The following is a 55,232-nucleotide window of genomic DNA, read 5'->3' as shown; positions in this document are numbered from 1 at the left end:
CTCAAGCTGGCCAGCGAGGTCGAAGTGCTGACGATCGGCGCGGGCGATGCGGATCCCGGCGATGTCGCGGCCTATCTCGACCGGCACGGCTGCAAGGTGACCGCGCGGATGGAGGCGAAGACCGGTGATGTGAGCGCGCAGTTGCTCGACGCATTGCGCACTTCCGGCGCCGCCTGGTGCGCGATGGGCAGCTATGGCCACAGCCGCCTGCGCGAGCAGCTCTTCGGCGGTGCGACCAAGACCTTGCTCGCCAAGGCGCCGATACCCCTGCTGCTCTCGCACTGATCGAGCCAGTCGATCAAGACTGCGCAATAATCTTGCGAAGTTCACGAAGGTCACGGTGCGGACAAGAATTAAAACATCGAAAAGGGGATAATCCGTCGACGCCTGCTGACGCGTGATCGAGAAAAGCGATTATTCACGGGTGAGAAAGAGCAGGCATGTCCTGCCATCGATCAGGCGCTGTAGGACAGGATTTTGTCATGGCGCTTGGCGGCGCCGGGGCGCAGCGGCTATCGGGGACGGCGACATCCTCGCCCATGGGAGCCGCCCGCATGACGCGCACCACCGACACCAAGCTGCATTCCCTGTTCCTCGATCGCTGGTCGCCGCGCGCCTTCGACGCAAGCGACATGCCGGACGAGGATCTCGATACGATCCTCGATGCCGCGCGCTTTGCGCCGTCCGCGATGAATCACCAGCCCTGGCGCCTGCTCTACGCCAAGCGCGGCGACGCCAACTGGGAGCGCTTCCTTTCCTATCTGGTGCCGGGCAACCGCGCCTGGGCGGAGAATGCCTCGGTGCTGATCTACATCGCCTCGGACAAATATATGGGCGAGCGGGCGAGCGGCACGCACAGCTTCGATGCCGGCGCGGCCTGGGGGCTGCTCGCCCTGCAGGCGACGATGCTGGGCTATCATAGCCACGGCATGGCCGGCGTGGACTACAAGGCCGCCGCCGAAGGGCTGGGCCTGCCGGACACGTTCAAGCTGGAAGCCGCGATCGCGCTCGGCCGCATGGGCGATCCCGACAGTCTCTCCGAAGCACTGCGCGCGCGCGAAGTGGTGAGCGGCCGCAAGGCGCGCGACGAGATTGCCTATCCGGGGAATTTCCGGGGGTGACAGGCCCGCGATTGATGGCTTTTCGATAAGCTCAGCCCGACCCTTCGACAGGCTCGGACGAACGGTTCCGGGTGTGAAATAACTAGAAATCGCCGCCTAGCCGTTCGCCCCGAAGATGGCATAGCGCTCGCGCCAGGCAGCGACCTCTTCAGCCAGATGCGCGGGGGCGGGCTCTCCCGAGATGATGAGCTGGGCGACGTCGTTGTCCGGGTGCATCAGCATCTTGCGCGACCCGTCGCTGAACCAGACCGGGATGAGCTGATCGCACAGGCTGTCGAGCACCTGCTGCGCCATGCCGTTCTGGATCGCGGCGCTGCCGGGAAGCATGCGGACGTTGATCGAGATGCTTTCGAGGCAATTGCTCGGCTCGCGCACGAAATTGATCGACACGAGCAGGCCGGACCGGTCCGGCCGGGCCGCTTCGGGCATCGCCGCAACCCGGCGCCAGGCGCAGAACCATGTGCGGCAGACATGCGGGCGAACCGCGTGGATGCTGCATCCCCGCGCCGTAAGATGCGTGCAGGGGGCGCCCGCCGGTTTCTTGAAGTCGGGCGTGTCGAGGGTGAGGACGGAGCAGCAGGTCGTGCAGTCGCCGCAGTCGCGGGTCGCGAGGACCGGGCCCAGCAGGACGGTTTCGAGATCTGACTCGGCATCCATGGGCAGCGCGATGGCCCCGAGCCTCAGCTCGACATCGCGAAGGCGTTGACGTCGAGCATCTCGCCCGCCGTGTTGGTCGCGGCCTCAATCAGGCGGCGCTCCAGCGTCGCGAGGCGGGTCTTGCTTTCAAGTTTCCCGCCCAGCAGGTCGGTGAGATAGAAAGTGTCGACGGCGCGCTCGCCGAAGGTGGCGACATGGGCGCTGTGGACCATGGTCTTCGACTGGAAGAGCGCGAAGGCGAGGCTCAAGAGCAGCGCCGGCCGGTCGCGGGCGGCGATCTCGACGACGGTGAAGCGGTTCGACGCCTTGTTGTCGATCAGCACCTGCGGCACCACCTCGAAGGCCTCGGCGCGGGTGCGCGGCAGCGGGCGCTGGTCGAGCTTGGCCATCAGCGTCTGTCGGTTGAGCAGCGCATCCTCGATATAGGTCTTGATGCGGGCAATCTGCTCCGGCCCGTCGAACCGGCCGCCGAACGGATCCTGCACCAGGAAGTTGTCGAGCGCGGTGCCATCCCGCAGCGTGTGGATGCGCGCGTCGATGATGTTGCCCCCTGCGAGATGGATGGCCCCGGCGAGACGATAGAAGAGGCCGGGATGGTCGGCGGCATAGACGGTGACGAGCGTCGCCCCGCGCTCGGGGTCGGGCTGAGCGTCGATCGACAGGTCGGACCGGCCGGCGGCCAGCAGATGCCGCGCATTCTTCTCGAGAATATGATCCGGCTCGGCGATCCAGTATGAGTCGGGGAAGCGTTTCACCAGCTTCTCGAACGCCTTGGCGTCGATGCCGAGGCGCTGGCTGAGAGCCTCGCGCTTGGCGGCGATCCGCTCCTGCCGCCCGCGCTGCTTGTGGCCGGGACGGATAACCTCCTCGGCGGCGTCATACAGCTCGGTAAGGAGCTGGCGCTTCCAACTGTTCCAGACGCCCGGGCCGACGGCGCGAATATCGACGATGGTGAGCAGCACCAGCAAGCGGAGCCGCTCAGGGCTCTGCACCACCTCGGCGAAGTCGAGGATGGTCTTGTAATCGGCCAGATCGCGCTTGAAGGCGGTGGCCGACATCAGCAGATGATATTTGACCAGCCAGGCGACCGTCTCGGTCTCCGCCGCGCTCATGCCGAGGCGCGGGCAGAGCTTCTCCGCCACCTGCGCGCCGAGCAGGCTGTGATCGCCGCCCCGCCCCTTGGCGATGTCGTGCAGCAGCACCGAGACATAGAGCACGCGGCGCGAGAGAATCTTGGCGATGATCGCGGTGGCAAGCGGATGATCATCCTTGAACTCGCCCTTCTCGATCTTGGCGAGCAGGCCGATCGCGCGGATGGTGTGCTCGTCGACCGTATAGTGATGATACATGTCGAACTGCATTTGCGCGACGACGCGGCCGAAGTCCGGCACGAAACGGCCGAAGGTGCCAGCCTCGTTCATCCAGCGCAGCACCTTCTCGGGATCGCGCGGCGAGGTCAGCACGCTCATGAACAGGGCATTGGCCTGGGGATCCTCGCGCACGGCCCGGTCGATCAGTACGGCGTCGCGATTGAGCGCGCGCATCGTGTTCGGGTGGATTTGGAGATCATGCTTGTCCGCGAGCGCGAAGATCTCGATCATCCGCGCCGGCTTCTCGCGGAAGAAACTGTCGTCGGGGATCGAGATGCGCCCGCGATCCAGCACGAAGCCGTCGAGTTTCTTGGGGCGGGTGAACATGGCTGGAATATAACGCCGGCCCTTCTTCGCCATGGCATCGTCGAGATGGGCGAGGAACACGCCGGTGAGGTCGCCGACCGTCTTGGCCATCAGGAAATAGAGATGCATGAAGCGCTCGACCGAGGAGCGGCCGCGCTTCTCGGTGAAGCCCATGCGCCGCGCGACCTCAAGCTGGAGGTCGAAGGTCAGGCGATCCTCCGCGCGTTTCGAGAGCTCGTGCATGTGGCAGCGCACGGCCCACAGGAAATTCTCGGCGCGCTGGAATTGCGAGAGTTCGGCGCGGGTGAGCAACCCGACATCGACCAGCTCAGCGACCGAGCGGACGCGATGCACATATTTGCCGATCCAAAAGAGCGTGTGCAGGTCACGCAGGCCGCCCTTGCCTTCCTTGACATTGGGCTCCACGACATAGCGGCTGTCGCCCATCTGCTTGTGGCGGGCGTCGCGCTCGGCGAGCTTCTCGGCCACGAAGGTGCGTGCGGTGCCCTGCATGACGTCCTTGTCGAAGCGCCTCACGCATTCCTCATAGACCGTGCGATCACCCCAGATGAAGCGGGCTTCGAGCAGCGCGGTGCGGATGGTGAGGTCCGCCCTGGCCATGCGCATCGTCTCGTCGATCGACCGGCTGGAGTGGCCGACCTTCAGGCCGAGATCCCACAGCGCATAGAGCATGGATTCGATGACCTGCTCGGTCCATTCGGTCGGCTTGTAGGGCGTGATGAAGCCGATATCGACGTCGCTATACGGCGCCATCTCGCCGCGACCGTAGCCGCCCACGGCGATCAGGGTCAGCCGCTCGGAGGCGGTCGGGTTGCTGATCGGATAGAGCCAGGCGATCGTCGCATCGAAGAGGATGCGGATGATCTGGTCCATCAGGAAAGCTTGCGAGGTGACCGCATCGCGCCCGCGTGTCGGATTGGCGGCGAGGCGGCGCGAGACTTCCTCGCGGCCGACGGCAAGCGCCGCGCGAAGCGCCGCGACGATCGCCTCACGCCGCGCGGTCGTATCCGGCAACCCGGCGAGCTGGTCGTTCAGCGCGTCGGCGACCTGGCGGCGATCGATGATCGAGCGGCGGCCATGCAGGGAGTCGGGAACCTTGTTCATCCGCGCCTATATAGGCGCATTGTCTGACAAAAGCTTGAGGGCATAAATAAGATCCAGCGCCTCGCGCGGCGAGAGGCTGTCGGCGTCGATCGCGGCGAGCCTGTCGCGCAGTGGATCGGCTTTCTCTTCGAGCGGCGCGGCGAGCGTGGCGGCGAAGAGGGGGAGGTCGTCGAGACCTGCCGCGATGCCGCCGGTCTGCGCCTTGCCGGCCTCGAGCTTGGCGAGCACGGATTTGGCGCGGCCGAGCACGGCCGCCGGAAGCCCGGCGAGGCGGGCGACGGCGATGCCATAGCTGCGATCGGCGGGGCCTTCGGCCAGCTCGTGGAGCAGGACGAGGTCGCCATTCCATTCGCGGGCGCGGACATGGTGGAGCGAGAGCGCGTCGAGCCGCTCGGCGAGGCGGGTCAGCTCATGATAATGGGTGGCAAAGAGGCAGCGGCAGGCATTGACGTCATGGATCGCCTCGACCACCGCCCAGGCGATGGCGAGGCCGTCATAGGTCGAGGTGCCGCGTCCGACCTCATCGAGGATGACGAAACTGCGCGGCGTGGCCTGCGCCAGGATCGCGGCGGTCTCGATCATCTCGACCATGAAGGTGGAGCGTCCGCGCGCGAGATTGTCCGAAGCGCCGACGCGGCTGAACAGGCGGTCGACGAGGCCGAGGCGGGCGGACTTCGCGGGCACGAAGCTGCCAGCCTGGGCGAGGATGACGACCAGGGCATTCTGCCGCAGGAAGGTCGACTTGCCGCCCATGTTCGGACCGGTGACGAGCCAGAGCCGGTCGTTCGTGCCGAGCGAGCAATCATTGGCGACGAAGGCAGTGCCGCTCTTCGCCAGCGCCGCCTCGACCACCGGATGGCGCCCGCCGGCGATGTCGAGGCAGGGTTCGTCGGTGAAGGCCGGGCGGGTCCAGCCGCCCTCGACGGCGCACTCGGCGAGCGCGGCCGCCACGTCGATCCGCGCGAGCGCTTCGGCCGCGCCGCAGATGGGATCGCGCCGTGCGATCACCTGCGCGACCAGATCCTCGAAATGCGCGGCCTCGGCTGCCAGCGCATGGGCGCCCGCCTGGGCGACGCGGCCGGCCTGCTCGTGCAGGTCGACCGAATTGAAGCGCACGACGCCCGCGAGCGTCTGGCGATGGGTGAAGCCGCTCTCCTGCGCCATCAGCGCATCGGCATGGCGCGCCGGCACTTCGACATGATAGCCGAGCACGCCATTGTGGCGGATCTTGAGCGCGGCGATGCCGGTCTGCTCGCGATAGCGCGCTTCCAGCGCGGCGATCGCGCGGCGGCCGTCGCCGGCCATGCGGCGCAGCTCGTCGAGCGCGGCGTCATAGCCCTCGGCGATATAATTGCCGCTGGCGGTCTCGGTCGGCGGGGCGGGGACGAGCGCGTTGAAGAGCCTGTCGACCAGCGCGCCATGGCCGTCGAGCGCTGGGAGCAGTGCGTCCAGCAAGGCCGGCCGGTCGGGCAGGCGGCCGAGCTTCTCGCGCAGGGTGCGGGCGGCGTCGAGGCCGTCGCGGAGCTGCCCGAGATCGCGCGGGCTGCCCCGGCCGATGGCAACGCGCCCGAGCGCGCGGCCAATGTCCGGCAGGGCACGGAGGCGCGCACGGATATCCTCGCGCAGCGGTCCGTCATCGTACAGCCAGCGCACCAGATCGAGCCGCGCCTCGATGCGGCCGCGATCCATCAGCGGCGCGGAAAGATCGGCTGCGAGCAGGCGGGCGCCTGCACCCGTGACGGTACGGTCGATCGTGGCGAGCAGGCTGCCGGCGCGTTGACCGCTCGCTGTCTGCACGATCTCCAAGCTCTCGCGCGTCGCCGGATCGATGGCGAGGTGGTCGCTGGTCCCGGCGCGCACCGGCGCGGCGAGGAAGGGCATGCGACCTTGTCCGACATGCTCCAGATAAGCGAGCAGGCCGCCCAGTGCGGAGAGTTCGGCGCGCGAGAAGCTGCCGAAGCTGTCCAGCGTCGCGACGCCGAAATGGCGGCAGATGTCCGCCTCGGCCCGGGCGCTGTCAAAGCCCCGACTTTCGAACGGCAGCGCGGCGCCGATCCGCTCGGCAAGACCCGGTCGTGCGATCACCTCGCTCGCGCCAATCCGGGCCAGCTCGGCATCCAGGCCGCCGCCGTCGAGCGACAGAACCTCCAGCCGCCCCGTCGAGATGTCGGCGGCCGCGATGGCGATGCCACCGCCCACTTCGCCGATCGCCGCGAGCAGATTGGCGCGGCGGCTGTCGAGCAAAGCGTCCTCGGTGAGCGTGCCGGCCGTCACGAAGCGCACGATCGCCCGGCCGACCAGCGACTTGGAGCCGCGCGCCCGCGCCTGCTCGGGCGTTTCGATCTGATCGGCAATGGCGACACGGTGGCCGGCCTTGATCAGGCGTGCGAGATAGCCGTCCGCGCTGTGCGCCGGGACGCCGCACATCGGGATCGGCTCACCGGCATGCTCGCCGCGCGTGGTCAGTGCGATGTCGAGCACCTGCGAGGCGATCTTGGCGTCGTCGAAGAACAGCTCGAAGAAATCGCCCATGCGATAGAAGAGCAGGTCGCCGCCGGCCTCGGCCTTGAGCGCGAGATACTGCGCCATCATGGGCGTGGGGGCGCTGTCGGCTTTGATGATGGGAGTGGTCGGTTTGTTCACCGGAGGGAACTAGCAGGCGCGGCGCCTGGCGAAAAGACGATGAGGAGGCCTTGGGCCGACTGTCCACAACTATTGCACCCCGACGCTTTCAACATGCCGTCATTCCCGCGAAAGCGGGAATGACGAAGATCCAGTATGCGTGCGCCCTCTTGTGGAGCACGTCCGATTATAGTTAGGGCATGAATGACTGGAGAGGACCACTTCCCCCATGACCGACAAAATGCCCGACGAGACCAACGACAAGCCTGCCCACGAGGCATCCATCGAATTTTCCGAGCGCGAAGCACTGCTGTTCCACAGCTATGGACGGCCCGGCAAGATCGAGATCATCGCGTCCAAGCCGATGGCGACGCAACGCGATCTCGCGCTGGCTTATTCGCCGGGCGTCGCCGTGCCGGTGCAGGCCATCGCCGACGATCCGTCGAAAGCCTATGACTATACCGCCAAGGGCAATCTTGTCGCCGTGATCTCCAATGGCACCGCGATCCTGGGCATGGGCAATCTTGGCGCTTTGGCCTCCAAGCCGGTGATGGAGGGCAAGGCGGTGCTGTTCAAGCGCTTCGCCGACGTCGATTCGATCGACATCGAGCTCGACACCGAGGATCCGCAGGCGTTCATCGATGCAGTGGCGCTAATGGAGCCGAGCTTCGGCGGCATCAACCTGGAGGACATCAAGGCGCCGGAGTGTTTCATGATCGAGGCCGCCCTAAAGGAGCGGATGAACGTCCCTGTTATGCATGACGACCAGCATGGCACGGCGATCATCTGCGCGGCGGGGCTGATCAACGCCTGTTACCTCACCGGCCGCGACATTCGCGACGCCAAGATCGTCGTCAACGGCGCCGGCGCGGCGGCGATCGCCTGCACCGAGCTGATCAAGGCGATGGGCGTGCCGCACGAGAGCGTGACCATGTGCGATCGCGAAGGTGTCATCTACCAGGGCCGTACGCACGGAATGGACCAGTTCAAGTCCGCCCACGCCGTGCGCACCGAGGCGCGCAGCCTGCACGATGCGCTCAAGGGCGCCGACATCTTCCTCGGCCTCTCTGCCAAGGACGCGCTGAAGCCCGAGTGGATCGGCGAGATGAAGGCCAAGCCGATCATCTTCGCCATGGCCAATCCCGATCCCGAGATATTGCCGCCGGTCGCCAAGGCTGCGCGGGCGGACGCGATCGTCGCGACCGGCCGCTCGGATTATCCCAACCAGGTCAACAATGTGCTGGGCTTCCCGTTCATCTTCCGTGGCGCGCTCGACGTGCGGGCGACGGCGATCAACGAGACGATGAAGATCGCCGCGGCACAGGCGATCGCCAGCCTCGCGCGCGAGCAGGTGCCCGAGGAAGTCGCGCTCGCCTATGGCACCAAGCACAGCTTCGGCGCCGACTACATCATCCCCGCGCCGTTCGATCCGCGCTTGATGGAAGTGGTACCGGCCGCTGTTGCCCAGGCGGCGATGGAGAGCGGCGTCGCGCGCAAGCCGATCGAGGACATGGACGCCTATCGCCAGTCACTGCGCGCCCGCCTCAACCCGACGACGTCGGTGCTGACGCTTGCTTATGAAGGCGCCAAGGCCAGCCCAAAGCGCGTCCTCTTCGCCGAGGCGGAGGAAGAGACGGTGCTGCGCGCGGCCATCCAGTTCCGCGATGGCGGCTATGGCATCCCCGTGCTGGTCGGCCGGCACGACGTGTATGACAAGCTGCGCGAACTGGGCGTGCGCGATCCGGAGAGCTTCGAGCTTTACAACAGCATCAACCATCCGCTCGTGCCGAGGATGGTCGACACGCTGTACGAGCGCCTCCAGCGGCGCGGCTATCTGCGCCGGGACTGCGAGCGCATGGTCAATCGGGATCGCAACATCTTCGGCGCGCTGCTGCTCAAGATGGGGGAGGCGGACGCGATGCTGACCGGCGTCACGCGCACCTACGGCCAGACCATGCGCGAGCTGCGCCGGGTGATCGACCCGGCCCCGGATCGCACCTGCTTTGGCATGCACATCCTGGTCGGCCGCAGCCACACCGTGTTCATGGCCGACACGACGGTCAACGAGCGGCCGAGCTCGGACGAGCTCGCCGACATTGCGGTCGAAAGCGCCGCCGTCGCCCGCCGCATGGGCCATGAACCGCGCGTCGCCTTCCTCTCTTATTCGACTTTCGGCAACCCGCCGGGCAACTGGCTGGAGGGCATCCGCGAGGCGGTTCACAAGCTCGACGAGCGCGGAGTCGACTTCGAATATGAAGGCGAGATGGCGCCGGACGTGGCGCTCAATCCGCGCGTGATGAAGAGCTACCCGTTCAGTCGCCTGTCCGGCCCGGCCAATGTGCTGATCATGCCGGGCCTGCAGTCCGCCAATCTCTCGGCCAAGCTGCTGCGCGAACTGGGCGGGGATTCGGTGATCGGCCCGGTGCTGGTCGGCATGAGCCTGCCGGTGCAGGTCGCCGCGATGGCATCCACGGCGTCGGAGCTGGTGACGCTGGCGGTGCTGGCGGCGGGCGGAATCGCGCGGTAGGGGGCGCACCAACCTCCGTTCGCTTCGAGTGAAGGGTTGAGCTTGTCGAGACCCGCAGTCGAGAAGGCCGTTCTCGACAGGCTTCTCGACTTCGCTCGAAGCCCGCTCGAACCGAACGGGGAAAATATCAACTGCGCAATGGTGTCAGACGCACCGATCGAATTTCTGCGTGCGACCCTGCTGCGATCCGTCGCGCAGCAGGATGGTGCCCTGGCGGCAGCTCTTGCCGTCGCGCGGCTCGACATCGCCGACGACGACGAGGCCGTGATAAACGCCGGCCGTCCAGTTCTGCGCTTCGCCGCTGCTCATCGCCTGCGTGACCGCGCGCGAGACGCTGGGGATGAGCAGATAATTGCCCGAGGCGACGATGGCCTCGTCCGGGCTGGGCGCGGCCTTGTCCGAATCGTCCGCAGCCTGCGCCTTCACGACGCCGCCGCTCGCGATCGGCACGACAGCGCGGGGTGAGGGCGCGACGGCTGGCGCCGGACGGCGCTGCTCGATCAGCGCCGTGAGTCGGGCCGTCGGATGCGGGGTCGGGATCACGGTGGCGGTGGTGACGCCGGGCGCGCGCTGGGCGGAGGGGATGGCATCGCCGCGGTCGATGATCGAGGCCTTCACCGTCTCGCCGCCGAGCATGACGCCGCGCGAGGTCCACAGCCAACCGGCCAGCGCGACCGTCAGGATCACCGTGCTGAGCACGCCCACCAATGTCATCAGGCGCCGGCCGAAATCGCCGCCGCGCGGCGCCGCCTGCACCGGGCGAGGCGTCTCGGCGTGGAGGCTTTCGCTCGCGCGATCGAAGCCGACTTCCAGCGACCCCACGGCAAAGCGCCACCGGCTCCGCTTGGCGCTATAGCGGCCCAGCGTCGGGTGATCGGCAAATATATCTGGCTGGCCCAAGGGCTGCAGATCGCCGAGATGTCGCATTCCGGCTCTCCCTCAATGGACCGATTTGAATCCAATATCGGGACGATTGCAAGGAAAACCGCGCTCGGTCACCGACTAAGCGTTGAATAGAGTCGACTGACGTGCCCGAATATCGCGCCTGATCTTATTGACCGTTTGGTCCAGGCCCCGCCGGAGCGCCGGCACCGGCCGCACCGACGGCACCGATATTGCCGAACACTTCGTCCAGCAGGCTGCGCTTGCGGCCCAGCGTCGGCGTCTTGTCGCCCACCGGGTTGATATTCGCGACCTGATCGAGCGTGGCATTGCGATCGATGCTGGCGACATTGCCCTTGGCGTCGAACTGGATCGTCACGAGCAGCTGGTCGGTCGGGCGCGGCGACGCGAAGGCGAGCGCCCGCGTGTCGCGCGCCACATAATACCAGCGCTCCGGCCCGAATTGCGAGACGAAGGTCGGACGGCCGAGCGAGCCTTCCACCGACGCCTTGTTGTCGACGCCGGGCAGCACGGAGTTGACGATCAGCTGATCGACCAGGAAGCCCTGATGCGCCCGGATGCGGGTGCACCCTCCGGCCAGCAGAAGCATCGCCGCCGCGCTCGCGACCAGAAGCGGCCGCCCAATGCCACGCTGCATCCTCATCTCCTGCACAGCCCTTCGAAAAATCATTACGCTACCAAACCGTCCTTCAGGGCAAAAACCGTCGTTCCGGCGCTCTGCCCATTGCATTGCCAGCCGCCGCAATCAATATGCAACTGCCGCATGGCGGAAACGGGCCATGCCGATCCGCTTTCCGCGCCATCCGCCACCCACTGACGAGGCGAAGCTGAACCGCGCATGAGTTTTCTGTCGAGCCTCTTCAACCGCAAGGATGATCGCGCCGCGCTGCGGCCGCTCTACGAGGCCGTGATCGCCACGGCGCGCGCGCCGCACTGGTATCTGGAAGGCGGTGTCGCCGATACGCTGGACGGGCGCTTCGATATGGTCGCGGCGGTGCTTTCGCTGGTGCTGATGCGGCTGGAGGCGCTGGATGCGAACACCGAATCGGTCAAGCTCACCGAGCTGTTCATCACCGACATGGATGGACAGATCCGCCAGATCGGCTTTGGCGATCTCGTCGTGGGCAAGCAGGTCGGCAAGATGGTGGGCGCACTGGGCGGGCGCCTGGCGGCCTATCGCGCGGGCCTGACGGGCGAGGCCTCGCTGGCCGAGGCGCTGGTGCGCAATCTCTATCGCGGGGAGGCGCCCGCGGCCGACGAGCTGGCTTATGCCGAGGCCCGGCTGCGTGCGCTGGCCGACGGCCTCGCCGGGCAGGATCTGCCGGCCCTGCTCGCGGGCAATCTGGCGGCCTGAGCATGGACGCGCCCGTCGAATTTTCCCGGATCCTGCCCATGAACCAGCTGGGCGATGGCTCGCGCGAGCGCGAAATCGGTGCGACGCCCGAGGAACGCACGGCGCTCGCGCGCCGCTTCGGCCTGCGCGCGCTCGATCGGCTGGAAGCGCGCCTTCATGTCGTGCCCGAGGCCGGCGGCGCGCTGCTCTCCGGCACATTGATCGCCGATCTCGTCCAGGCTTGCGTCGCGACCGACGAGGATGTGCCGGCGCATCTCGACGTGCCTTTCACTGTCCGTTTCGTGCGCGGCCTCGATGCGAGCGCGAGCGACGAGGAGGGCGAAGTCGAGCTGAGCGATGAGGACCTCGACCTGCTGCCGCTGGAGGATGAGCGCATCGACCTGGGCGAGACGGTCGCCCAGACCCTCGCGCTCAATCTCGATCCCTATCCGCGCGTGGCCGGCGCCGACGCGATCCTGCGCGAGATGGGCGTGCTGAGCGAGGAGGAAGCCGGGCCGTTCGCCGCGCTCAAAGGGCTGAAGCTGGGGAAGGGCGAGAGCTGATCCGCGGTCTTGGGCGCCGCGACAACGTATATCCCGTCCTGACGGTTCAACTCTGGTCCGCCGGAATGAACCTCAGCACGCCGGCCACGCGCGAGACGCCGCTGTCATTGGGATGATTGACCCCGTCATTGACGATGATCTCCGGGAAGTCGAACGGGCTGACCCCCGCCAGACAGGCGACGTTGATACCATATTCGCTCTGGTTCGAGCGGCGCTGGTGATGCGTGTAGATGCCGCACCTGGAGCAGAAATAATGCTTCGCGGCGCCGGTGTTGAATGTGTAGCAGGTCAGGGCGTCCGCGCCGGCGGTGATGGTGAGGTCATCCAGCCTGGCCGTCACCGCGATCGCGCCGCGCATGCGGCATAGCGAGCAGGTGCAGCGCCGCGCCGAGCGCAGACCCTCGGGCAGATGCACATGGAAGCGCACCGTGCCGCAATGGCAGGCGCCATCCATCTCGCGAACATCGAGATCCATCCTTGTTCCCCTTTCGTTCAGTCGCCTCGCGTGGCATAAGCCGGTCATGGTCGACGCGCCGGATCAGCACCGCAAGATCATCCATATCGATATGGATGCCTTCTACGCGTCGGTCGAGCAGCGCGACAATCCCGAGTTGCGCGGCCTGCCGCTTGCGGTCGGCGGCGGCGGGACGCGCGGCGTGGTCGCCGCGGCGAGCTATGAGGCGCGCAAGTTCGGGGTGCGCTCGGCAATGCCGGGCGGGCAGGCGCGGCGCCTCTGCCCGGACCTGATCTTCGTGCGCGCGCGGTTCGAGGCCTATCGCGAAGTCTCGCAGCAGATTCGCGGCATCTTCGAGCGGTTCACCGACATCATCCAGCCGCTCTCGCTGGACGAGGCCTATCTCGACGTGACGCACAACAAGCTCGGCATCGTCTCGGCCACCTATATCGCGCAGGAGATCCGCCGGCTGATCCGGGAAGAGACGGGGCTCACCGCTTCGGCCGGCGTCTCGTGCAACAAGCTGATCGCCAAGCTCGCCTCGGACCAGAACAAGCCCGATGGCCTGTGCGTGGTGAAGCCGGAGCAGGCGGAGGCGTTCATGGCGGCGATGCAGGTGGCGCGCATCCACGGCGTGGGCCCGGTGACGGCGCGGCGCATGGCCAAGCTCGGCATCCAGACCGGTGCCGACCTGAAGGCCTGGCCACTGCCCGCGCTGCAGCGCCATTTCGGCAAGGCAGCGGCCTTCTACCATGGTGCGGCGCGGGGGCTGGACGACCGGCCGGTGCGCGACCGCGAGACGCGCAAGTCGATCAGCGTGGAGGACACGTTCGCGAGCGACATCGGCGCGGAGGGGCAATTGCTCGCCGAGCTGGAGCAGATCGCGGCGCGCCTGTGGGAGCGGGTCGAGAAATCGCAGGCCCATGGTCGCACCGTGACGCTCAAGATCAAGCTCGGCGATTTCCGCATCCTCACCCGCTCGCGCACGCTGCCCGCTCCCCCGCACGATGCGGCCGATGCCTTCGCGATCGGCGCCGATCTGCTGCGCGCGCAATTGCCGCTGCCGATCGGCGCGCGCCTGCTCGGGCTGGGCCTCTCGAACTTCGTTGGCGAAGACGAGGATGACGGGGATGAAGAGGAGCCGGTGCAGCTGAGGCTGGCGCTGGGGTGAACGGGATGGCCGGGTCGTGATTGTGTCAGGAGTTTTGGAAGGTGGGCGCCGCTACCTCGCCCGCAGCACATGCCGCGAGACGGCGGCGCAATCGACCGGCCCGGTGGCGTTGACCGTCGGCCCCTTCTTCTCGGTCAGGCCCAGCGCGCCACCGATCGACTTGACCACCGCGCCCAATAGGCCGCCGGCGCCCTTGCCGTCTCCGGTCGAGGCGAGATCGACGCTGGGTTGAGACAAGGTGCCGCCGATCCGGATCGGGTCGACGATCGGGAGCCCGCTGCCCTTGCGCGCCGTGCCGCCGATGGCGAGGGCAATGCGCTCGCCATCGAGATCGATCGCCCCTTCGCCCCGGCTGCGCGCGGCGGCGGTCTCGATCAGGAAGGGCGCGGCCGTCAGCCGTCCCTGCTTCGCCGCGAAGCCGAGCGCGATGCAGCGCAGCGGCACCTGGTCGCTGCCATCGCCGAGCGCGGCGCCGATCGTCTTGCCCATGTCCTGGGCCAACACGGCGGCGACCAGTCGCGAGACATGGCCATTGCCCGCCACCAGCCCGACATGCCCGTCCGACCGGGCGAGCGCCTCGCGCAGCGTGTCGCCTCGCCCGGCGAGCGCGATCCGCGCGCCGAACGGGGCATCGACCTTGTCGCTCGCATCGAGCAGCGGTCCGAGCCGGCCGTCGCGGAACTGGAGATCCATGTCGACGAGCGGCGACGCGCCGGTGCGATGATCCACCACCAGCCGCCCGGTCATCCGCCCGTTGGTCAGGCCAGCCTCGATGTCATCGATGCTGAGGCGCTTATGGTCGAGCCGGATCGTCCCGCGCAATGAGCGGAAGACCGACTCGTCCCTGAATAGCAGGCGCTGCGCCGTGAAGCGGATCGTGCCGTCGGTCGGCCCGACCTTGGAGAGATTGACGCGCGTATCGGGGAGCACGCGCGGGCCGATCCGCACCTTCATCGCGCGGTGCTCCGCGAGGCCTTCGTCGTCGGCCAGATCGTCGAAATCGAGCTGGCTGAAGACGATGTCGGCGTCCACCTTGGTGCGCCCGTCACGCTTGTCGATCTGCGCCCTGCCGCGCATGAGGGAACGGCCAACGCGCCCGGCAATCCGCTCGATCGTCCAGTCGCGCCCGTTGTGGCGCAGACGCGCGGTAAGGTCGATCGGCTGCGAGCCGAACAGCCCGGCCTCTATGATGTCGTCGAGATATTTGAGCGAGGGCGCCCGCGCGCTCACCTGGAGCGTCATGTCGCGCATATTGAGCGCGCCGGCCATGATGCCCCGGACATCAAGGGTCAGCAACGGAGAGCGCAGCGCCAGCGCGACCGGATAGGGATCGCGCATGCCGCGCACCGGGATAGCCGGGCCGGTCAGGACGAGACTTGCGGGACTGTCACGGAAGCGGCCTTCGCCGCGGAGGATGAGGCCATGCTGGCGATCCGCATCGATGTGGCCGGCGAGGGTCAGGAAGCGCTTGCCGTCCTTTAGCGTGAAGCGGCCGTTGGTGATGCTCACATCCGAAAGACCCTGACCGGTGCCGCCGGACGACCCGCCACGCTTCCAGTTGGCACGGCCCGATGCCTCGCGGACGAGCGCCAGAGTGACGTCGCGCGCCTGCAGGGCCTCGATCCGCATGCCGCGCCCGAACAAGATCGGCAGCAGCGGCACTCGCACCTCCAGTGCGCCGGCCCGCATCAGATCGCCAGGCCCGGCCCAGCCCGGCTGCGCGATGCGCACGTCACGCAGGATGATCCGCGGCGAGAAGGAGAAGAAGGGCGACCGCGCCATCGACCCGATCGAGACCGGCGCGCCGAAGCGGGCAGCAAGGCGCCGCTCCGCCCAGGGCCTGGCAAGGCTTGCCGGGAAGCTGCCGACAAGGAGGACCAGCGCGATCAGGAGGACGAGAAGGACGAGCAGCCCACGCTGCCAGGGCCGGACACTGTGCCAGCGGGCCTTGACGCGCGCGAGGCCCGGTGCAGCGCGATCGGATGACATGACAGGACAACGCGAGGTTGCGGTGCCGGTTCCTCGAGGCGGTGGCGCCCTGTCTGTTCCCCGTCGCTGGTGCTGGCGTTCAGGCCCTCATGTTCCTAGAAGATCATTCGTCCGACGGCGAATTCAAACGAAAAGGCACGAGGTCAGCCCATGCCCGACCGATCAATCCAACCCGCTGCCGGTACGATCCTGATCGTTGGCGCGTCCCGCGGCCTCGGGCTTGCGATCGCAGCCGAATTTCTGAGGCGAGACTGGCAGGTGATCGGCACGGTACGATCGCGCGGCCGCACCGGACTGCATGACCTTTCCGACCTTCATCGGGCCCGGCTTGAAATCGAAACCCTCGACATCACCGAGCCCGATGAGATCGGTGCGCTGCGCAACCGGTTGTCGGGCCGATCTCTCGACATGCTGTTCGTGAACGCGGGGATCGCGACGGGCGATCAACAGGCGCGGATCGGCGACATCGCGACGGACGAGTTTCTGCAGGTCATGCTGACGAACGCGCTCAGTCCCATGCGCGTGATCGATGCGCTCGAAAATCTCGTCCCTGCGGATGGCCTGATCGGCGTCATGTCGTCCGGACAGGGCAGCATCGCCAACAATACGGTCGGAATGCGCGACCTCTATCGCGCGAGCAAGGCGGCGCTGAACATGCTCATGAAGAGCTTCGCCGCGCGAGAAACCAGGGATTCGCGCGCGATGCTGCTGATGGCGCCGGGCTGGATCAAGACCGACCTGGGTGGACCGGACGCGCCCTTCACGCTCGAAGAGAGCGCCCCGAAACTCGTCGACCTGCTGCTATCGAAGCGGACGAAGCCCGGACTCGACTATCTGGATCGCGACGGCAAGACCGTTCCCTGGTAAGTCCTCGTTCGCTACAGCGTCGGCCCCTGCACGGCCTTGTTCGGGGCGGCCTTCTGCTTGGCGGTGAGGGCTTCGAGCATGCCGGGCACCGGCGAGCCATGCTGTGCATAATCGATCGCCGACATGCCGGCGATCGTATCGCGACGGGTCGGATCGCCGCCATTGCCGAGCAGCAGCCGCACCATTTCGAGATCGCGCATCTGCACCGCGCGGATGAGCGGGGTTTCCCCGCTGCTGTTGGTCTGGTTGGGGTTGGCCTTCTTCGACAGCAGCAACAGCGCGCCATCGGTGAAGCGCTTCTCGACGGCGAGCATCAGCGGGGAGCGGCCAAGATTGTCGGTGAGATCGACCCGGGCGCCGCGCGCGAGCAGATAGTTGGTCATGATGACGTCGCGCTTGCCGATCACGATCAGCAACGCCGTCTCCCCCGTCGTGCGGTCCTTGGTGTTGATCGGCGTGACGCCGGCGCCTTCCAGCGCCTTGAGGATCTTGTCATTATCGCCTTTGCGGACCGCCTCGAGGAACTTGTAGCTGTCCGAGAATTGCGCCGCCGCCGGCTGGGAGGTCAGGAGACCGAGAAAGGCCGTCATCACCAGGGCAAGCCAGGCGATGGCTGCCCGCATCCTGCGGTCTCGGCGAAGCTGCGTCACGTGGTCTGTTCCCCTGTATCCTGCGGTTGCACTGGCCCCAATAGCAGGGCATGGCTGGCCATGTCATGAACAAAGCCTACAAAAACTCGGTGGCTCTCCTTGCCGCGCTGGCGCTCGCCGCTTGTCAGCAAAGCGCGTCCAACCAGTCTCAAGCCGCACCGCAGGGCAATCTCGCCGGCGCCAGGATCGGCGGCGATTTCACGCTGACGGATCAGGACGGCAAGACGGTGCGCTGGGCGGATTTCGCCGGCAAGTATCGCATCGTCTATTTCGGCTATACCTATTGCCCGGACGTCTGCCCGCTCGATCTGCGCGACATCATGGCCGGCTACCGGATGCTGGAAAAGTCTGATCCTGTCAAAGCGGCGAAGATCCAGCCGATCTTCATCACCGTCGATCCGCAGCGCGACACACCGGCTGTGCTCAAGCCTTATGTGTCCGCCTTCCACAAGAAGCTGATCGGCCTCACCGGTACGCCCGAGCAGATCGAGGCGGTGAAGAAGGCGTTCGTCGTCGTCTCGTCCAAGGAGGGCGACCAGAAGGCGACGCAGGACTATCTGGTCAACCACACGCGCACGCCGTTCCTGTTCGGCCCGGACGGCAAGCCGATCGCGCTCGTGCCGATCGGCGAGGCGGACGCGAAGGAGGATGCGTCCGCAGTCGCCGTGCGCGATTTCCTCGACCAGTTCGTGCGATGAACTTCTGGGAACAACCGCTCGAGACGCTCGACCGCGCGCAGTGGGAGGCGCTGTGCGACGGCTGCGGCAAATGCTGCCTGCACAAGGTCGAGGATTTCGACACCGGCCGCATCTATCCGACAAACGTCGCCTGCCGCCTGCTCGACACGCAGAGCGGGCAATGTTCGAACTACCGGCATCGCCGCGCCTATGTGCCCGATTGCCTGCGCCTGACGCCGGCGAAGCTTGCCGGCATCAACTGGCTGCCTGAAACCTGCGCCTATGTGCGCCGCGCCGAGGGCAAGCCGCTGCCGGACTGGCATTATCTCATCTGCGGCGATCGCGAGGCGATTCACGAGGGCGGCCACAGCGTGCGCGGCCGCGTGATTTCCGAGACGCTCGCCGGGGATCTGGAGAATCACATTGTCGAGCAGCCGCTCTGAGCATGCTCTCCCGCTCGCCGATGGCGACGTCATCGCGCTGATCGTCCAGCGCAATGCGCGCTCGCGGCGGATGAAGCTGCGGTTCGATGGGCTCGCCGATCGCGCGCTGCTCACGATTCCGGTGCGCGCCTCGATCCGCGCCGCGCTTGCCTGGGCGCAGGAGCAGAGCGGCTGGGTCGAGGATCAGCGCAGCCGTGCCGGTTGCCCGATCGTGCTGGGCGCGGGCGCGCTGGTGCCGGTCGAGGGCGAGACGCTGCGCATCGTCACGACCGGCCTGCCAGGGCGGCAGGTCCGGCGCGAGGAAGGACAGCTTCTGGTCGGCGGGCCGAGCGACCATGCCGGTACGCGCACGCTGCGCTGGCTCAAGGCCCGGGCCGGGACGGTGTTGGCCGAGGAGACCATGGCACTCGCGGCACGGCACGGCCTGCCGTTGCGGGGTGTCTCGATCGGCGATCCGCGCGCGCGCTGGGGGAGCTGCTCGTCAAGTGGCGACATACGCTATAGCTGGCGGCTGATCCTCGCGCCGCCGCACGTCCGCCTCGCCACCGTTGCGCATGAAGTCGCGCATCTCAAGCATATGCACCACGGGCCGGAGTTTCATGCGCTGGTCCGCGAGATCTCGCCCGCCGACCCCGATGCGGCGCGCGCCTGGCTGCGGCGCGAGGGGCGGGGACTGCATCGCTATACGGTCTAAAGCGTCGCCGCTGCGGATGACGGCTGGGGGCGAATTGACCAACTGACTCAGGTCGTATTGCGGCGAGCGCATGGCGACGGCTGCGCTGTCAAGGGACGTTGTTCCTGTGGCGATCCTTCTATCCTGTTCGTCAGTCGACGCCCCACACCACTGTATAGCCCATCGGCATTGCGTTATGCGCGCGGCGACTCACCGGACCCAGCGGAGCGAACAGCGCGCCCGTTGCATGATGGACCAGCCAGGCCGGGAGCGGGAAGCGCTCGGCATAAGCCAGCTTGGTCAGAAGATCGCGGACGACATCCAGCCCACCCCCGTTCACCTGTTCGCGCAGAACGGCGAAGCCATGGGCGGCGGCGAAATCGCGCAGCTTGTGGATCGTGTAGCGATGATGGTCGTGCGGCTCCTCGTGCAGCCAGTAGAGGAAGGGCACGCCGATGATCGCGCGACCGCCCGGGCGCAGGATGCGACGCAGCTCGGCAATGAGGTCGTCGGGTCGCGCGATATGCTCCAGCACGTCGGTCAATAGCACGGTGTCGAGCGAGGCGCTTTCGATCGCGAGTGGCTGGTTGAGGTCCTGACTGACGTCGAGCGCGACTTTCTGATGCAGGCTGCCCGGCCAGTCGACCCAGAGCATGCTCTCGACATAAGGCGCATAGACGCCGGCCAGCGGAGCATTGCCGCAGCCCAGATCGGCGAGTGCGCCATGGGCGAAATCGCGGATCGCGGCGACATAATTGGTGACGGCGCGGTCGGCGAACAGGCGTGAGGCGACATTGACCTCGCCGGGCGCGCTGAGCCAGCGTCCGCCGCGCAGGGCGAACTTGCTGGGCTGCCAGCCCCGCGCCGTCAGCTGTGCCGCTGCGCCGGATGCCAAGGCACCGGATGAAGGTCCGCTCACGTCAGCTCTGCTCCCCGCTGGATCAGGCCCATATTGATCCACAACCGCAAATATATCGTTGCCGCCTTTCTTGACAGGCACTTGCGGTCCGGTGTCTGTGCTGAGCGGAGCGTTTCCTGGGGGGAGAAATCGGAATGAGTGACGACGGGCAGCGCGCCTTCGGCTTCAGCGGCACGTGGAAGGATTACGCGCCGATCGCCTTCACCAACCTGCTGCTGACCATCGTCACGCTGGGCTTCTATCGCTTCTGGGGGACGACCCGCACGCGGCAGTATCTGTGGAGCCACACCCGCTTCATCGACGAGCCCCTGGAATGGACGGGCACGGGCCTTGAGCTGTTCATCGGCTTCCTGCTGGTGCTGCTGCTTTTGGGCGCGCCCTATCTGTTCCTCGTATTCGGCATGCAGGCGCTGATCTTCCAGGGGCACGGCGTCCTTGCGGTCACGCTCGCCCTCCTCTCCGGCTTCATGATCTTCTATCTGAGCGGCGTCGCCCTGTTCCGCATGCTGCGCTACCGCCTCAGCCGCACCTACTGGCACGGCATTCGCGGCGGCAGCAACGACAAGGGCTGGGGCTATGGCTGGTCCTATGTGTGGCGCAACATCGTCGGTTCGGCGGCACTCGGCCTGCTGATCCCCTGGGCGATGGTGTCGCTGTGGAACGACCGCTGGAACAAGATGAGCTTTGGGCCTCATCCCTTCAACGCGATTGCGCTGCCGGGTGACGTCTTCAGGCGTTTCCTGCTTTTCTATCTGTTCCCGATCATCATCATCGTGCTCAGTCTGGTGATGGGGATGATCGGCGCTGCATTCGTGGCGGCGGGCGGCGCGGTGCCGCGTCCGGGCGAGGCCCAGGGTGTCGGATTTGTCCTGTTCATCATCATGATGGCGGTGGCCATTTATGGCGCGCTGGGCGCGATCGCGCTGGCTTATTACTCCAAATTCTTCCGCGTCGTGGTCGGCGGCATGTCGCTATCGACCCTACAGTTCGAGTTCGATGCGCGCGCCAAGGACTGGTTCAAGTTGATCCTTGGCGACATCGGCCTCGTCATCGTCACACTCGGCGTGGGCCTGATCTTCCTCAACTACCGTCACTGGAAATTCTTCGTGACGCATCTCGATGCGACCGGCGAGATCAGCCTGTCCGAGTTGACCCAATCGACCACCGCCGCGCCCGGCCAAGGCGAGGGTCTGGCCGATGCCTTCGATCTCGGGGCGATCTGAGGGGCAGGATGCGCAGATGACGAGCGCCGGCCCCGACGAGAGCATCTGGCACTATGACGGCACCAGCGCGAGCCGCCGCCATCCGCGGATCGACTGGACCGCGGACGGGTTCAGCCTGACCCTCGAGTCCGGTGTCACCGGCTCTCATCGGTGGAGTGATCTGGTCCCGCTGAGCGGAACCGGCGGGCGATCCGTCTATGGCCTGCGCGACGTTCCGGGCTGGCGGCTGGGCTTTGCCGGGGCACCGCCTCTGGATTTCGCCGCGCACCTACCGCTTGTCGCGCGCTATGGCCGGATGATCGACCGGATCGGTCTGTGGCGTGCCGTCGCCTTGTTCGGCGCGGTCGCGGCGGCGGTCGTCTTCGTCATCCTGCGCGCGCCGGAATGGGTGGCGCCTTATATTCCGCAAAGCTGGGAGGACAGTCTCGGCGACGCGATGGTCGGCGATTTCGGCGGGCGCCTGTGCGAGACGCCAGCCAGCCGCGCCGCAATCGACAAGCTGCAGCGCCAGCTCGGCCAGGACGTACCGATCCGCCAGATCGGCATCGCCAACATCCCCATCGTCAATGCCGTCGCGCTGCCGGGCGGCCATATTCTCATCTTCGACAAGCTGATCGAGCAGGCCAGGTCGCCCGACGAGCTGGCCGGCGTGCTGGCGCACGAGATCGGCCATGTCCGTCATCGCGATACACTGACCGGGCTGGTCCGTCAGCTCGGCCTCAGCGTCGTGCTTGGCGGCTTCAACGGGCAGGTCGGCGGCACGGTCAACGGGCTGCTGGCGATGAGCTACAGCCGCAGCGCGGAAAGCGCGGCGGACCGATATTCGATCGAGGCCCTCAAGCGCGCGAACATCTCGCCTTTGCCGACCGCCGCCTTCTTCGACCAGCTCTCCAGGTTGTCCGGCGGCGAGAAGATCGAGGAATCGATGAGCTGGATGGCCTCGCATCCGGTCTCGAGCGCTCGCAAGGCCGCCTTCGAGCATTCGGCGATCAAGGACCATCGCTACACGCCGTCGCTCAGTCCCGCGGAGTGGCAGGCCATTGTCACGGCCTGCACCGACGACAAGCATGTGAAGCCGGCAGATCAATTCTTCTAGCGTCGCCGATACGCTGTTTCGAAAACCCGGCTTTGGGCTGGTGACCTCTGGCGCATATTGGCCTAAGCCCCGGTCATGACTGACATCTCGCTCGCTCCTCCCTCCTTCGTGACTCGCCCGGATGGCCTGCGCCTCGCTTATCGTTACCGCGCCGGCAACGGCCCGACGCTGGTCTTCCTGCCCGGCTATATGTCCGACATGCAGGGCGGCAAGGCGCTGGCGCTCGACGACTGGGCCGGGCGCGAGGACCGCGCGATGCTGCGCCTCGATTATGCCGGCTGCGGCGAGAGCGAAGGCGATTTCGAGGACGGCACGCTGGCGAGTTGGCGGGACGACGCGCGGTTGGTGATCGACGCCGTCGCGCCGGAAGGACCGCTCGTCCTGATCGGCTCGTCGATGGGCGGATGGCTGGCGCTCTTACTGGCGCAAGAGCTGGGTGAACGAGTCGCGGGACTCGTCGGCATCGCAGCGGCGCCGGACTTCACTGACTGGGGCTTCTCCGCCGACCAGAAGGAGGACATCTGGCGGGAGGGCAGGCTGGTCGAGCCGACGCCCTATGGCGACCAGCCCTATGTGACGACGCATGCCTTCTGGGAATCGGGCGAGGCGCTGCGGCTGCTGGACAAGCCGATCGAGGTCGGTTGCCCGGTGCGGCTGTTGCAGGGGCAGGCGGATTCGGACGTGCCCTGGCACATCGCGCCGCGCATCGCCGAGCAGCTGCGTTCAGGCGACGTGCAGACGCTTCTCGTCAAGGACGGTGATCATCGCCTCTCGCGCCCGCAGGATATCACCCTGCTGATCGAGATGGTGGCCCGCCTGACGGAGACCTGATGTCGATCTTCCTGACTGCCGCGCTGGCGCTTACCCAGCTCGCCCAATTGACCGAGCCGCAGCCGCCCGAGATCGAGGCGCTGCTGCGCCATCGCGACGAGAAGCGCCGGGCCGACGCCGACACCGTCTATTCACCTGCGCCGACCACGACCGGCACGCCGCCGTCCACCACACCGGTGCTGACCCAGGATGACCGCGCCGCGCTGGCGGCGGTCGTCCCGCCGGGGATTGCGGACAAGCTCGCCGACTGCCTCGCCAGGGCGAATGTCGATCCGGCCGATGGGGTCAGGATCGCGCTGGCCTGGGACGCCAAGGGCGGCGGCGCCTATGCCGCGCAATGTCATGGCTATGCGCTGGGCCGGGCCGAGCGCTGGACAGAGTCGGCCGACGCCTTCGAGCGTGGCGCGGCGGCGAGCGATCTCGATGTCGTCACCAAGGCAAGGCTCTGGTCGCAGGCCGGCAATGCGGCGTTGATCGCCGGCAATAGTGCGCGTGCCGTGCGCGATCTCGATACGGCGCTGGCCGCGCCGCTCCCGGCGACCCTGGCGACGGGAGAGATCCACCTCGATCGCGCCCGCGCCCGCGTCGCGGCGAACGATCTCAAGGGCGCGCGAACCGATCTCGATCAGGCGATCGTGCTGGCCAAGGACGACCCGCTTGCCTGGCTGCTCTCGGCGACCCTGGCACGGCGCATGAACGACCTGCCGCTTGCGCGCACGCATATCGAGCAGGCCGCCGCACGTGCCCGCGACGATGCCGCCATCGCGCTTGAGCAGGGCGTCATCTATGCGCTCTCCGGCGATCGCGACGCCGCCGCTCGTGCCGCGCTCAAGCGCGCACAGGAACTGGCGAGCAAGGACAGCGACGTGCAGAAGCAGGCGAGCGACTATCTGGCTCAGCTCGGGCCCGAGCCTGCTTCTGCGCCGGGAAAAGCCCAGCCGGAGGGGCGCTGAGGGATTCTGCTCCGCGCCTTGTGAAGGGGCTGGACGACGGATTGCGAAATCCGCTCTTTTCCCGGCCATCGCACAAGCCTATTTGCGCGGGGAGACTTCAGCCTGTCCACGGAGAGCCGCCGCCATGCCCAAATATCTCCACACGATGATCCGCGTGACGGATGTCGACGCCACCATCCGTTTCTTCAACCTGATCGGCCTCGAGGAAGTGCGGCGCTTCTCGCACGAGCAGGGGCGCTTCACGCTCGTCTTCCTGGCCTGTCCGGGAGATGAAGATGCTCAGGTGGAGCTGACCTATAACTGGCCGCCGGAAGGCGAGGCGGGGGAGCATTATACCGGCGGCCGCAATTTCGGCCATCTCGCCTATCGAGTCGAGAATATATACGAGACCTGCCAGCGGCTGATGGATGGCGGCGTGACAATCAACCGGCCGCCGCGCGACGGGCACATGGCCTTCGTGCGCTCGCCGGATGGCATCTCGGTCGAGCTTCTGCAGGACGGGCATCTCGAGCCGGCCGAGCCGTGGGCGTCCATGCCTAATGTGGGCGAATGGTAGCCGGATAGTGGCGCGCTGGCCTGCCGCGTCGGACGCCTTCCTCGCCCTGACCGGCGCGCAGGTGCCGATCGTGCAGGCGCCGATGGCGGGCGCTGGCGGCGTAGCGCTGGCGATCGCGGCGATGAAGGGCGGCGCGGTCGGCTCGCTACCTGCCGCGACGATCTCGGCCGAGCAGCTGCGCGCACAGATTGGCGAGGTGCGAGGGGTGGCAAGCGGGCCGCTCAACATCAATTTCTTCTGCCACCATCTGCCCGAGCCGCCAGACGAGAGCGCCTGGCGAGCCCTGCTCGCGCCTTATTATGCGCAGGAAGGCGTCGGCGAAGGTCCGCCAGCGCCGCTGCGGCGCCCGTTCGACGCGGCGATGTGCGCGATCATCGAGGAGGCGCGACCGCAGATCGTCAGCTTCCATTTCGGCTTACCCGAGGCGGGGCTGCTGGCGCGCGTGCGGGCGACGGGCGCAGTGGTGCTCGCCAGTGCGACGACGCGGGAGGAAGTGCGCTTCCTTGCTGCGCGGGGCTGCGACGCGATCATCCTGCAAGGTGCGGAAGCGGGCGGGCATTCAGGCTGGTTTCTGGGCGAGCGGCACGAGCCCACGCCGCTGGCCGAGCTGCTGCGCGAGCGGGTTGACGTGCCGGTGATCGCAGCCGGTGGCATCGTCGATGGTGCGGACATGGCGGCGGCGTTGCAGGCGGGCGCGAGCGCCGTTCAGATCGGCACCGCCTATCTCGCCACGCCACAGAGCCTGATCGCGCCGCCGTTCCGCGCCTTGCTGGGGACGGACGCGGCGACGGATGCGGCCTTCACCAATCTCTTCTCCGGGCGCGAGGCGCGCGGCATCCGCAACCGCCTGATGCGGGAACTCGGCGCAATCCGCGCGGAGGCGCCGGCTTTCCCCTATGCCTCGAACGCGATCACACCGCTGCGCGCGACCGCTGAAGCGGCGGGGCGCAACGATTATTCGTCCCTGTGGGTCGGGGCGGGCGCCACGCGGGTCCGCCCGCAGGACGCTGAGGCTTTGACTCGTGCCATCGCGCAGGACGCGCAAGCCCATCTGGAGACCATGAATGGCTGATCTAGACATTCTCCGCGTGCCGGTGCTCAACGACAATTATGTCTGGCTGGTTCACGATCCGGCGAGCGATGAGACCTTGGTCGTCGATCCCGCCGTGGCCGCGCCGGTGCTGGCGGCGGCGGATGCGAAGGGCTGGCGGATCAGCCAGATCTGGAACACGCACTGGCATGGCGATCATATCGGCGGCAATGCGGAGATCGTGGCTGTGACAGGCGCCAAAGTGACAGCGCCCGCCGCGGAGCTGGCCAGGATTCCCAATGTCGACCGGCCCGTGGGCGAGGGGGACCGGGTGCGCATCGGCGATCATGAGGCGATGGTGATGTCCGTGCCGGCGCATACCGGCGGGCATATCGCCTATCATTTCGCGCAGGATGAGGTCATCTTCGTCGGTGACACGATGTTCGCGATGGGTTGCGGGCGCCTGTTCGAGGGAACGGCGGAGCAGATGTACGCGAACATGCGCCGGTTCGAGGCTCTGCCGGACGCGACGCGGGTCTATTGCGCGCACGAATATACGCTCTCCAACGGCAAATATGCCCTGCGTGCCGAGCCTGACAATCCGGCTGTGCGGGCACGTGTGGCGCAGGTCGAGGCCATGCGCGCGCGGAACGAAGCGACGGTGCCCACCACCATCGGGCAGGAGCGGGCGACCAATCCCTTCCTGCGCGCGGATAGCGTGGCGGAGCTGGCGCGGCGGCGCGCGGAGAAGGACAAGGGGTGAGGTCGCCCGAGGCCGCCAGAGAGGCCCTCAAGGCGCGGCTCGATGCCTGGCCGACGGTGACAGTCGACCATTACACGCCGCCGCGCGCGGAACTGCCGCTCTCGGCGATGTACAAGATCATGGGCAAGATGTTCGCGATCCTATCGCTGCGCGGGGAGGCCTACGTGATCGTCAAATGCGATCCCTTCCAGGCAGAGCTGCTGCGCGAGCGCTATCAGGGCATCGGCCATCGCTCGCATCTCGACAAGCGCTTCTGGATCAGCGTCGATCTGGCGTCGGATGTGCCGGAGGAGGAGGTCGCGCGGCTGGTCGACCAGAGCCATGATCTGGTCCGCGCCAGCCTGACACGCAAGCAGCGGGCCGCGCTCGCTGATGGTGACGGTTGAGCGGTGCGCCTGGGGGCCGACATCAAGGTCCGGACGGCGCGTGTCCGTCATGGAGGATGCGAGGAGCGGCAAAATCTGCTAGTCTCGCCGGGCCGAAAAGAGGGGCGAGAGGAGTGACGGATATGAAGAGGATCATTCTCCCCTTGGGGCTGCTTGGTCTCGCCGCCTGCACGCAGGGTGCGCCGACCGAGCCGCAGCTGGGCGTGCGTGAGGCGAAGGACCTGGAGCGGTTGCTGGCGGGCAAGGTCGCCGGCGCGCCGGTGAGCTGCATCTCTTCCTACGACAGCAGCAAGTTGCAGGTGCTGGGCGACAACATACTCGTCTATCGGGTCAACAAGGACCTGCTCTACCGGAACAATCTGCAGGGGTCATGCCATGGCCTGGCGCAGGGCGATACGCTGGTGATGAACAGGCTGGACGCGAGCCAATATTGCCGGGGCGACATCGCGCATGTGGTGAACCTGACCAGCGGATCGATGACCGGCAGTTGCGCGCTGGGGGATTTCATTCCCTACAAGACGGCGGGGAAATAGGTTGCTTCCCCCCTCCTCTTCAGAGGAGGGCTTTATGCGCTCTCAGTCCTCCGCTCGTGCGCCATAGAGCCCGTCCAGCCGGTCCTGATATCTGGCGCGGATAACGTGTCGCCGGATCGACTGCTTGGGGGTCAGCTCTTCATTGTCGATGGTGAAGGGCTCGTCGGCGAGCGCGAAGCGGCGGATCTTCTCGATCACCGAGAGATCGGCATTGACCCGATCGACGGCGGCGCGGATGTCCGCGAGGAACGTAGGGTCGTTGCGCAGCACGGCGAGTTCGGCGGGCTTGCCGTGCACGGCCGCCCATTCCTTCATCCAGTCGGGATCGGGCACGATCAGGCCGACGATGTTCGGCCGCCGGTCGCCATAGACCATGACCTGGCCGACCTCCGGCTGGAGCGTCAGCATGCCCTCCAGCTTGGCGGGCGCGACATTGTCCCCCTTGTCGTTGACGATCAGGTCCTTCTTGCGGTCGGTGATCTTGAGCCGGCCATTGCCGTCGAACTCGCCGATGTCGCCGGTGTGCAGCCAGCCGCCCTGGATGGCGCGGGCGGTCTCGGCGTCGTTGTGCCAATAGCCCTTCATGACCAACTCGCCGCGCACGAGGATCTCGCCGTCCTCGGCGATCGCCACCTCGACATTCTTGAGTGGCGGGCCGACCGTGTCCATCGCGAGGCCGGCCGAGGGCCGGTTGCAGCTGATCACCGGCCCCGCCTCGGTCTGGCCATAGCCCTGCAGCAAGGTGAGGCCGAGCGCATCGAAGAAGATGCCGACTTCGGGATTGAGCGGCGCGCCGCCCGAGACCAGGGCCTTGATCCGTCCGCCGAACCGGTCGCGCACCTTGGGAATGATCGTGCGGTCGAGAACGGCCTGCAGCGGCCAGTCCCAGATCGGCAGCTTGCCGCCATTGGTATAGCGTTTGGCGCCAAGCCGCTGGGTCTGCTCAAGCAGCATGGCGGGCAGCTTGCCCTGCTTCTCGATCGCCTTGGAGACGCGGGTGCGCAGCAGCTCGAACAGGCGCGGCACCACCACCATGATCGTCGGGCGCACCTCGGCGATATTGGCGGCGAGCTTTTCCAGGCTCTCGGCATAATAGATCTCGCCGCCCAGGCCGATCGGCAGGAACTGGCCACCGCTATGTTCATAGGCATGGCTGATCGGCAGGAAGGACAGGAACACCTCTTCATCCCACCCGAAATCGCCGGCGATAAGATCGATGCAACCTTCCACGTTACACAGGATCGATCCGTGATGCTGGATGACGCCGCGCGGGGCGCCGCCGGTGCCGCTGGTGTAGATAAGGCAGGCGATGTCGTCGCGCGTCGCGGTGAGGGCGGCGGCGGTCGCGGCGGGATCGGCCGGGTGCGCCGCGATCAGCGCATCCCAGTGACAGATCTCCACCGTCGAGCTCTGCATCGAGCTCATCGGCTCCATGCTGATCGCGAGATGCATCGGCGATCGCACCACCGCCGGCATCAGCGCCTTGGCGATCTTCGCTGTCGAGAAGATCACACCCCGCGCGCCGCTATTGGCGATGATATGCTCATGATCGCGCGTCGTGTTGGTGGTGTAGGTTGGCACGGTGATCGCGTCCGCGGTCATGATGGCGAGATCGGCGATGCAGAATTCCGGCCGGTTCTCGCTGACCAGCATCACCCGGTCGCCGGGCCGGATGCCCAGCTCCGCGAGCGCCCGCGCCATGGCGCAGACGCGCCGCGCGGCCTCCGCCCAGCTGATCGACACCCAGCCAGCCTCTTCCCGCGTCCACAGGAAGGGCCGCTCACCGCGCTCGGCGGCGCGCGTGAAAAACAAAGCGGTCAGGCTCGGGAAATGCTCGAAGGCACGCAAACTCAGGCTCTCCATCGTCCGGATGCGCCGTCTGCCGGGCGCTTGCGCCAATGTCTATAGGATGCGCTTGCCGTGAGGGCCATCCCCACGGGATAAGTTAGCCCCTCCTCTTCAGGGGAGGGGTTGGGGTGGGGGACGCCGCTGCGCTAGCCGCGCGCCGCTCATCATGGGACGTCCAGCCCCACCCCTTCCTGAAGGGGAGGGGCTTATTGGCATGCGTTGCCGAAACCTCGTTCCCTGCCAGACCCCGCTCCGCCACGGGAATAAGCAAAACAGCGTATCAACTCTTGGCGCGCGGGGAGCGATCACGGCACCATGACGGCGGCGCTCTTTCAGGGTCTTCCGCCCGAGTCGGACTCACGGGTGCGCGCTGTCCCGTGGACGAGGAGTCCGCTCACGGTGCTACCTGCGGGGAAAGAACAGAATGTCGCAAAACAACGCCCTGCCGATGAGCAAGCGCGATCTCCTGACCCTGATCGGCCGCACCGCCGGCGCGTCGGCCATGTATATGGCGATGTCGCAGCTCGGCCAGGCCCATGCCTCCCCGTTCCAGGGCCCGATCAAGCTCGATGGCGATCCCAAGGGCGCGAGCGTGCTGATCCTAGGCGCGGGCGTCGCGGGCCTCGTCGCCGCGCTGGAGCTGAGCCGCGCCGGCTACAAGGTGCAGGTGCTGGAATATAACAACCGCGTCGGCGGGCGGAGCTGGACGCTGCGCGGCGGCGACACCTTCACCGAGCTGGGCGGCGCCACCCAGAAGGTCGAGTTCGCGCCGGGCAATTACATCAATCCAGGCCCCTGGCGCATCCCGTACAATCATGGCGGCATCATGCATTACTGCATGGAGCTGGGTGTCGCGCTCGAGCCGTTCATGCAGCTCAACTACAATGCCTATGTCCACTCGACCAAGGCGTTCGGCGGCAAGCCGCAGCGCTACGGCCCGATCCAGGCGGATTTCTACGGCCATGTCGGCGAACTGCTGGTCAAGGCGGTCAACAAGGACGCGCTGAACGATGACGTCACGAAGGAAGATAAGGAAATCCTGCTCGCGGCGCTGCGCAGCTGGGGCGCTCTGGACAAGAATTATCGCTATGTGAAAGGCCCGCAATCGAGCGAGCGGCGCGGCTGGGACAAATATCCCGGTGGCGGCCTCACCGCCGAGGGCATCCCGTCCGAGCCGATGGACCTGAGCACGGTCCTCAAGTCCGGCCTGTGGCGTGCCATCTCGACCAACCTCTCCACCGATCACCAGAATGCGATCTTCCAGCCGGTCGGCGGCATGGACATGGTCGCCAGGGGCTTCGAGAAGCAGGTCGGCAAATATGTCCGCCTGAACAGCAAGGTCGTCGCGATCAAGCAGGACGACAAGGGCGTCACCGTCGACTATCAGGACACCAAGACCGGCGAGAAGCTGAAGGCCAGCGCCGACTGGTGCTTCTGCACGATCCCGCTCTCGATCCTGAGCCAGATCGAGATCAATGTCGGCCCCGAGATGACCAACGCCATCCACGCCGTGCCCTATGAGGCGGGCTTGAAGGTCGGGCTGGAGTTCAAGCGGCGCTTCTGGGAGCAGGACGAGTTCATCTACGGCGGCATTACCAACACCGATCTGCCGATCGCCCAGATCAGCTATCCAAGCACACGCTATGGCGACAAGGGACCGGGCGTGCTGCTCGGCGCCTACAGCTTCGGCGCGGGCGCCTATGAATATACCTCGCTGCCGCCGGCCGAGCGCGTCGCGCGCACCGTCGAGTGGGGGTCGCAGATCCATCCCCAATACAAGGACGAGTATATGAACGGCGTGGCGGTCGGCTGGCACCGCGTGCCCTGGACGCAGGGCTGCTTCGGCCGGTGGAGCGACGATGCCCGCAAGGAGCATTACAAGAATCTCTGTCAGATCGACGGCCGCATCCTGCTGGCCGGCGAGCATGCCTCCTACATCCCTGCCTGGCAGGAAGGCGGCATCACATCCTCGCTCGACGCGATCGGGCGGCTCCATCAACGCGTGCTGGCGGGCTGATCCGATGAAGATGACTCCTTTCCTTTTGACCGCCGCCGCCCTTGTCACCATCGGCGCCGTCACCGCCCAGGCCGTGGCGCAGAGCCAGGGCGAGCCGGCCTCCGCCGCCGCCAATGCCCTGCGCACCACCCATGAGGGCGATGCTGACGGGGCCTTCGTGACGGCCGGCAAGTTCATGGAACCGGATGGCGCCAAGCTCTACAATCGCGTGTGCGCGGGCTGCCACATGCCGGACGCCAAGGGCGCGCAGGGCGCCGGCCGGTATCCGGCGCTGGCGAGCAATCCCAATCTGGCGGCGAGCGGTTATCCGACGATGATCGTGCTCAAGGGCCTCAACGGCATGCCGCCGGTCGGCCAGATGATGACGGACCAGCAAGTCGCCGACGTCGTCAACTATGTGCGCACCCATTACGGCAACAAATATAAGGACGCGGTGAAGGTGGCGGACGTCAAGGCGCTGCGCTGACGCCCGGCCCTGTCGTTCCTTGCGGCGCGGCGCCAGCCTCTTGCCATGTCAGTTGCAAACTCGCACTGTGCCCGCGTCGCTGCAATGCAGCACGGTCGTAAATGAAGGGCTCCGCATGACCATCTTCCGTCCCGTTATCAGCCTCTTGGTCATACTGGCGCTCGGCGCTTGCGGGACGGGCACGACGACTGCGCCTCAAAGCGCGGCCACGACGGCACCTGTCGCGGCACCTGCGGTCAAACACCAGAATTTCGTCATCGTCGCCAATCCCCTGGCGGCGGAGGCAGGCATGGCGGTGCTGCGGCGCGGCGGCAGCGCGGCCGACGCGGCGCTTGCCGTGCAGGCGATGCTCTCTCTGGTCGAGCCGCAAAGCTCGGGCATGGGCGGGGGTGCCTTCATGACCTATTTCGATGCCGCGACCGGCAAGGTCATCGTCTATGACGGGCGAGAGGTGGCGCCAGCGGGCGCGACCGACACCATGTTCATGGACGAGGCGACCGGCAAGCCGCTGCCCTTCGACAAGGCGGTGGTCGGCGGCCGCGCGACCGGCGTGCCCGGCGCGCTGCGGATGGAGGCGCTGGTCCATCGCGAGCATGGCAAGCTGCCCTGGGACAGCCTGTTCTTCGATGCAGAGAAGACGGCGCGCGAGGGCTTCATCATCTCGCCGCGCCTCGGCCGCTTCCTCGGCATCCGCTTCCCGCAGCTCGACCAGCCCGATGCCCGCGCTTATTTCAGCAAGCCCGACGGCAGCCTGATGGCCACCGGCGACCGGCTGGTGAACCTGCCCTATGCCGATTTCCTCAAGCGCCTCGCCGCGCAGGGCGTCGACGCGATCTTCGCGGGCGAGACCGGGCAAAGGATCATCGCCAAGGTCCATCAGGCGCCCTTCCCCAGCGCGATGACGATGGCCGATCTGGCCGCCTACAAGCCGATCGAGCGCGAGGCGCTGTGCGGCCCCTATCGCGTGTACAAGGTCTGCGTGCCGCCACCGCCCTCGAGCGGCGTCGGCTTCCTGGAATTGCTCGGCATGCTCGAGCATACCGATATCGCGGCGCGTGGCCCGGGCGATCCGCAGGCCTGGTTCCTCTTCGCGCAGGCGAGCCGCCTCATGTATGCCGACCGTGACCGCTATGTCGGCGATCCGGCCTTTGTCAGCGTGCCGGTCGCCGGCATGCTGGACCCGGCCTATGTCGCGAGCCGCGCCGCGCTGATCGGCACGACGGCCGGGCCGCCGCCTGTCGCCGGGACGCCGCCGGGCGCCGTGCTCACCGCCGCCGATGCGACGCTGGAGCCGGCCGGCACTTCGCACTTCATCATCGGCGATGCGGACGGCAATGTCGTCTCGATCACCACCACGGTCGAATCGATCTTCGGCACCGGCCGCATGGTCGACGGCTTCTTCCTCAACAATCAGCTGACCGACTTTTCCTTCTCGCCGCGCGAGGTGGACGGGCGTCCGGCTGCCAATGCGGTGGCGCCGGGCAAGCGGCCGCGCTCCTCGATGATCCCGTCCATCTTCCTCGATGCGCAGGGGCATTTCGCGGGCGCGATCGGATCGGCCGGCGGCAATGCCATCCTGGCCTATGTCGGCAAGTCCTTCATCGCGGCGGTCGACTGGGGTCTGCCGATGCAGGAGGCGCTGGCGCTGCCCAATCTCGTCGCGCGCGGCGGCGCCTTCCAGGGTGAGCCGGGCAAGTTCGCGCCGGGCGTGCTCGACGGGCTGCGCGAGCGCGGCATCGATCTGCGGCCCGGGCAGGGCGAGGACAGCGGCGTCCATGGCGTGATCATCCGCGACGGCAGGATCGACGGCGGCTATGATCCGCGGCGGGAAGGACGCGTGCTGGTGGAGGATCCGGTCCGGTAAGGCGCGCAATGCGAAATCCGGACCGGGAGGCGCCAACGCCATTGAGCCGCGCCGCGCGGGCGCCTATCTCCCGGCGATGACAGACACGCCCCAGCCGCCGATCGCGGCGCAACGCCCGCACGAGACCGTCCATCACAATCGCACGCTCAGCGACCCCTGGGCGTGGCTGCGCGACCCCGGCTACCCCGATGTGAAGGACGCCGACGTCCTGGCCTATCTCACCGCTGAGAACGGTTATTTCGAAGCGCACATGGCGGCGCGCAAGCCGCTGACCGACCGCCTGTTCGAGGAGATGAAGGCGCGCATCAAGGAGGAGGACAAGTCGGTCCCGCAGAAGGACGGCGCCTATCTCTACTGGAGCACCTTCGAGACCGGCGAGCAGTATCGCCGTCACTGGCGCCGCGCGGTGGGCGCCCCCGACGACGGCTCGGCCGATGAGTGCATCGTCGACGAGCCGGCGCTGGCGGAGGAGAAGGATTATTTCCGCCTGGGCGCCGTCGCCATCTCGAATGACGACCGGTTGCTGGCCTATGCCATCGATGACAATGGCTCGGAGCGCTACACCGTCCGCATCAAGGATCTGGCGACCGGCGACATTCTGCCGGACGTGATCCCGGACGTGCTCTCGGCGCTGGTCTGGACGAAGGACGACAGCGCCCTCATCTATGCCCCGGCCAATGCGCAGTGGCGCACCGACAGCGCGAAGCTGCACCGGCTCGGCACCGATGCGAGCGCCGATCTGGTGCTCTATCGCGAGGAGGATGAGGGCTTCCGCGTCTCAGTCGGGCTGACTTCGGCGGAGAACTGGATCGTCATCGCGACCGGCGATCATGTCACCAGCGAAGTGCGTCTCGTGCCCGCCGGTGATCCGACCGGCCCGCAGATCCTCGTCTCGGCGCGCGTGCCCGAGCGCGAATATGATGCCGACGAGCATGACGGCTGGCTCTACATCCGCACCAACGACACCCATCCCAACTTCCGGCTGGTGCGCGCGCGGATCGAGACGCCGGATCAGTGGGAGGAGGTGCTGCCCGCCTCGGATCACTTCTACCTGACCGACGTCAGCCTGTTCAAAGGCTTTTACGTGACCGAGGGGCGCGAGGACGGGCTCGATCAGGTCGAGATCCGCGACTATGCGACCAACGGTGCCAAGCGCCTCGATTTCCCGGAGGCGAGCTATGTGGCCGGGCTCGACGACAATCCCGAATATGACGTCACCAGGCTGCGGCTGAGCTATGAATCGATGGTCTCGCCAGAGACGATCTTCGACTATACGCTGGCGGACGGTCGCCGCGAAATATTGAAGGTCCAGGAGATTCCCTCCGGCTTCGATCCCAGCCTCTATGCGACGACGCGCCTGCTGATCCCGGCGCGCGACGGCACGTCGATCCCGGTCTCGATCCTGCACCGCCGCGACTATCCGATGGACGGCAGCCGCCCGCTCTATCTCTATGGCTACGGCGCCTATGGCATCGCCGTCGAGCCGGGCTTCGGCACCGGGCGGCTCAGCCTCGTCGATCGCGGCTTCGCCTATGCCATCGCCCATATCCGCGGCGGTGATGATCTCGGCCAGCAATGGTACAAGGACGGCAAGCTCGAGAAGCGCACCAACACGTTCAACGATTTCGTCGACGTGGCGAAGGGGCTGATCGCGCTCGGCTACACGTCCGCCGGCAAGATCGCGACTTCGGGCGGGTCGGCCGGGGGCGAGCTGATGGGCGCGATCGTCAACAGCGATCCGGCGCTGTGGGGGGCGGTGGTCGCGCATGTCCCCTTCGTCGACGTGCTGAATACCATGCTCGACGAGACGCTGCCGCTGACGCCGGGCGAATGGCCCGAATGGGGCAATCCGATCGAGGATCCCGCCGCCTATGACCTCATCGCCAGCTACTCGCCCTACGACAATGTGACGGCGCAGGCCTATCCGCCGATGCTGGTGACGGCGGGCCTCAATGATCCGCGCGTGACCTATTGGGAGCCGGCCAAGTGGGTCGCCCGCCTGCGCGCCACCAAGACGGACGACAATCTGCTGCTGCTCAAGACCAATATGGAGGCGGGCCATGGCGGCAAGTCCGGCCGCTGGGAATCGCTGCGCGAGACGGCGGAAGAATTCGCCTTCATCCTCTGGCAGCTGGGCGTGGAGGGCTGACCCCATGGCGACGGCCTTCGAGATGCGCTTCGTCGCGCGGGCGGAGGACATCGACAGCATGGGCCATGTCAACAACGCCGTCTGGGTCCGCTGGATGGAGGCGATCGCCACGGCCCACTGGCAGGCGCTCGCCCCGGCGGACGCGCAGGCGAGCTACGCCTGGGTCGTGACCCGCCACGAGATCGATTATCGCGGCAATGTCCGCGAGGGCGAGGCGGTGATCGCGCGGACCCGCGTCGGCGATCCGCCGCGCGGCGCCCGGTTCGACCGGCTGGTCGAGTTCACCGGCGAGGACGGCGCGCTGAAGGTCGCGGCGCGCACGACCTGGGCCATGCTCGACATCGAGACGCAGCGGTTGATGCGTGTCCCGGCCGATCTGGCGGCGATCTTTCTGGCCTAGGAGCTAAGCGAGGTAGCAACTTTCCTTTCCCCTCCCTTGAAAGGGACGGGAAACAGAGTATTCAGCGCGACGCCGCCGGCGGACTGGGCGCCACTGTCGGCTGCACCGGCGCGATCATGGGCGCGGTGCGCGGCTGGAGGACGGCGGCGGCCTCGATGACGTCGAGCGCGCGATGCGCCTCATTGTAGCGGCGGGCCTGCTCCAGCCAGAGGGTTGTCTCGGGCTGCTGCGGGAGGGCGCCGATCTCGGTGATCGCCTCCTCGATCTGTCCGGATTCCACGTGGAGCCGCGCGCGGGCGATCCGCTGGCCTGGTTCGGGCGACGGCGCACCGGCCCGCTGAATCACGGCGAGGCCACGCAGCTCGCGCATCGCGCTCTGATACCAGCTCAGATTCGGGCCGCCGTGGCCGACGCTCGCGCCGATCGTTTCCAGTCCCTGGCGCAGCTTGTTCAGGGTGACGGGCTCGGCGGCGGCATTGACGATCGTCGCCACGGCCTTGGGCTGCGCGTTGCCGAAGAGCAGGCGCAACTGCCCCTCGACATAACCGAGGGGCGCGCCGGCATCGAGCGCGCGGCGCGCGGCGAAGGCCACCATCATCGCCTCGGCGCGATTGGCATAGCCCGATGCGGCCTCCGCCGCGACCGAGAGGCGGGTCAGGCGCTGTTCCAGATCGGCGATACGCACCTGCTGCTGATCGGCACTCATCACCAGATTGGGGCCATGCGCGCCGGCCGTGCCGTCGGGCATGTCCTGGGTGGGATCGACGAGGTCCGCACCGTTGCCGGCGCCGGTCGCGAGCGCGGCGGGGTCACTGGTCGCGCCGCCGAAGCGCAGGCCGCCTTGCCAGCGCGTCATGACCCAGGCCATGGCAGCGAGACCGAAGACGAAGGCGAGCAGGGTGAGCGCGATGATCAGCCGGGTCCGGGCAGGGCGCGGGGCCATGCTCTTCTGGATGTCGCCGCTTCCGTCCGGTGCTTCGCTTGCCATGCTCTCGCCAGATCGCTCAGGAAGCGGCCATACATAACGTGCTGGCGAGGCGCAGCAAGGCCGTATCATCGGGCGTCTCGGCCACCTGCACGCGGCGCCATCCCCCGCCGGCCGCGTGCGCTGCCGCGTCACTGATGGCGATCAGGATGTGATTGCGGAACGGCGGCGGGATCAACGCGTTGAGCCGCCGGCCGGCGCCGGGCGAGTGGATGGCGATCACGGATGGCGGAAGCGTCGCCAGGGCCTTGGCGTGGCGCCGCATGTCCAGCGCATCGCTGCGATAGACGATGTGGCGCGTCACGCCGAGACCTTGCGGGTCGAAGGACCGCGCGTCCTCGCCGCAGATATGCAGCACCGCGCGATGGCCCGCTGCCGCAATCATCGGAATGGTCGAGGCCGCATCGCCGCCGCCGGTGCGGACATCGTGCGCGCCGGCCTCCCGCGCGGCCTGCGCGCTGGCCTCTCCGACCGCGAAGACGGGCAGGCCGGCATGACGCGCGAACAGGTCCGCGCCGAAGCGCGCGCCATTGGCGCTGGTGATCAGGATGGCGTCGAACGGTCCCTCGAGCAACTCGTCCGGCTCGACGGCCACGGTCTCGAACAGTGGTAGTTGCAGAACCTCGATGCCCAGCGCCCGGGCGCGCTCCGCCGATCGATCGTTGCCGGGCTGGGGCCGAAGCAGCAGCAGCGGCCGGCTCATCGCGTGAAGAGCGCGCGCAGGGCCGGGCTCGCATGGTCGAGCAGGCGCGCGCCGAGCGCCATGGCGGCGTCGGTGTCGCCGCCGGGCAGCAGGGCCTCGTCGGTCACCTGCTCGCTGCCGTCCTCGCTCAGGATCTGCGCGCGCAGATGGATGTCCGCGCCCGCCGGCCGGGCGAGCGCCGCGATCGGGCTGTGGCAGGTTCCGCCCAGCGACAGCAGCAGCGCGCGTTCCGCCCGCACGCAGCGCGCGGTGTCGCCATGGTTGATCGCATCGAGCAGGCCCTGCGCGCGCGCATCGTCCGCCCGGCACTCGATGCCCACCGCCCCCTGCGCCACGGCCGGGATCATCGCCTCGACGGGGATCGCCGTACCCGTGCCGCCCAAGCCCAGCCGGTCCAGCCCGGCGGCCGCCAGCAGCGTCGCGTCGATATCGCCCGCCTCGACCCGGGCCAGCCGCGTCGCGACGTTGCCGCGTAGCAGGGTCATCTGCAGGTCCGGGCGCAGCGCCTTGAGCTGCGCGGCCCGGCGCGGCGAGCTGGTGCCAATGACGGCGCCCTGTGGCAGCACCTCGATCGAGGTCGCGCCGATCAGCCGGTCCTCGACGGCGGCGCGCGGCAGCATGGCGGCGATGCGGATGCTCTCCGGCCGGATCGTCTCGACATCTTTCATCGAATGGACCGAACAGTCGATCTCGCCGTCGAGCAGTGCGCGGTCGAGCTCCTTGGTCCACAGCGCCTTACCGCCGACCTCGGCGAGCGCGCGGTCCTGGATGCGGTCGCCGCTCGTCGTCACAGTGACGATGCGGATCGCCTCGCGCGGCCAGCCGTGGGCAGCGATCAGCGCGGCGATGGTGAGTTCGGCCTGTGCCAGCGCGAGGGGAGAGCCGCGTGAACCGATGCGAAATGGCGATGAAGGGGTGGGCATGGGATCAATCATGAGTGGAATGCCGATAGACCCTAGGCGCACACCGCTCTAGAGGGAAGCGCCATGCCCATCATCCTCGGTCTTGAATCGAGCTGCGACGAGACGGCGGCAGCTCTGGTCACCAGCGATCGCGTGGTCTTGGCCCATCGTCTGGCCGGGCAGGAAGCGGCGCACCGGCCCTATGGCGGCGTGGTACCGGAGATTGCGGCCCGCGCGCATGTCGAGGCGCTGATCCCGCTGGTCGAGGCGGCACTGGACGATGCCGGCATGACCCTCGCGCAGGTCGACGCCATCGCCGCGACGGCCGGGCCGGGGCTGATCGGCGGCGTGATGGTCGGGCTGGTAACGGGCAAGGCGCTGGCCCATGCGGCGGGCAAGCCGCTCATCGCGGTCAATCATCTTGAGGGTCACGCGCTTTCGCCTCGTCTGGCAGATATGACGCTTGATTTCCCCTATCTGTTGCTGCTCGTCTCGGGCGGGCATTGCCAGCTTCTGGAAGTCCGTGGCGTCGGCGACTATCGCCGGCTCGCCACGACGATCGACGATGCGGCCGGCGAGGCCTTCGACAAGACCGCCAAGCTGCTCGGCCTCGGCATTCCCGGCGGGCCGAAGGTCGAGGCGCTGGCGCGCGAGGGCGATCCTCGCGCGGTGCCGCTGCCGCGTCCGCTGGCCGGCACGGCCGAGCCGCATTTCTCCTTCGCCGGTCTCAAGAGCGCAGTGATGCGTGCGGTCGAGAGCGGGCGCTGGTCCCATGCCGACATCGCGGCGAGCTTCCAGCAGGCGGTGGTCGATTGCCTGGTCGATCGCACCGCGCGTGCCCTGGATGTTGCGGACCGCCCAACGGCGCTGGTCGTCGCGGGCGGTGTCGCTGCGAACGGCGCGGTGCGGGGCGCGCTGCAGGCATTGGCGAGCGCGCATGATCTGCCGTTCGTGGCGCCGCCCCTGTGGCTCTGCACCGACAATGCGGCGATGATCGGCTGGGCGGGCGCGGAGCGGTTCGCGGCGGGCCTGATTGACGATCTCGCCTTTCCCGCACGGCCGCGCTGGCCGCTCGACCCGTCGGCGCAGACCGTGCGCGGCGCGGGGGTGAAGGCATGACGCAGGCCGGTCCCATCGGTGTGCTCGGCGGCGGCGCCTGGGGCACGGCGCTCGCGCAGGTGCTCGCTTCGGGAGGCAGCGATGTCCTGCTCTGGGCGCGGAATGGCGCGGTGGTCGGCGCCATCAATGCCCATCGCGAGAATCCTGCCTATCTGCCGGGCATGCGTCTGTCGGAGCATATTCGTGCGACGGATGAGATGAGCGACATGCGCGAGGCGGGCATGCTGCTGGTCGTGACCCCGGCGCAGCATATGCGGGCGATCCTCAGTCGGTTCTCGCCGGAGGGGCAGCCGCTCATCCTCTGCGCCAAGGGCATCGAGGCAGTGACGCACAAGCTCATGCACCAGGTGGCGCGCGAGGCGATGCCGGGTTCGCCGGTCGCGGTACTCTCCGGGCCGACCTTCGCGCATGAAGTTGCGGCCGGCCTGCCGACGGCGGTGACGCTGGCTGCCGAGGAAGAAGCGCTGGCGCGGCTGCTCGCTGATGTGCTCGCCCGCCCGACCCTGCGACCCTATGCGTCGGACGATGTCGTCGGCGCGGAGATAGGCGGCGCGGTCAAGAATGTGCTGGCGATCGCCTGCGGCGTGGTCGATGGCGCGGGGCTGGGCCAGAATGCCCGCGCCGCCCTCATCGCACGCGGATTTGCCGAGATGACCCGCTTCGGCCTGGCACTCGGCGCGCGGGCCGAGACCTTGGCGGGACTGTCCGGTCTCGGCGATCTGGTCCTCACCTGCTCATCGCGCCGCTCGCGCAATTTCTCGCTCGGCAAGGGTCTGGGCGAGGGCAGGAGTGCGGCCGACCTGCTTGCGGACAGGCGCACTGTGGCAGAAGGCGCCTATACCGCACCCGTTCTTCTCGAGGCGGCGCGAGCGCGAGGCATCGATATGCCGGTGACGGCGTCGGTCTGCGCGCTCCTGTCCGGCGAGCAGGGCGTGAACGACGTGATCAGCGCGCTGCTCGCGCGGCCGTTGCGCGCGGAATGAGGCGGCGAGATACTTTGCGCATTCTTATGGTTATGCTTATTGAGACAGCGCGCGTGCCAACGGGCCGCATGGGGGAGCGCCTAGCATGACCAACCCGCCGGTTCATGCCGAGCCAGGGGAGCGTGACGATATCGCTGCGCTCGCCAAGGGTGGGCGGGCCAATGTCTTCGGTTTCCTGCTGCGGCTCGCGGCGCGCATCCCTTTCCTGTTCATCGCCGGGCGCCTCTATGGCGCGGCCATCCTTGGGCGCTATGCGCTGGCCGTGCTGGCCGTCGAACTCGCGGCCCAGCTTGCGACTCTGGGCCTCAAGCGAGGCCTCGCCGAGCAGCTTGCGCAGGACAGCCCCGACCCGACGCATGTCGTCGCCGACGCCCTGCTGCTCTGCCTGATTGGCAGTGTGCTGACTGCAGGGCTGCTCATGCTGTTCCCGCAGATCATGTTCCCCAACAGCGGGCTCAACGGGCTGGACCGGCTGCTGCCGCTGATCGTCATCGCCATCGCGCTGACCGAGATCGCGCTCGCCGCCTGCGCCTTTCAGTTCAACATCGCCGCGACCGTCCACGCCCGCTCGATCATCGAGCCGTGGACGATCAGCCTTGCGTCCCTCGGCTTCTATTTCTACTCGACGCGCGACGGCCTGATCCTCTCCTATGTCGTGGCGATGATCGCGGCGCTGATCGCCGCCTTCTGGCACCTGTTGCGCAATTATGGGCTGCCGCGCGGCTGGCGGCCGAGCGGCATGCGGCTGTGGCGGCTCACCGTTCGCAACCTGCCGCTCGCCGCCGCAGACGCGATCGAATGGGGCACGCGGCGGCTCGATCTCTTCATCCTGGGCCTGTTCGCGACGCCCTATGTGGTGGGTATTTATTATGCGGCGCAGCAGGTCGCTTCACTGCCGCAGAAGCTCAAGACCAGCTTCGAGCCGATCCTCGGGCCGGTGATCACGCGCAACGTGCGGCTGCATAATTATCCTGCCATCGCCCAGCAGGTGAGCCAGGTCGGCTTCTGGATCATCGCGGCGCAGCTCGGCGTCGCGCTGGCGCTCGGTATTCCGGGCGAGGCGGTGATGGGGCTGGTCGGGCCGACCTTCGTGGGCGGCACCGGCGCGCTCGGTTGCCTGCTCGCCGCCGAGGTGCTGGCGGCGCCGGCCGTGGCGAGCGAGGCGGCGCTGGTCTATATCGCGCGGCTGCGCAATCTCACCATCTCGGTCCTGACGATCGTCCTGCAGGCCGTCCTGACCGTCGTCCTGATCCTGGGGGCGCGCAACATGGCGCTGCCCGATCTCTATGTCGCGGCCATGCCCGCCGTCGCGCTCGCCATTGCGCTTGCGTCCAGCGCGATCGCCAAATCATGGCTGCTTGGCGCATTGCTGGGCGCGCGCATCGGCGTCTGGCGATTGAGGCTGGTCATGTCCGGCCTGATCGTGACGATCGCCGGTTCTGCGACCACGTTGCTGCCGCCGCATCTTGAATGGGCCGAGTTGATGGTGGGCATCCCCCTGATGCTGACGCTCTATTGCACGATCGTCTGGCGCTTCGCCTTCGGCGAGTCAGACCGCTCGCTGTTCCGCAAGCGCAAGCGGGCTGCTGCGGGAACAATGGTCGAAGAAGGGGCCTGAAGTCTGAACCCGAGGACGGCGCCTCAGTTCTTGGGTTCCGGGGCCACCGTCACCTTGATGTCCTCGCCATTCTGGCCAGGGAAGCCAGTGAACAGCGCGTCGATCAGATTCGGCACCAGATAGGTCAGCTTGTTGCTGACAGACTGCGCGCGCGCGGTGCCTTCGAACAGGCGCTCGCCACCGGTGCGGTTGATGGTCATGCGCAGCTGGCTCTGATAGACGAGATAGCTCTCGAGATCGTCATAGCCCGGCCCCCACATGAAGGGATCGTACCAGCCCATCATATAGCGGCCGCGCCAACCGCCCCATCCGCGATAATAGCCGGGATAGAAGCCGCCATAGAGGAAAGGATCAGGCGCGAAGCCCGAATAGCGCACGCGCTGGGTGCCCTTGTCGATGCCATAATCGAGCTGCACGACGAGCTGGGCCGAAGCCGGATCGGCCGCGCGCGTATAGCCCTGCTGGGTCAGGCGCTGCGCCACCAGGTCGGCATAATGCGCGAATTCGAGGCTGCCGGCGAGGTGCTGGTCGCTCGGCACGACGACGAAGCTTTGCCCCTGCGCCGGCGGCAACTGCTGGAAGCGCGCGACGTCCGCCTTGAAGGGAGTCGCGCAGCCGGAAAGTCCACCCAGCGCCAGAGCGGACGCTGCTGCGAGGATGAGGAAGCGCTTGGTGTTCATCTTGGTGTCCGTTTCTCGGGCGAGGTCACCCTTCTAGACGTAGTGAACCGCCTGATACCTTAGGTCAAATGAACTGGCGTTGAATGCGTTCCGTGCAGGTGACGGGGCCAGAGTTTTTACATCCGGACCAGCCGCTGCTCACCGCATCAATCCCATTGCGGCATAGGCGCCGCGTAAGGTGGACGCAGCGGCGTCCGATGCCTTTTGCGCACCCTTGACGAGGATCGCGTCGAGCGCGGCGTCATCATCCTTGAGTTCGAGATAGCGCGCGCGGATCGGGGCGAGGTGATGGACCAGCAGCTCGGCCAGCGCCGGCTTGAAGGCGCCGAAGCCCTGGCCGCCGAACCTCTGGCAGATCGCGGCGCGATCCTGCCCGGCAAAGGCGGCATAGATGTCGATGAGATTGGTTGCCTCGGCGCGGCCTTCCAGTTCTGCCGGATCGGCGGGGATCGGCTCGGGGTCGGTCTTCGCCTTGCGGATCTTCTGGGTCAGCGTGTCGTCATCGTCGGTCAGGTTGATCCGGCTCATGTCGGACGGATCGGACTTGGACATTTTCGCCGTGCCGTCGCGCAGGCTCATGATCCGCGCCGTCTCCTTCTGGATATAAGGCTCGGGCAGGTGGAACAGCTCGACGCCGAAGTCGGTGTTGAACTTGATCGCGATGTCGCGGGTCAGCTCGAGATGCTGCTTCTGGTCCTCGCCCACGGGCACATGCGTCGCCTGATACAGCAGCACGTCGGCCGCCTGCAGCACCGGATAGGTGAAGAGCGCGATCGAGGCGCCTTCCTTGTTCTTGCCCGCCTTGTCCTTGAACTGGGTCATGCGGTTGAGCCAGCCCATCCGCGCGGTGCCGCTCAGCAGCCATTGCATCTCGGCATGGGCGGGCACACGCGCCTGATTGAACAGCACCGAGCGATCCGGATCGATCCCGCAGGCGACCAGGGCGGCCGTCATCTCGCGGACGTTGCGCAGGCGCTCGGCTGGCGCGATATGCTCGCTGATCGAATGGAGATCGGCGAGGAAGAAGAAGCAGCGCGAGTCTCCGGTCATGCTGTCCTGCATGCGCACCCAGTTGCGAATCGCGCCCAGATAATTGCCGAGATGGAGATTGCCGGTCGGCTGGATGCCGGAGAGTACGCGCATGGTCGTGTCCTGGCTGAAACGCTTCAAGAGGATCCTGCCGCCCTCTGTGCGTCACGGCCGAGCGCGTCAAGAGGCGTGCCTGCTATGGCTGTCTCTGACGCATGACGCCAGTTGGAGCGGTCTAGCCGTCAGCGAAAAAAAAGCGCCCCGGTCCTGCGACCGGAGCGCTTCCAATCTGACTGCCTGATCAGGCGAAGCTGATGGCCGTTTTTCGACGGCGCATGGCCGCGCCCGCCAGTGCAAAACCGCCGATCATCATCGCCCAGGTGGCGGGCTCGGGCACGCCCGGAGTCACGACCGTCGCCTCACCGGAGAAGATGCCGGCGAGCAGGAAGATATTGTCGTCCTGAGAGGCATTGGACGTGCGGATCGTGATCGCCAGGTCGCCCGGGTTGATATAGTCCGTGAGGTTGTAACGCTCATGGTCCGTATCATAGGTCGGGTTGAACGAAGAAAACGGATCGTCATCACCGCCAACCGTGATCAGAGCGCCGTTGCAGCAGGGGCCGATCGCGTCGTCATAATTGCCGGCGACGCTGGTGATGGTCGTGCCATTGACGTTGACCTCGGACTGCTGGCCGCAGCAACTGAAGCCGATGCCGAGACGCACGTCGGCGGTGAAGCCGGGCGCGGTCGGATCGAGCGGCTCGCTGAAGTTGATGCTGGCCGTGTCGCCGGTCACCGAGGCCCAGCCGTCGAGTATGGCGACGGTCGAGGTCGGCAGCGAGGCCAGCGAATAGACGACGACGAGCGCGACGCCATCGGTCTCCAGCGTGTTGCCTTCCGACACGTCGAAGCTGTAGGTGCCGCCGGCGCCGCCGTTGACGACGCCGGCGACGATGCTCGTGACGTCGGCGCGCGCCGACGAGATGCCGCAGCAGCCCGTTCCGTTCGCGACGTTCGGGCCAAAGGCCAGCGCATTGCCGTTCAGCGAAACGGCCTGTTTGGTTGGCGTCGTGAAGTTGTAGGTGGCCTGGTAAAGATAGGCGGCCGTGACAGTCGCGCCGAGCGGAACGAACGCGTTGACCTGATAATCGGGCCCGGTGAGGGTACCGGCGCCGTCTGTGGACAGGCCATAATTGCCGACAAAGCTCTGAAACAGGTTGAGGCCGGCGGAGGCCGGGCTCGCGAAAAGGGCCGCAGCAAGCATTGCGGCTCTCAAAAGCATGTTCTTCATGAAAATTCTCCCACGTCAGTGCGACGTCAGCGAAGTGTTCGCCGACGCATGTGTTCGCGACCCGTGGTAGTTTTTCGTTGAGACCCGCATTTTCCCAGACGCGAGTCATCATTCTGTTAGCTGAAAATTAACCATTCGACAATCGTTGCGCGTCGTTCGGATCGAGCGCCAGCACTACCGTGGCCGGCGAAGCTGTCCTTTCAACTCGGCGATCCGATACGCGCCCAGGCCGATCGTGGCGATCCCGTAGATCAACCCGCCGCCGCCGCAGAGCAGCGCCAGCGCGGCGATCCGTTCCCAGAACGGGCCACTCATATGGGCATCGAGCAGATCGTTGCCGACATAGAGGGCGATGCCCATGACCAGGCCGGCCGCGACGATGCGCGTCGCCTTCATGCGAAAGCGCTCATCGAGGGTCAGGTGATCGGCGCGGTGGAGCGCGACGAACAGCAGGATGACGTTGACCCAAGCCGAGAGCGCCGTGGAAAGGGCGATGCCGACCGGACCGAGCGGCCAGATCAGGGTGAGGTTGCCGACGAGATTGATCAGCATCGACCAGAAGGCGATGCGCACCGGCGTCTTCGTGTCCGAGCGGGCATAGAAGCCCGGCGTGAGCACCTTGATCAGCACATAGGCGGGTACGCCGGGAGCGAAGGCGGCGAGGGTGGCAGCGCAGCCGATCGTGTCGGCGGCGGTGAAGACGCCGTGCTGGAAGACGCCGCGAATGATCGGCGTGGCCGACACGAACAAAGCGACGGCGGCAGGCAGGGCCAGGAACAGCGCCAGCTCCAGCGCGCGGTTCTGCGTGTCGTTGGCCGCTCTGGCATCGCCGCCGCCGATCTGGCGCGAGAGCAAGGGGAGGATCGCGGTGCCGACGCCGATGCCGATCAGGCCGAGCGGCAGCTGGTTCAGCCGGTCGGCATAATAGATCCACGAGACCGAGCCCTGAGGCAGGAAGCGGGCGGCGAGCGAGGTGGAGATCAGCAGGTTGATCTGGATCGCGCCCTGGCCGATTGCTGCCGGGCCGATGACGGCGAGCAGTAGCTTCACCTGGGGCGAGAGGCGGGGTAGCCCGAGCCGCAGCACCACGCCGATGCGGCGGCACGACCAGATCAGCCAGAGCAGCTGCATGAGGCCCGAGATGGTAACGGCGATCGCCTGCGTCTCGGCCGTCGCGATCGCCCCGTCGCCGCGGAAGAAGACCACCGCGACGATCATGCAGATATTGAGCAGGGTCGGTGCCGCGGCGTTCACCCAGAAGCGGTTGAAGCTGTTGAGGATGCCGCCGAGCAGGGAGGTCAGCGAGACGAGGCCGAGATAGGGGAAGGTGATGATCGTGAGGTGCCGGGCGAGCGCGAACTTGTCCGGCCCGCCATCGGGGAAGCCGCCGGTCATCGCCCAGACGACCGGGCCTGCGGCGAGCATCATCAGGATGGTGAGGCCGACCAGCACCGGGAAGAGGACCGAGAGCACCTGGCCGGCGAAGGCGATGGCGGCGTCACGTCCGGCGTCCGGATCGTCAGTGCCTTCCTTCGCCATGATGCGGTTGAACATCGGCACGAAGGCGGCGGAAAAGGCGCCCTCGGCGAAGAGGGCGCGAAACAGATTGGGCAAGCGCCAGGCGATGAGGAAGGCGTCCGAGGCGAAGCCGGCGCCGACATAGCGCGCCATCAGCATGTCGCGCACCATGCCCAGCACGCGGCTGAGCAAGGTGAGCGCGCCGATCGTGCCGGTCGAGCGGAGCAGGCTCATCGCGTGGCAACGCCCATCAGGTTACACTCCCTCGTCATGCTGAACTTGTTTCAGCATCCATCCCGCCTCCGCCCGCTGAGGTCTATGGGCCATGATGGACCCTGAACCAAGTTCAGGGTGACGGTGGAGGAGAGCTGCGCGCCTATCCTCAAATGTGACCCGAAGCTCAAGCGTTGCCGGCGACACCCTGCGCAGCAGCGTCGATCTGCTGCTGCTGTTGCATGTAGAGCGCGCCGAAGTCGATCGGATCGATCATCAGCGGCGGGAAGCCGCCATCCTGAACGGCATCGGCGACGATGCGGCGGGCGAAGGGGAAGAGCAGACGCGGCGCTTCGGCATAGAGGAAGGGGCGCATCTGGTCCTCGGGCACGTTGCGGATGCCGAACAGGCCGGCGAAGACCAGCTCGACCGCGAAGGCCACGCCCTGATCGGCAGCGGCGTTGGCGCTGATCTTGACCGCGACCTCGAAGACGTCGTCGGCGATCTGGGTGTTGCTGATGTTGAACTGGATGTCGATCTGGGGCTGCTCGGTCCACTGATAGACCGCCGGGCTGTTCGGGTTCTCGAAGGAGAGATCCTTCACATATTGCGCGATGAGGCCGATCTGCGGAAGATTGTCGGCGCCATTTGCGGTCGTTTCGTCCATGATATTCCTGTCCTTCAGGCTGTGGCCGCCAGGCCGCCGGCCGATCGGCCGGGACGCGGGGCTCGAAAAAGCGCGGAGCGGCCGGACGCGGCGTCGAGACAGCGCGGGCTCCTGGGCGCGCCGCTTAGCAGGCGCTTGGGGGCAGGGCAATCACTAGCGGCGAGGGGTGCGGCGGCATCCTGTCCCTCGCCGGCACGGGGCATGGCGCCTTCTCGTGTAAAATATTCGTGCATTTTTGCGGGATCTGCGAGACGTTCATGGGAGTTTAAGCGCGGCAAGGTTTGAATGTTGGCGCAAAGACGACTATGTCTCGTGCTTCGTTTGTTTGGAAGGATCCCGATAAGGTGACCGTCATCGTCGTCCTGGCCATGATCTTCGCGCTGCTCGCCTTGCGGCTATTCTCCGTTCTGGGGCGCCGCACGGGGCATGAGCAGCAGCGTCAGTTGCCGACGCCGGCAGAGGCGCCTGTCGCGCCGCGCGCGCCTGCCACGGGCGCGACGGACGGTCGCGCATCGGGCCAGCGTGTCACCGAGAGTGCCGTGGCCGTGCCGGCGCAGGCTGGCCTTCGCGCGCTGATCGCTGCGGATCGCACCTTCGATGTGAGCCAGTTCCTCGGTGGCGCGCGCTCGGCCTATAGCCTGATTCTCGAAGCTTTCTGGAAGGGCGACCGTGAGACACTCAAGCGGTTCTGCGAGGAGGACGTCTATGCCGCGTTCGACAGCGCGATCGCCCAGCGCGAGGCGGCGGGCCTGACGCTCGATAACAAGCTGGTGCGCATCGAGACGGCCAACATCGTCGATGCGCATGTCGAGGAAGGCAAGGCCTATGTCGCCGTGCATTTCGAATCGGATCTCTCCGCCGTGACCCGCGACAAGGAGGGCACGGTGGTTGCTGGTTCGCTCTCCGACGCGGTGCCGACGATCGAGACCTGGACCTTCAGCCGGGATCTGCGCAACCGCGATCCCAACTGGCAGCTTGCGGAGACCGACGAAGGCTGACAAGGCCGGCGTCATGCCGATACTTTCGCGATTTTCAGGACGATGGTTTCTCGCGCTTGGCGGCGCGCTGACGCTGGCCGGTTGCGGCGCGGTGATACCGCCCGGCTCGCCGGGCGGACGGCCCGCGGCGCGCCCGCAGCCAGCAACGCCCCGCCCACCCTTGCCACAGGTGCCCACGCCTGTCCCGACGCCAGGCGGGACGCCCACCGAGGCGGGCCCGGCCCCTGCGGTCGCTGCCGGCCTGACGCTCGGCCCTGACCTCGATACGTTGCTGCCGGCAAGCTCGGATCGCACCGCGCTGGCCTTCCGCGCCTTCCGCGCTTCCTGCCCCTCGCTGGTGCGGCGCCGCGACCAGAGCGGCCTCACCAGCGGCTCGGACTGGCAGGCCGCCTGCACGGCGGCGGCGAGCTGGAGCGAGGCCAATGCGCGCGAATTCTTCCGCCGCAATTTCGAGGCGGTGCAGATCGGCGACGGCAAGGCCTATGCGACCGGCTATTACGAACCGGAAATCGCCGGTTGCCGCACACCGGTCCCGGGGTGCGAAACGCCGCTCTACAAGCGGCCGGCGGATCTGATCGACGTCGACCTCGGCCTGTTCAGCGACAGCCTCAAGGGAAAGAGGATTCGGGGCAAGGTCGATAAGACCAATTTCATCCCCTATGACGATCGCGGCGCGATCACGGCCGGCTCGCTCGCCGGGCGCGGGCTGGAAATCGCCTATGCCAACGACCCGATCGAACTCTTCTTCCTGGAGATACAGGGCAGCGGACGCCTGCGGCTGCCGGACGGCGGCGTCATGCGCGTCGGCTATGACGGGCAGAATGGCCGCGACTATACCGGCATCGGCAAGCTGATGAAGGATCGCGGCCTGATCCAGGCGGGCTCGATGCAGGATATCATGGGCTATCTGCGCGCCAATCCGGCCGAGGGCGTGGCGCTGATGAACGAGAACAAGAGCTATGTCTTCTTCCGCGAGCTGACCGGCGCCGGGCCGATCGGCGCGCTCGGCATCGCGGTGACTCCCGAAGCGACCGTGGCGGCGGACCCGAGCTTCGTGCCGCTCGGCGCGCCGGTGCTGCTCTCGCTCGACCGGGCCGAGCCGAACGGCCTGTGGGTAGCGCAGGACACCGGCGGCGCGATCAAGGGCAGCAATCGCTTCGACACCTTCTGGGGTGCGGGCGAGCGGGCACGCGGGATTGCGGGCGGCATGTCGGGGCGGGGCAGCGCCCTCCTGCTGCTGCCGATCGGCACCTATGCCCGCCTGACGAGCCAGCAAAATGCCGCGCCGCCACCTCTCCCCTGAGGAAAAGGCGCTCTGGCAGAAGCTCGCGCGCACGGTGACCCCGCTGCGCCGCATCCGCCCCGTGGCGGCAGCCGAGCCCGTGACGGCGGAAGCCTTTGCGGAGGCGCTCGACAAGCCGCGCGTCAAAGGGCGCGTGCCGCCCATGCGCGCCGCTGCGGTCCCACCGCCACCCAGGCCGGCGCCCGTACCGGTTCTTGACAGCAGCTGGGAGAAGCGCATCCGCTCGGGGCGGCTGGCACCCGATCACAGTATCGATCTGCACGGGCTCAATCTCGCCGCCGCGCATGTCCGCCTCGATCGGGCAATCGGCGACGCGCTGGCGCAGGGCTGGCGTGTGCTGCTCATCGTCACCGGCAAGCCGCGCCCGGCGCCAGCACCCGGCGAGACGCGCAGACGCGGCGCGATCCGGGCCGAGATCGGCGACTGGCTGGCGCGCAGCCCGCATGCCCATCGCATCGCCAGCGTGCGGCAGGCCCACGCCCGCCATGGCGGCGAAGGCGCGCTTTACGTCATTTTGCGGCGCGCGTGAAAAGGGGCGGCTCATCCTCTTCGAACAGCCAGGCTTCCGCCTCCGCTGGATCGTTGAAATAGCGAGCATTCTGGACGCCGGCGCGATCGGACTGTAGCTTGTTGAGCGTCGCGGAGACGAGGGTCGCGGTGCGCGGTGCCATCTGGCCGTAGCAATCGGCGATGAGTTTACCGAACATTTCCGCGATCTCGCTCGACTGGACAGCAAATTCGCGCCCGTCGACCAGCGCACGGCGTGCGCCGCCGGTCTGATTGAGGATGTGGAGCGCACGCCGGAACTCGCGGGCGAATGCCTCGAAGATGGCGGTGTCCCAATAGCCGCGCATGGTCATGCGCAGAAAATGGCGATCGGAGTCGATCGCGATCTCGTAATCGTTCATCGTGGTGCGACCCGTTCTGGTTTCGTGGTTCTGATATTGTCATGACCGGCGAGCGTTGATCGCCGTATGGCTGACGCGCTCAGGCGGCCTTGGCCTCGGCTCCGAACAGCCAGGCACGCGCCTCCGTCATGTCGATGAAATAGCGCGCGGCCAAGTCACCTCCGGCCCGCTCCGCCTGCAGCTTGTTGAGGTGGCTGGGCACCACCGTCGCTGTCCGGCGCGCGTGGAGCGGTTTGCAGCTTGCGATCAGTGCGCCGAACTGTTCGGAGATTTCCTTCGCCTGGATTGAGAATTCGCGCCCGTCGACCAGTGCCAACTGGAGGCCGCCGGCGCTTTTCATGCGTTTGAGCGCGTCGAGATATTCCGCCGCGAACTGGTCGAAGATCTGCTGCGTCCAGTAGCCGCGCATCTCGATGTGCAACAAGCCGCGGCGCGTGTCTGTGGTGATCGAATAATCGTTCATGGCCCTCACCCTGCCCCTGTTCTTGAATCGGCGGAGGCTAAGGGGGGAGTGGTTAAGAAGCGGTTGCGACGCTTGAGAGAATGCGCTCGTAGATGCGCGTAAGCCGTTCCAGGTCGGCGAGCGCCACCGCCTCGTCGAGCTTGTGCATCGTGGCATTGACCAGGCCGAACTCGACGACCGGGCAGAGCGCACAGAGGAAGCGCGCGTCGGACGTCCCGCCAGTGGTGGATAGCTCGGGCGTGAGGCCGGTTTCGGCGGCAATCGCGGCGCTGATCAGCGCGGAGAAGGCGCCCGGCGGGGTGAGGAATGCCTCGCCGCTGATCTTCGCCTCCAGCGTGCCGCCCTCCGCCTCGACGATCGCGCGGACGCGAGCGGCGAGATCGGCACCGCGATGCAGATCATTGAAGCGGATCGACAGGCGCGCGGTTGCCTTGCCGGGGATGACATTGGTCGCGGGGTTGCCGACATGCACGTCGGTCAGCTCGATATTGCTGGGCTGGAACCAGTCCGTGCCCTCGTCGAGCGTGATCGCCTCGATCGCCGCCATGATGCGGACCAGCGGCGAGATCGGGTTTTTCGCGAGATGGGGATAAGCGACATGGCCCTGCACACCGGGCACCGTGATCCACATGTTGACTGAGCCGCGCCGGCCGATCTTGATCATGTCGCCGAGGCGGTTGACCGAGGTTGGCTCGCCGACGAGGCAGAGGTCCGGCCTCACGCCGCGGTCAGCCATGTGGCCCATCAGAGCGCGCGTGCCGTGGACGGCATCGCCCTCCTCGTCGCCGGTGATAAGCAGGCTGATCGTGCCGGATACAGCTTCGCTGCGCGCAACTGCCGCGACGAACGCGCCGATCGATCCCTTCATGTCGACCGCGCCGCGCCCGTAGAGCAGCTCCCCGCGGACCTCCGGGGCGAAGGCGTCGCTCGCCCAACCCTCGCCGGGCGGGACGACATCGAGATGGCCGGCGAAGGCGAAGTGCGGGCCGTCACCGCGCCGGCGCATGGCCAGCAGATTCTCGACCGGCCCGCCGTTCGCCGGATCGCCGTCGAGGAAACGCTCGACCGTGAAGCCGAGCGGCAGCAGCATCGCCTCCAGGCAATCGAACACCGCGCCGGTGGCCGGCGTGATGGACGGGCAGCCGATCAGCGCCTGAGCGAGCGCGACCGGATCGGTCTGATCAAGAGCAGCAATCATGCTTCCAGTCGCATCCATGGCATCGATAATTACGCGATCTCAAAATATTCGGTCGAAGTTCACACAAGGGTCACACTGTCGAGCAAATTTTGCCGCGACGGGGGTAGCCATGCTTCTTTTCGCCGTGGCCGCCCGATGTGTCCGTTTGTTTCATAGTCCCGGCGCCTAACATAGCGCGGACCGGGTAGGACAGCGCTAAGTCAGACAAGCCAGGGGATCAGGCGGGTCGTGTGCGCACAATAGGCGGGATAGGCATCGGGGAATTGAGCGAGCATCAGCGCCTCTTCCTGGCGCAGCTTGACCCAGAAGCTGGCGATGATGAAGGCGAGGCCGAGCAGGCTCCGGAGGCTGGGGAAGAAGAACAGGATGCCGAGGAAGAGCAGGGTCAGCGCAGTGTAGATGGGGTGGCGGATGACGGCATAAGGCCCGGTCGTGACCAGCTCGTGGTCCTCCTTCACCGTGACCGTCCCGCTCCAGTTCCTGCCCAGGGTCAGCCGTGCCCAGATGGCGAGCGCTGCGCCCGCGACGCCGCACAGCGCGCCCAGCCAGTGCAGCAGCGGCCCGCTGCGATGGACGCTGAAATAGGCCATGCGCGCGAGCGGACCGGACGGCCAGTGCGCCATCAGGCTGACCCCAATAAACATCAGCGCGAAATAGCCGAGCCGCTGGGCGAGCGTCTCGCGCGCGATCGTGCGTTTGTTGGTGAAGGCGAAGGCGAGCCAGACGAGCATGAAGAGCAGCCAGCTGGCCATCAGGACATAGCGCGCCATCTGCATGGTCTGGACATCCTTCATCGCGACCCGGCCTGCGGCTCGGCCACCGTTGACGACATCCCGCTCTAGCCGATAGCGAGGCGGGCAGGAAGGAGAGCCATGCCGAAGATCGACATCGAAGCAGCCGAGCTGCACAACAGGACCGGTTATCAGGCGCCATTCGACGCGCCGGTCGCGGGACGCTGGCAGCGGCGCCTCGGGGCTGTCGCCGGTCTCACCGATCTGGGCGCGAGCCTTGTCACGTTGAAGCCCGGCGCCTGGTCCTCGCAGCGGCACTGGCATCGCGGCGAGGACGAATTTCTCGTCATGCTGAGCGGTGAGGCCGTGCTGATCGAGGATGAGGGCGAGACGATCCTGCGCGCGGGCGATTGCGCCGCCTGGGCCAAGGGCGTGGAGAATGGCCATCATCTGGTGAACCGCAGCGAGGCGGACTGCAGCTTCGTCGCGCTCAGTGCCGGGGACAATCTGGCGGGCGGGGCCTATTCCGACATCGACATGATCTGGACGGAGCAGGGCTATCACCGCAAGGACGGGACGCCGTACCCGCCAAAGGGCTGAACGCTGTTTTTTCGTCACCCCAGCGAAAGCTGGGGTCTCATGCGGGCGTAGGCGCGCGGCCGGACGAGATCCCAGCTTTCGCTGGGATGACGAAAGGGGTGCGTCGGGTGGCGATCAGCCCGGCTGTTCGAACTTCGGGAGCTGCCAGCTTTCCTGCATCGCGCACTCATGCCATTCGCGCATGAAGGGATGGGCCTGCATCGCCGCGACGTAGGGCTGCATCGCGGGCGCGACCGGCAGGTCGTATGTGACGAAGCGCGTGACCACCGCGGAGAACATGATGTCGACCGCGCCGAACGCGCCGAACAGGAAATCGCCGCCCGCGCCGAAGCGGCTGCGCGCCAGCGTCCACAGCTCCATGATGCGGGCGATATTCTCCGCAACCGCCTCGCTCGGCACACGCGGATAGGATTTGCGCAGGTTCATGCTGTGCTCGTTGCGTAGTGCCTGATAGCCCGAATGCATCTCCGCCGCCATCGAGCGGGCGAGGCCGAGCGCGGCGTTATCCTTGGGCCAGAAAAGCGTGCCGCCGGTCTGGGCGTCGAGATAGTCGATGATCGCGAGACTGTCCCACACCGCGATGTCGCCGTCCCACAGCGCCGGCACCTTGCCGGCGGAGGGCGCGAGGTCGGGCCGAGTGCGGCGCGCCGGCCAGTCCTCGTCATAGAGCGAGACGACCACTTCCTCGAACGGCAGGCCGGACTGCTTCACCGCCAGCCAGCCGCGTAGCGACCAGCTCGAATAGACCCTGTTGCCGATGATGAGCCTGAGCATGGCATGCCTCCTGCGGTGGGATGGTGGTGCCTTAGACGGGGTTCGGCTTGAACGGAAGTCGCGC

54 protein-coding genes (1 of these 54 cut by a window edge) are annotated in these 55,232 nt (G+C 67.0%); 31 read left to right on the top strand and 23 right to left on the bottom strand.

The genetic code is table 11. The features are described 5' to 3' along the window. Both KK488_RS05035 and KK488_RS05030 read left to right on the top strand, forming a co-directional pair. Positions 1-285: the 3' portion of a universal stress protein gene (locus KK488_RS05035; protein ID WP_214622058.1), read on the top strand. 510 nt of this gene lie to the left of the window's left edge; only the last 285 of its 795 coding nucleotides appear in the window; its start codon lies beyond the left edge, outside the window; it ends in the stop codon at positions 283-285. 269 nt (positions 286-554) lie between these two features. Further along, positions 555-1,121 (top strand): nitroreductase family protein, encoded by a 567-nt coding sequence (locus tag KK488_RS05030; protein WP_214622057.1) that lies wholly within the window; start codon positions 555-557, stop codon positions 1,119-1,121. 96 nt (positions 1,122-1,217) lie between these two features. Here KK488_RS05030 and KK488_RS05025 read toward each other — a convergent pair whose 3' ends face one another. Genes KK488_RS05025 through mutS form a run of 3 tightly spaced genes read right to left on the bottom strand, consistent with a single transcriptional unit; the run spans position 1,218 to position 7,171 of the window. Further along, positions 1,218-1,778: a YkgJ family cysteine cluster protein gene (locus KK488_RS05025; RefSeq protein WP_214622056.1), complete on the bottom strand. Its 561-nt coding sequence runs from the start codon at positions 1,776-1,778 to the stop codon at positions 1,218-1,220. A 23-nt stretch (positions 1,779-1,801) separates the two neighbouring features. Continuing rightward, complete coding sequence (locus KK488_RS05020) at positions 1,802-4,579, bottom strand: [protein-PII] uridylyltransferase (protein WP_214622055.1); 2,778 nt, start codon at positions 4,577-4,579, stop codon at positions 1,802-1,804. 6 nt (positions 4,580-4,585) lie between these two features. Continuing rightward, the gene (gene mutS / locus KK488_RS05015; protein ID WP_214622293.1) at positions 4,586-7,171 is read right to left on the bottom strand and encodes a DNA mismatch repair protein MutS; all 2,586 of its coding nucleotides are present in this window, start codon (positions 7,169-7,171) and stop codon (positions 4,586-4,588) included. Between the two features lie 259 nt (positions 7,172-7,430). Between mutS and KK488_RS05010 the strand changes: the two genes are divergently transcribed. Further along, a complete protein-coding gene (locus KK488_RS05010) occupies positions 7,431-9,728 on the top strand; it encodes an NADP-dependent malic enzyme (protein ID WP_250890096.1) in 2,298 nt (765 codons plus the stop codon). Positions 9,729-9,872: 144 nt separating this feature from the next. On the opposite strand, the gene KK488_RS05005 is transcribed toward KK488_RS05010, so the two are convergent. Both KK488_RS05005 and KK488_RS05000 read right to left on the bottom strand, forming a co-directional pair. After that, positions 9,873-10,655: a hypothetical protein gene (locus KK488_RS05005; RefSeq protein ID WP_214622054.1), complete on the bottom strand. Its 783-nt coding sequence runs from the start codon at positions 10,653-10,655 to the stop codon at positions 9,873-9,875. Between the two features lie 124 nt (positions 10,656-10,779). After that, entirely contained in the window at positions 10,780-11,274 is a 495-nt protein-coding gene (locus tag KK488_RS05000) for an outer membrane protein assembly factor BamE (protein ID WP_214622053.1), read from the bottom strand. A gap of 195 nt (positions 11,275-11,469) precedes the next feature. Here KK488_RS05000 and KK488_RS04995 point away from each other — a divergent pair, with 195 nt between their 5' ends. Then, on the top strand, positions 11,470-11,985 hold the full coding sequence (locus tag KK488_RS04995) for a ubiquinol-cytochrome C chaperone family protein (protein ID WP_214622052.1): 516 nt from the start codon (positions 11,470-11,472) through the stop codon (positions 11,983-11,985). A gap of 38 nt (positions 11,986-12,023) precedes the next feature. After that, on the top strand, positions 12,024-12,527 hold the full coding sequence (locus KK488_RS04990) for a YceD family protein (RefSeq protein WP_250890095.1): 504 nt from the start codon (positions 12,024-12,026) through the stop codon (positions 12,525-12,527). Positions 12,528-12,573: 46 nt separating this feature from the next. On the opposite strand, the gene KK488_RS04985 is transcribed toward KK488_RS04990, so the two are convergent. Beyond that, positions 12,574-13,002, bottom strand: a complete 429-nt coding sequence (locus KK488_RS04985) for a GFA family protein (RefSeq protein ID WP_214622050.1) — start codon at positions 13,000-13,002, stop codon at positions 12,574-12,576. Between the two features lie 46 nt (positions 13,003-13,048). Here KK488_RS04985 and dinB point away from each other — a divergent pair, with 46 nt between their 5' ends. Continuing rightward, on the top strand, positions 13,049-14,152 hold the full coding sequence (gene dinB / locus KK488_RS04980) for a DNA polymerase IV (RefSeq protein WP_214622049.1): 1,104 nt from the start codon (positions 13,049-13,051) through the stop codon (positions 14,150-14,152). Positions 14,153-14,203: 51 nt separating this feature from the next. Here dinB and KK488_RS04975 read toward each other — a convergent pair whose 3' ends face one another. Continuing rightward, a complete protein-coding gene (locus KK488_RS04975) occupies positions 14,204-16,141 on the bottom strand; it encodes an AsmA family protein (protein WP_214622048.1) in 1,938 nt (645 codons plus the stop codon). Positions 16,142-16,291: 150 nt separating this feature from the next. Between KK488_RS04975 and KK488_RS04970 the strand changes: the two genes are divergently transcribed. After that, complete coding sequence (locus tag KK488_RS04970) at positions 16,292-17,008, top strand: SDR family NAD(P)-dependent oxidoreductase (protein ID WP_214622047.1); 717 nt, start codon at positions 16,292-16,294, stop codon at positions 17,006-17,008. Positions 17,009-17,019: 11 nt separating this feature from the next. Here KK488_RS04970 and KK488_RS04965 read toward each other — a convergent pair whose 3' ends face one another. After that, positions 17,020-17,631 (bottom strand): ankyrin repeat domain-containing protein, encoded by a 612-nt coding sequence (locus KK488_RS04965; RefSeq protein WP_214622046.1) that lies wholly within the window; start codon positions 17,629-17,631, stop codon positions 17,020-17,022. Between the two features lie 77 nt (positions 17,632-17,708). Here KK488_RS04965 and KK488_RS04960 point away from each other — a divergent pair, with 77 nt between their 5' ends. From KK488_RS04960 to KK488_RS04950, 3 genes are read left to right on the top strand one after another with little or no spacing between them, the layout of a single operon-like run. After that, on the top strand, positions 17,709-18,356 hold the full coding sequence (locus KK488_RS04960) for an SCO family protein (protein ID WP_214622045.1): 648 nt from the start codon (positions 17,709-17,711) through the stop codon (positions 18,354-18,356). Continuing rightward, entirely contained in the window at positions 18,353-18,778 is a 426-nt protein-coding gene (locus tag KK488_RS04955) for a YcgN family cysteine cluster protein (RefSeq protein ID WP_214622044.1), read from the top strand. The genes KK488_RS04960 and KK488_RS04955 overlap by 4 nt, the downstream gene beginning before the upstream one ends. Continuing rightward, positions 18,759-19,472: a M48 family metallopeptidase gene (locus KK488_RS04950; RefSeq protein WP_214622043.1), complete on the top strand. Its 714-nt coding sequence runs from the start codon at positions 18,759-18,761 to the stop codon at positions 19,470-19,472. Before KK488_RS04955 ends, KK488_RS04950 begins: the two co-directional genes overlap by 20 nt. Positions 19,473-19,602: 130 nt before the next feature. Here the strand turns inward: KK488_RS04950 and KK488_RS04945 are convergent, their stop codons facing one another. Beyond that, complete coding sequence (locus KK488_RS04945; RefSeq protein WP_214622042.1) at positions 19,603-20,370, bottom strand: methyltransferase domain-containing protein; 768 nt, start codon at positions 20,368-20,370, stop codon at positions 19,603-19,605. 134 nt (positions 20,371-20,504) lie between these two features. Here KK488_RS04945 and KK488_RS04940 point away from each other — a divergent pair, with 134 nt between their 5' ends. The 9 genes from KK488_RS04940 to KK488_RS04900 all read left to right on the top strand — a co-directional run bounded on the left by KK488_RS04940 (position 20,505) and on the right by KK488_RS04900 (position 27,741). After that, positions 20,505-21,593, top strand: a complete 1,089-nt coding sequence (locus KK488_RS04940; protein WP_214622041.1) for a YjgN family protein — start codon at positions 20,505-20,507, stop codon at positions 21,591-21,593. 16 nt (positions 21,594-21,609) lie between these two features. After that, the gene (locus KK488_RS04935) at positions 21,610-22,689 is read left to right on the top strand and encodes a M48 family metallopeptidase (protein ID WP_214622040.1); all 1,080 of its coding nucleotides are present in this window, start codon (positions 21,610-21,612) and stop codon (positions 22,687-22,689) included. Positions 22,690-22,764: 75 nt separating this feature from the next. Beyond that, a complete protein-coding gene (locus KK488_RS04930) occupies positions 22,765-23,520 on the top strand; it encodes an alpha/beta fold hydrolase (protein ID WP_214622039.1) in 756 nt (251 codons plus the stop codon). Next, positions 23,520-24,473, top strand: a complete 954-nt coding sequence (locus tag KK488_RS04925) for a tetratricopeptide repeat protein (RefSeq protein WP_214622038.1) — start codon at positions 23,520-23,522, stop codon at positions 24,471-24,473. The genes KK488_RS04930 and KK488_RS04925 overlap by 1 nt, the downstream gene beginning before the upstream one ends. 124 nt (positions 24,474-24,597) lie before the next feature. Continuing rightward, positions 24,598-25,029 carry a VOC family protein gene (locus tag KK488_RS04920; RefSeq protein WP_214622037.1) on the top strand — a complete coding sequence of 144 codons (432 nt, stop codon included), beginning with the start codon at positions 24,598-24,600 and terminating at the stop codon, positions 25,027-25,029. A 7-nt stretch (positions 25,030-25,036) separates the two neighbouring features. Then, the gene (locus KK488_RS04915) at positions 25,037-26,101 is read left to right on the top strand and encodes an NAD(P)H-dependent flavin oxidoreductase (protein WP_349356851.1); all 1,065 of its coding nucleotides are present in this window, start codon (positions 25,037-25,039) and stop codon (positions 26,099-26,101) included. Continuing rightward, on the top strand, positions 26,094-26,822 hold the full coding sequence (gloB, locus tag KK488_RS04910; protein WP_214622035.1) for a hydroxyacylglutathione hydrolase: 729 nt from the start codon (positions 26,094-26,096) through the stop codon (positions 26,820-26,822). Before KK488_RS04915 ends, gloB begins: the two co-directional genes overlap by 8 nt. Next, a complete protein-coding gene (locus tag KK488_RS04905) occupies positions 26,819-27,208 on the top strand; it encodes an MmcQ/YjbR family DNA-binding protein (protein WP_214622034.1) in 390 nt (129 codons plus the stop codon). Before gloB ends, KK488_RS04905 begins: the two co-directional genes overlap by 4 nt. 122 nt (positions 27,209-27,330) lie before the next feature. After that, positions 27,331-27,741 carry a hypothetical protein gene (locus KK488_RS04900; protein WP_214622033.1) on the top strand — a complete coding sequence of 137 codons (411 nt, stop codon included), beginning with the start codon at positions 27,331-27,333 and terminating at the stop codon, positions 27,739-27,741. 42 nt (positions 27,742-27,783) lie between these two features. On the opposite strand, the gene KK488_RS04895 is transcribed toward KK488_RS04900, so the two are convergent. Further along, on the bottom strand, positions 27,784-29,604 hold the full coding sequence (locus KK488_RS04895; protein ID WP_250890094.1) for an AMP-dependent synthetase/ligase: 1,821 nt from the start codon (positions 29,602-29,604) through the stop codon (positions 27,784-27,786). Positions 29,605-30,013: 409 nt separating this feature from the next. Here KK488_RS04895 and KK488_RS04890 point away from each other — a divergent pair, with 409 nt between their 5' ends. The 5 genes from KK488_RS04890 to KK488_RS04870 all read left to right on the top strand — a co-directional run bounded on the left by KK488_RS04890 (position 30,014) and on the right by KK488_RS04870 (position 36,485). Then, entirely contained in the window at positions 30,014-31,606 is a 1,593-nt protein-coding gene (locus KK488_RS04890; protein ID WP_214622032.1) for a flavin monoamine oxidase family protein, read from the top strand. 4 nt (positions 31,607-31,610) lie between these two features. Then, positions 31,611-32,072 carry a c-type cytochrome gene (locus KK488_RS04885; protein ID WP_214622031.1) on the top strand — a complete coding sequence of 154 codons (462 nt, stop codon included), beginning with the start codon at positions 31,611-31,613 and terminating at the stop codon, positions 32,070-32,072. 115 nt (positions 32,073-32,187) lie between these two features. Continuing rightward, the gene (locus KK488_RS04880) at positions 32,188-33,936 is read left to right on the top strand and encodes a gamma-glutamyltransferase family protein (protein WP_214622030.1); all 1,749 of its coding nucleotides are present in this window, start codon (positions 32,188-32,190) and stop codon (positions 33,934-33,936) included. A 76-nt stretch (positions 33,937-34,012) separates the two neighbouring features. Then, entirely contained in the window at positions 34,013-36,085 is a 2,073-nt protein-coding gene (locus KK488_RS04875) for a S9 family peptidase (RefSeq protein ID WP_214622029.1), read from the top strand. 4 nt (positions 36,086-36,089) lie between these two features. Then, the gene (locus KK488_RS04870) at positions 36,090-36,485 is read left to right on the top strand and encodes an acyl-CoA thioesterase (protein ID WP_214622028.1); all 396 of its coding nucleotides are present in this window, start codon (positions 36,090-36,092) and stop codon (positions 36,483-36,485) included. A 61-nt stretch (positions 36,486-36,546) separates the two neighbouring features. On the opposite strand, the gene KK488_RS04865 is transcribed toward KK488_RS04870, so the two are convergent. Genes KK488_RS04865 through hemC form a run of 3 tightly spaced genes read right to left on the bottom strand, consistent with a single transcriptional unit; the run spans position 36,547 to position 39,096 of the window. Then, positions 36,547-37,473 (bottom strand): MICOS complex subunit MIC60, encoded by a 927-nt coding sequence (locus KK488_RS04865; protein ID WP_214622027.1) that lies wholly within the window; start codon positions 37,471-37,473, stop codon positions 36,547-36,549. A gap of 16 nt (positions 37,474-37,489) precedes the next feature. Next, a complete protein-coding gene (locus KK488_RS04860) occupies positions 37,490-38,173 on the bottom strand; it encodes a uroporphyrinogen-III synthase (protein WP_214622026.1) in 684 nt (227 codons plus the stop codon). Beyond that, a complete protein-coding gene (hemC, locus tag KK488_RS04855; RefSeq protein ID WP_214622025.1) occupies positions 38,170-39,096 on the bottom strand; it encodes a hydroxymethylbilane synthase in 927 nt (308 codons plus the stop codon). Before hemC ends, KK488_RS04860 begins: the two co-directional genes overlap by 4 nt. A gap of 63 nt (positions 39,097-39,159) precedes the next feature. On the opposite strand from hemC, the gene tsaD reads away from it, so the two are divergent. The 3 genes from tsaD to KK488_RS04840 all read left to right on the top strand — a co-directional run bounded on the left by tsaD (position 39,160) and on the right by KK488_RS04840 (position 42,795). After that, positions 39,160-40,194, top strand: a complete 1,035-nt coding sequence (gene tsaD / locus KK488_RS04850; RefSeq protein WP_214622024.1) for a tRNA (adenosine(37)-N6)-threonylcarbamoyltransferase complex transferase subunit TsaD — start codon at positions 39,160-39,162, stop codon at positions 40,192-40,194. Continuing rightward, entirely contained in the window at positions 40,191-41,177 is a 987-nt protein-coding gene (locus KK488_RS04845; protein ID WP_214622023.1) for an NAD(P)H-dependent glycerol-3-phosphate dehydrogenase, read from the top strand. Before tsaD ends, KK488_RS04845 begins: the two co-directional genes overlap by 4 nt. An 85-nt stretch (positions 41,178-41,262) precedes the next feature. Further along, positions 41,263-42,795, top strand: coding sequence for a lipopolysaccharide biosynthesis protein (locus KK488_RS04840; protein WP_214622022.1), 1,533 nt, complete (start codon positions 41,263-41,265; stop codon positions 42,793-42,795). A gap of 23 nt (positions 42,796-42,818) precedes the next feature. On the opposite strand, the gene KK488_RS04835 is transcribed toward KK488_RS04840, so the two are convergent. The 5 genes from KK488_RS04835 to secB form a co-directional block, all read right to left on the bottom strand. Then, on the bottom strand, positions 42,819-43,475 hold the full coding sequence (locus KK488_RS04835; protein WP_214622021.1) for a DUF4136 domain-containing protein: 657 nt from the start codon (positions 43,473-43,475) through the stop codon (positions 42,819-42,821). Between the two features lie 138 nt (positions 43,476-43,613). Continuing rightward, entirely contained in the window at positions 43,614-44,618 is a 1,005-nt protein-coding gene (gene trpS, locus KK488_RS04830) for a tryptophan--tRNA ligase (protein ID WP_214622290.1), read from the bottom strand. Between the two features lie 187 nt (positions 44,619-44,805). Then, the gene (locus KK488_RS04825) at positions 44,806-45,795 is read right to left on the bottom strand and encodes a PEPxxWA-CTERM sorting domain-containing protein (protein WP_250890093.1); all 990 of its coding nucleotides are present in this window, start codon (positions 45,793-45,795) and stop codon (positions 44,806-44,808) included. 174 nt (positions 45,796-45,969) lie between these two features. Beyond that, positions 45,970-47,547: a murein biosynthesis integral membrane protein MurJ gene (gene murJ, locus KK488_RS04820; RefSeq protein ID WP_214622020.1), complete on the bottom strand. Its 1,578-nt coding sequence runs from the start codon at positions 47,545-47,547 to the stop codon at positions 45,970-45,972. 166 nt (positions 47,548-47,713) lie between these two features. Further along, a complete protein-coding gene (gene secB / locus KK488_RS04815) occupies positions 47,714-48,193 on the bottom strand; it encodes a protein-export chaperone SecB (RefSeq protein ID WP_214622019.1) in 480 nt (159 codons plus the stop codon). A gap of 344 nt (positions 48,194-48,537) precedes the next feature. Between secB and KK488_RS04810 the strand changes: the two genes are divergently transcribed. The 3 genes from KK488_RS04810 to KK488_RS04800 are packed head-to-tail and all read left to right on the top strand — an operon-like array spanning position 48,538 to position 51,023. Then, entirely contained in the window at positions 48,538-49,191 is a 654-nt protein-coding gene (locus KK488_RS04810) for a Tim44/TimA family putative adaptor protein (protein WP_214622018.1), read from the top strand. Positions 49,192-49,204: 13 nt separating this feature from the next. Beyond that, entirely contained in the window at positions 49,205-50,494 is a 1,290-nt protein-coding gene (gene mltA, locus KK488_RS04805; RefSeq protein WP_214622017.1) for a murein transglycosylase A, read from the top strand. After that, positions 50,469-51,023: a Smr/MutS family protein gene (locus KK488_RS04800; protein WP_214622016.1), complete on the top strand. Its 555-nt coding sequence runs from the start codon at positions 50,469-50,471 to the stop codon at positions 51,021-51,023. The genes mltA and KK488_RS04800 overlap by 26 nt, the downstream gene beginning before the upstream one ends. On the opposite strand, the gene KK488_RS04795 is transcribed toward KK488_RS04800, so the two are convergent. From KK488_RS04795 to KK488_RS04780, 4 genes are all read right to left on the bottom strand, one after another. Next, entirely contained in the window at positions 51,004-51,402 is a 399-nt protein-coding gene (locus tag KK488_RS04795) for a hypothetical protein (protein WP_214622015.1), read from the bottom strand. The genes KK488_RS04800 and KK488_RS04795 overlap by 20 nt on opposite strands. Positions 51,403-51,481: 79 nt before the next feature. Then, complete coding sequence (locus tag KK488_RS04790) at positions 51,482-51,865, bottom strand: hypothetical protein (RefSeq protein WP_214622014.1); 384 nt, start codon at positions 51,863-51,865, stop codon at positions 51,482-51,484. Positions 51,866-51,917: 52 nt separating this feature from the next. Next, complete coding sequence (gene dapE, locus KK488_RS04785; protein WP_214622013.1) at positions 51,918-53,063, bottom strand: succinyl-diaminopimelate desuccinylase; 1,146 nt, start codon at positions 53,061-53,063, stop codon at positions 51,918-51,920. 200 nt (positions 53,064-53,263) lie between these two features. Further along, positions 53,264-53,857, bottom strand: coding sequence for a methyltransferase family protein (locus tag KK488_RS04780; RefSeq protein WP_214622012.1), 594 nt, complete (start codon positions 53,855-53,857; stop codon positions 53,264-53,266). A 78-nt stretch (positions 53,858-53,935) separates the two neighbouring features. Here KK488_RS04780 and KK488_RS04775 point away from each other — a divergent pair, with 78 nt between their 5' ends. Beyond that, complete coding sequence (locus KK488_RS04775) at positions 53,936-54,394, top strand: cupin domain-containing protein (protein WP_214622011.1); 459 nt, start codon at positions 53,936-53,938, stop codon at positions 54,392-54,394. Positions 54,395-54,508: 114 nt separating this feature from the next. Here KK488_RS04775 and KK488_RS04770 read toward each other — a convergent pair whose 3' ends face one another. Then, positions 54,509-55,168, bottom strand: coding sequence for a glutathione S-transferase family protein (locus KK488_RS04770; RefSeq protein ID WP_214622010.1), 660 nt, complete (start codon positions 55,166-55,168; stop codon positions 54,509-54,511). Between the last annotated feature and the right edge of the window lie 64 nt (positions 55,169-55,232).

Origin of the sequence: Sphingobium nicotianae (assembly GCF_018603885.1) — a bacterium.
Classification (GTDB): domain Bacteria; phylum Pseudomonadota; class Alphaproteobacteria; order Sphingomonadales; family Sphingomonadaceae; genus Sphingobium; species Sphingobium nicotianae.
Note: the sequence above shows the minus strand (reverse complement) of the source record. Positions and strands in the feature narration are given on the sequence as shown.

Excerpts from the sequence above, each read along its gene's own strand:
- KK488_RS05030 (WP_214622057.1), top strand. The coding sequence starts at position 555 with ATGACGCGCACCACCGACACCAAGCTGCATTCCCTGTTCCTCGATCGC.
- KK488_RS05025 (WP_214622056.1), bottom strand. The coding sequence starts at position 1,778 with ATGGATGCCGAGTCAGATCTCGAAACCGTCCTGCTGGGCCCGGTCCTC.
- KK488_RS05020 (WP_214622055.1), bottom strand. The coding sequence starts at position 4,579 with ATGAACAAGGTTCCCGACTCCCTGCATGGCCGCCGCTCGATCATCGAT.
- mutS (WP_214622293.1), bottom strand. The coding sequence starts at position 7,171 with ATGATGGCGCAGTATCTCGCGCTCAAGGCCGAGGCCGGCGGCGACCTG.
- KK488_RS05010 (WP_250890096.1), top strand. The coding sequence starts at position 7,431 with ATGACCGACAAAATGCCCGACGAGACCAACGACAAGCCTGCCCACGAG.
- KK488_RS05005 (WP_214622054.1), bottom strand. The coding sequence starts at position 10,655 with ATGCGACATCTCGGCGATCTGCAGCCCTTGGGCCAGCCAGATATATTT.
- KK488_RS05000 (WP_214622053.1), bottom strand. The coding sequence starts at position 11,274 with ATGAGGATGCAGCGTGGCATTGGGCGGCCGCTTCTGGTCGCGAGCGCG.
- KK488_RS04995 (WP_214622052.1), top strand. The coding sequence starts at position 11,470 with ATGAGTTTTCTGTCGAGCCTCTTCAACCGCAAGGATGATCGCGCCGCG.
- KK488_RS04990 (WP_250890095.1), top strand. The coding sequence starts at position 12,024 with ATGAACCAGCTGGGCGATGGCTCGCGCGAGCGCGAAATCGGTGCGACG.
- KK488_RS04985 (WP_214622050.1), bottom strand. The coding sequence starts at position 13,002 with ATGGATCTCGATGTTCGCGAGATGGATGGCGCCTGCCATTGCGGCACG.
- dinB (WP_214622049.1), top strand. The coding sequence starts at position 13,049 with ATGGTCGACGCGCCGGATCAGCACCGCAAGATCATCCATATCGATATG.
- KK488_RS04975 (WP_214622048.1), bottom strand. The coding sequence starts at position 16,141 with ATGTCATCCGATCGCGCTGCACCGGGCCTCGCGCGCGTCAAGGCCCGC.
- KK488_RS04970 (WP_214622047.1), top strand. The coding sequence starts at position 16,292 with ATGCCCGACCGATCAATCCAACCCGCTGCCGGTACGATCCTGATCGTT.
- KK488_RS04965 (WP_214622046.1), bottom strand. The coding sequence starts at position 17,631 with ATGCGGGCAGCCATCGCCTGGCTTGCCCTGGTGATGACGGCCTTTCTC.
- KK488_RS04960 (WP_214622045.1), top strand. The coding sequence starts at position 17,709 with ATGGCTGGCCATGTCATGAACAAAGCCTACAAAAACTCGGTGGCTCTC.
- KK488_RS04955 (WP_214622044.1), top strand. The coding sequence starts at position 18,353 with ATGAACTTCTGGGAACAACCGCTCGAGACGCTCGACCGCGCGCAGTGG.
- KK488_RS04940 (WP_214622041.1), top strand. The coding sequence starts at position 20,505 with ATGAGTGACGACGGGCAGCGCGCCTTCGGCTTCAGCGGCACGTGGAAG.
- KK488_RS04935 (WP_214622040.1), top strand. The coding sequence starts at position 21,610 with ATGACGAGCGCCGGCCCCGACGAGAGCATCTGGCACTATGACGGCACC.
- KK488_RS04930 (WP_214622039.1), top strand. The coding sequence starts at position 22,765 with ATGACTGACATCTCGCTCGCTCCTCCCTCCTTCGTGACTCGCCCGGAT.
- KK488_RS04925 (WP_214622038.1), top strand. The coding sequence starts at position 23,520 with ATGTCGATCTTCCTGACTGCCGCGCTGGCGCTTACCCAGCTCGCCCAA.
- KK488_RS04920 (WP_214622037.1), top strand. The coding sequence starts at position 24,598 with ATGCCCAAATATCTCCACACGATGATCCGCGTGACGGATGTCGACGCC.
- gloB (WP_214622035.1), top strand. The coding sequence starts at position 26,094 with ATGGCTGATCTAGACATTCTCCGCGTGCCGGTGCTCAACGACAATTAT.
- KK488_RS04900 (WP_214622033.1), top strand. The coding sequence starts at position 27,331 with ATGAAGAGGATCATTCTCCCCTTGGGGCTGCTTGGTCTCGCCGCCTGC.
- KK488_RS04895 (WP_250890094.1), bottom strand. The coding sequence starts at position 29,604 with ATGGAGAGCCTGAGTTTGCGTGCCTTCGAGCATTTCCCGAGCCTGACC.
- KK488_RS04890 (WP_214622032.1), top strand. The coding sequence starts at position 30,014 with ATGTCGCAAAACAACGCCCTGCCGATGAGCAAGCGCGATCTCCTGACC.
- KK488_RS04885 (WP_214622031.1), top strand. The coding sequence starts at position 31,611 with ATGAAGATGACTCCTTTCCTTTTGACCGCCGCCGCCCTTGTCACCATC.
- KK488_RS04880 (WP_214622030.1), top strand. The coding sequence starts at position 32,188 with ATGACCATCTTCCGTCCCGTTATCAGCCTCTTGGTCATACTGGCGCTC.
- KK488_RS04875 (WP_214622029.1), top strand. The coding sequence starts at position 34,013 with ATGACAGACACGCCCCAGCCGCCGATCGCGGCGCAACGCCCGCACGAG.
- KK488_RS04870 (WP_214622028.1), top strand. The coding sequence starts at position 36,090 with ATGGCGACGGCCTTCGAGATGCGCTTCGTCGCGCGGGCGGAGGACATC.
- KK488_RS04865 (WP_214622027.1), bottom strand. The coding sequence starts at position 37,473 with ATGGCAAGCGAAGCACCGGACGGAAGCGGCGACATCCAGAAGAGCATG.
- KK488_RS04860 (WP_214622026.1), bottom strand. The coding sequence starts at position 38,173 with ATGAGCCGGCCGCTGCTGCTGCTTCGGCCCCAGCCCGGCAACGATCGA.
- hemC (WP_214622025.1), bottom strand. The coding sequence starts at position 39,096 with ATGCCCACCCCTTCATCGCCATTTCGCATCGGTTCACGCGGCTCTCCC.
- tsaD (WP_214622024.1), top strand. The coding sequence starts at position 39,160 with ATGCCCATCATCCTCGGTCTTGAATCGAGCTGCGACGAGACGGCGGCA.
- KK488_RS04845 (WP_214622023.1), top strand. The coding sequence starts at position 40,191 with ATGACGCAGGCCGGTCCCATCGGTGTGCTCGGCGGCGGCGCCTGGGGC.
- KK488_RS04840 (WP_214622022.1), top strand. The coding sequence starts at position 41,263 with ATGACCAACCCGCCGGTTCATGCCGAGCCAGGGGAGCGTGACGATATC.
- KK488_RS04835 (WP_214622021.1), bottom strand. The coding sequence starts at position 43,475 with ATGAACACCAAGCGCTTCCTCATCCTCGCAGCAGCGTCCGCTCTGGCG.
- trpS (WP_214622290.1), bottom strand. The coding sequence starts at position 44,618 with ATGCGCGTACTCTCCGGCATCCAGCCGACCGGCAATCTCCATCTCGGC.
- KK488_RS04825 (WP_250890093.1), bottom strand. The coding sequence starts at position 45,795 with ATGAAGAACATGCTTTTGAGAGCCGCAATGCTTGCTGCGGCCCTTTTC.
- murJ (WP_214622020.1), bottom strand. The coding sequence starts at position 47,547 with ATGAGCCTGCTCCGCTCGACCGGCACGATCGGCGCGCTCACCTTGCTC.
- secB (WP_214622019.1), bottom strand. The coding sequence starts at position 48,193 with ATGGACGAAACGACCGCAAATGGCGCCGACAATCTTCCGCAGATCGGC.
- mltA (WP_214622017.1), top strand. The coding sequence starts at position 49,205 with ATGCCGATACTTTCGCGATTTTCAGGACGATGGTTTCTCGCGCTTGGC.
- KK488_RS04800 (WP_214622016.1), top strand. The coding sequence starts at position 50,469 with ATGCCGCGCCGCCACCTCTCCCCTGAGGAAAAGGCGCTCTGGCAGAAG.
- KK488_RS04795 (WP_214622015.1), bottom strand. The coding sequence starts at position 51,402 with ATGAACGATTACGAGATCGCGATCGACTCCGATCGCCATTTTCTGCGC.
- KK488_RS04790 (WP_214622014.1), bottom strand. The coding sequence starts at position 51,865 with ATGAACGATTATTCGATCACCACAGACACGCGCCGCGGCTTGTTGCAC.
- dapE (WP_214622013.1), bottom strand. The coding sequence starts at position 53,063 with ATGATTGCTGCTCTTGATCAGACCGATCCGGTCGCGCTCGCTCAGGCG.
- KK488_RS04780 (WP_214622012.1), bottom strand. The coding sequence starts at position 53,857 with ATGAAGGATGTCCAGACCATGCAGATGGCGCGCTATGTCCTGATGGCC.
- KK488_RS04775 (WP_214622011.1), top strand. The coding sequence starts at position 53,936 with ATGCCGAAGATCGACATCGAAGCAGCCGAGCTGCACAACAGGACCGGT.
- KK488_RS04770 (WP_214622010.1), bottom strand. The coding sequence starts at position 55,168 with ATGCTCAGGCTCATCATCGGCAACAGGGTCTATTCGAGCTGGTCGCTA.